Annotated in this window: 55 protein-coding genes and 1 pseudogene (1 of these 56 only partly in view); 38 read left to right on the top strand and 18 right to left on the bottom strand. The window is 42.5% G+C overall.

The window, feature by feature from the left end:
- Positions 1–438, top strand: partial view of a peptide ABC transporter substrate-binding protein gene (locus H7T92_RS02055; RefSeq protein ID WP_201036853.1) — the 3' end only. The gene continues 1,527 nt to the left of window position 1, outside the view; the window shows 438 of its 1,965 coding nt (coding positions 1,528–1,965); its start codon lies off the left edge, out of view; it ends in the stop codon at positions 436–438.
- A 356-nt stretch (positions 439–794) separates the two neighbouring features.
- On the opposite strand, the gene H7T92_RS02050 is transcribed toward H7T92_RS02055, so the two are convergent.
- The 6 genes and pseudogenes from H7T92_RS02050 to H7T92_RS02025 all read right to left on the bottom strand — a co-directional run bounded on the left by H7T92_RS02050 (position 795) and on the right by H7T92_RS02025 (position 7,856).
- The gene (locus tag H7T92_RS02050; RefSeq protein ID WP_201036852.1) at positions 795–2,798 is read right to left on the bottom strand and encodes an FtsX-like permease family protein; all 2,004 of its coding nucleotides are present in this window, start codon (positions 2,796–2,798) and stop codon (positions 795–797) included.
- Positions 2,791–3,558 (bottom strand): ABC transporter ATP-binding protein, encoded by a 768-nt coding sequence (locus H7T92_RS02045; RefSeq protein WP_201036851.1) that lies wholly within the window; start codon positions 3,556–3,558, stop codon positions 2,791–2,793. The genes H7T92_RS02050 and H7T92_RS02045 overlap by 8 nt, the downstream gene beginning before the upstream one ends.
- Positions 3,559–3,735: 177 nt before the next feature.
- Complete coding sequence (locus tag H7T92_RS02040; protein ID WP_003006147.1) at positions 3,736–4,305, bottom strand: hypothetical protein; 570 nt, start codon at positions 4,303–4,305, stop codon at positions 3,736–3,738.
- A 213-nt stretch (positions 4,306–4,518) separates the two neighbouring features.
- A complete protein-coding gene (locus H7T92_RS02035) occupies positions 4,519–5,637 on the bottom strand; it encodes a DUF4767 domain-containing protein (protein WP_070586460.1) in 1,119 nt (372 codons plus the stop codon).
- A gap of 83 nt (positions 5,638–5,720) precedes the next feature.
- A pseudogene (locus tag H7T92_RS02030) lies at positions 5,721–6,577 on the bottom strand (alpha/beta hydrolase).
- Positions 6,564–7,856, bottom strand: a complete 1,293-nt coding sequence (locus tag H7T92_RS02025; protein ID WP_201036850.1) for a PTS transporter subunit EIIC — start codon at positions 7,854–7,856, stop codon at positions 6,564–6,566. Before H7T92_RS02025 ends, H7T92_RS02030 begins: the two are co-directional and overlap by 14 nt.
- 322 nt (positions 7,857–8,178) lie before the next feature.
- Between H7T92_RS02025 and H7T92_RS02020 the strand changes: the two genes are divergently transcribed.
- A complete protein-coding gene (locus tag H7T92_RS02020) occupies positions 8,179–9,573 on the top strand; it encodes an MFS transporter (protein ID WP_201036849.1) in 1,395 nt (464 codons plus the stop codon).
- Between the two features lie 276 nt (positions 9,574–9,849).
- Entirely contained in the window at positions 9,850–10,545 is a 696-nt protein-coding gene (locus H7T92_RS02015; RefSeq protein ID WP_201036848.1) for a VIT1/CCC1 transporter family protein, read from the top strand.
- 28 nt (positions 10,546–10,573) lie between these two features.
- Here the strand turns inward: H7T92_RS02015 and H7T92_RS02010 are convergent, their stop codons facing one another.
- From H7T92_RS02010 to H7T92_RS01970, 9 genes are all read right to left on the bottom strand, one after another.
- Positions 10,574–11,113, bottom strand: coding sequence for an NADPH-dependent FMN reductase (locus H7T92_RS02010; RefSeq protein ID WP_201036847.1), 540 nt, complete (start codon positions 11,111–11,113; stop codon positions 10,574–10,576).
- Between the two features lie 304 nt (positions 11,114–11,417).
- Positions 11,418–12,476 carry an Rpn family recombination-promoting nuclease/putative transposase gene (locus H7T92_RS02005; protein WP_201036846.1) on the bottom strand — a complete coding sequence of 353 codons (1,059 nt, stop codon included), beginning with the start codon at positions 12,474–12,476 and terminating at the stop codon, positions 11,418–11,420.
- A 349-nt stretch (positions 12,477–12,825) separates the two neighbouring features.
- The gene (locus tag H7T92_RS02000; protein ID WP_201036845.1) at positions 12,826–13,749 is read right to left on the bottom strand and encodes an L-lactate dehydrogenase; all 924 of its coding nucleotides are present in this window, start codon (positions 13,747–13,749) and stop codon (positions 12,826–12,828) included.
- A gap of 152 nt (positions 13,750–13,901) precedes the next feature.
- Entirely contained in the window at positions 13,902–14,777 is an 876-nt protein-coding gene (locus H7T92_RS01995) for an Rpn family recombination-promoting nuclease/putative transposase (protein ID WP_201036844.1), read from the bottom strand.
- Between the two features lie 82 nt (positions 14,778–14,859).
- A complete protein-coding gene (locus H7T92_RS01990) occupies positions 14,860–16,590 on the bottom strand; it encodes a DUF2075 domain-containing protein (RefSeq protein WP_201036843.1) in 1,731 nt (576 codons plus the stop codon).
- A complete protein-coding gene (locus tag H7T92_RS01985) occupies positions 16,587–16,925 on the bottom strand; it encodes a nucleotide pyrophosphohydrolase (protein WP_003006111.1) in 339 nt (112 codons plus the stop codon). Before H7T92_RS01985 ends, H7T92_RS01990 begins: the two co-directional genes overlap by 4 nt.
- Positions 16,926–17,051: 126 nt before the next feature.
- Positions 17,052–17,417 carry a TIGR02328 family protein gene (locus tag H7T92_RS01980; protein ID WP_201036842.1) on the bottom strand — a complete coding sequence of 122 codons (366 nt, stop codon included), beginning with the start codon at positions 17,415–17,417 and terminating at the stop codon, positions 17,052–17,054.
- Positions 17,418–17,795 carry a YbgA family protein gene (locus tag H7T92_RS01975; protein ID WP_201036841.1) on the bottom strand — a complete coding sequence of 126 codons (378 nt, stop codon included), beginning with the start codon at positions 17,793–17,795 and terminating at the stop codon, positions 17,418–17,420.
- Between the two features lie 259 nt (positions 17,796–18,054).
- Complete coding sequence (locus tag H7T92_RS01970; RefSeq protein ID WP_003006102.1) at positions 18,055–18,312, bottom strand: SemiSWEET family transporter; 258 nt, start codon at positions 18,310–18,312, stop codon at positions 18,055–18,057.
- 288 nt (positions 18,313–18,600) lie between these two features.
- Between H7T92_RS01970 and H7T92_RS01965 the strand changes: the two genes are divergently transcribed.
- The 11 genes from H7T92_RS01965 (at position 18,601) to H7T92_RS01915 (ending at position 28,562) form a co-directional block, all read left to right on the top strand.
- Positions 18,601–18,864, top strand: a complete 264-nt coding sequence (locus tag H7T92_RS01965) for a SemiSWEET family transporter (RefSeq protein WP_003012241.1) — start codon at positions 18,601–18,603, stop codon at positions 18,862–18,864.
- 537 nt (positions 18,865–19,401) lie between these two features.
- Positions 19,402–20,106: an ATP-binding cassette domain-containing protein gene (locus H7T92_RS01960; RefSeq protein WP_201036840.1), complete on the top strand. Its 705-nt coding sequence runs from the start codon at positions 19,402–19,404 to the stop codon at positions 20,104–20,106.
- A gap of 3 nt (positions 20,107–20,109) precedes the next feature.
- Positions 20,110–21,207 carry a hypothetical protein gene (locus H7T92_RS01955; RefSeq protein WP_201036839.1) on the top strand — a complete coding sequence of 366 codons (1,098 nt, stop codon included), beginning with the start codon at positions 20,110–20,112 and terminating at the stop codon, positions 21,205–21,207.
- Between the two features lie 83 nt (positions 21,208–21,290).
- Positions 21,291–21,695 carry a PaaI family thioesterase gene (locus tag H7T92_RS01950; protein ID WP_003016342.1) on the top strand — a complete coding sequence of 135 codons (405 nt, stop codon included), beginning with the start codon at positions 21,291–21,293 and terminating at the stop codon, positions 21,693–21,695.
- Positions 21,670–22,422, top strand: coding sequence for an HAD family hydrolase (locus tag H7T92_RS01945; RefSeq protein ID WP_201036838.1), 753 nt, complete (start codon positions 21,670–21,672; stop codon positions 22,420–22,422). The genes H7T92_RS01950 and H7T92_RS01945 overlap by 26 nt, the downstream gene beginning before the upstream one ends.
- Positions 22,423–22,549: 127 nt before the next feature.
- Positions 22,550–22,885 (top strand): zinc ribbon domain-containing protein YjdM, encoded by a 336-nt coding sequence (locus H7T92_RS01940; RefSeq protein ID WP_003016288.1) that lies wholly within the window; start codon positions 22,550–22,552, stop codon positions 22,883–22,885.
- A 337-nt stretch (positions 22,886–23,222) separates the two neighbouring features.
- Entirely contained in the window at positions 23,223–23,858 is a 636-nt protein-coding gene (locus H7T92_RS01935) for a Pr6Pr family membrane protein (RefSeq protein WP_201036837.1), read from the top strand.
- A gap of 262 nt (positions 23,859–24,120) precedes the next feature.
- On the top strand, positions 24,121–24,639 hold the full coding sequence (gene pyrR, locus H7T92_RS01930; RefSeq protein ID WP_003001719.1) for a bifunctional pyr operon transcriptional regulator/uracil phosphoribosyltransferase PyrR: 519 nt from the start codon (positions 24,121–24,123) through the stop codon (positions 24,637–24,639).
- Between the two features lie 46 nt (positions 24,640–24,685).
- Positions 24,686–25,609, top strand: a complete 924-nt coding sequence (locus H7T92_RS01925; protein ID WP_031577073.1) for an aspartate carbamoyltransferase catalytic subunit — start codon at positions 24,686–24,688, stop codon at positions 25,607–25,609.
- A 125-nt stretch (positions 25,610–25,734) separates the two neighbouring features.
- Positions 25,735–26,826, top strand: a complete 1,092-nt coding sequence (locus H7T92_RS01920) for a carbamoyl phosphate synthase small subunit (RefSeq protein ID WP_201036836.1) — start codon at positions 25,735–25,737, stop codon at positions 26,824–26,826.
- On the top strand, positions 26,823–28,562 hold the full coding sequence (locus tag H7T92_RS01915) for an ATP-binding protein (protein ID WP_201036835.1): 1,740 nt from the start codon (positions 26,823–26,825) through the stop codon (positions 28,560–28,562). The genes H7T92_RS01920 and H7T92_RS01915 overlap by 4 nt, the downstream gene beginning before the upstream one ends.
- Positions 28,563–28,599: 37 nt before the next feature.
- On the opposite strand, the gene pepT is transcribed toward H7T92_RS01915, so the two are convergent.
- The 3 genes from pepT to H7T92_RS01900 are packed head-to-tail and all read right to left on the bottom strand — an operon-like array spanning position 28,600 to position 31,396.
- Positions 28,600–29,820 (bottom strand): peptidase T, encoded by a 1,221-nt coding sequence (pepT, locus tag H7T92_RS01910; protein ID WP_201036834.1) that lies wholly within the window; start codon positions 29,818–29,820, stop codon positions 28,600–28,602.
- A 2-nt stretch (positions 29,821–29,822) separates the two neighbouring features.
- Complete coding sequence (locus H7T92_RS01905) at positions 29,823–30,644, bottom strand: Cof-type HAD-IIB family hydrolase (protein WP_070587370.1); 822 nt, start codon at positions 30,642–30,644, stop codon at positions 29,823–29,825.
- The gene (locus H7T92_RS01900) at positions 30,641–31,396 is read right to left on the bottom strand and encodes a LexA family transcriptional regulator (RefSeq protein WP_031577084.1); all 756 of its coding nucleotides are present in this window, start codon (positions 31,394–31,396) and stop codon (positions 30,641–30,643) included. Before H7T92_RS01900 ends, H7T92_RS01905 begins: the two co-directional genes overlap by 4 nt.
- A 195-nt stretch (positions 31,397–31,591) precedes the next feature.
- Between H7T92_RS01900 and H7T92_RS01895 the strand changes: the two genes are divergently transcribed.
- The 24 genes from H7T92_RS01895 to H7T92_RS10390 all read left to right on the top strand — a co-directional run.
- Positions 31,592–32,029: a GNAT family N-acetyltransferase gene (locus H7T92_RS01895; RefSeq protein ID WP_070587372.1), complete on the top strand. Its 438-nt coding sequence runs from the start codon at positions 31,592–31,594 to the stop codon at positions 32,027–32,029.
- 66 nt (positions 32,030–32,095) lie between these two features.
- Positions 32,096–33,922 carry a translation elongation factor 4 gene (lepA, locus tag H7T92_RS01890; protein WP_009731117.1) on the top strand — a complete coding sequence of 609 codons (1,827 nt, stop codon included), beginning with the start codon at positions 32,096–32,098 and terminating at the stop codon, positions 33,920–33,922.
- Positions 33,923–34,230: 308 nt separating this feature from the next.
- Entirely contained in the window at positions 34,231–34,875 is a 645-nt protein-coding gene (locus H7T92_RS01885) for a hypothetical protein (protein ID WP_201036833.1), read from the top strand.
- Between the two features lie 84 nt (positions 34,876–34,959).
- On the top strand, positions 34,960–35,454 hold the full coding sequence (locus tag H7T92_RS01880; RefSeq protein ID WP_201036832.1) for a YkgJ family cysteine cluster protein: 495 nt from the start codon (positions 34,960–34,962) through the stop codon (positions 35,452–35,454).
- The gene (gene pynA / locus H7T92_RS01875) at positions 35,454–36,143 is read left to right on the top strand and encodes a pyrimidine 5'-nucleotidase PynA (protein ID WP_201036831.1); all 690 of its coding nucleotides are present in this window, start codon (positions 35,454–35,456) and stop codon (positions 36,141–36,143) included. The genes H7T92_RS01880 and pynA overlap by 1 nt, the downstream gene beginning before the upstream one ends.
- A 123-nt stretch (positions 36,144–36,266) precedes the next feature.
- Complete coding sequence (rpsP, locus tag H7T92_RS01870) at positions 36,267–36,539, top strand: 30S ribosomal protein S16 (RefSeq protein ID WP_003007475.1); 273 nt, start codon at positions 36,267–36,269, stop codon at positions 36,537–36,539.
- Positions 36,540–36,559: 20 nt separating this feature from the next.
- Positions 36,560–36,799 (top strand): RNA-binding protein KphA, encoded by a 240-nt coding sequence (gene kphA / locus H7T92_RS01865; protein WP_003001620.1) that lies wholly within the window; start codon positions 36,560–36,562, stop codon positions 36,797–36,799.
- Positions 36,800–36,841: 42 nt separating this feature from the next.
- Positions 36,842–37,174 carry a MazG nucleotide pyrophosphohydrolase domain-containing protein gene (locus tag H7T92_RS01860; protein WP_201036830.1) on the top strand — a complete coding sequence of 111 codons (333 nt, stop codon included), beginning with the start codon at positions 36,842–36,844 and terminating at the stop codon, positions 37,172–37,174.
- Between the two features lie 53 nt (positions 37,175–37,227).
- Positions 37,228–37,746, top strand: coding sequence for a ribosome maturation factor RimM (gene rimM, locus H7T92_RS01855; RefSeq protein ID WP_014713408.1), 519 nt, complete (start codon positions 37,228–37,230; stop codon positions 37,744–37,746).
- Entirely contained in the window at positions 37,736–38,452 is a 717-nt protein-coding gene (trmD, locus tag H7T92_RS01850; protein WP_201036829.1) for a tRNA (guanosine(37)-N1)-methyltransferase TrmD, read from the top strand. The genes rimM and trmD overlap by 11 nt, the downstream gene beginning before the upstream one ends.
- 137 nt (positions 38,453–38,589) lie before the next feature.
- Positions 38,590–40,911, top strand: a complete 2,322-nt coding sequence (locus tag H7T92_RS01845; RefSeq protein WP_201036828.1) for a CAP domain-containing protein — start codon at positions 38,590–38,592, stop codon at positions 40,909–40,911.
- A gap of 229 nt (positions 40,912–41,140) precedes the next feature.
- Complete coding sequence (locus H7T92_RS01840; RefSeq protein ID WP_201036827.1) at positions 41,141–41,884, top strand: DeoR/GlpR family DNA-binding transcription regulator; 744 nt, start codon at positions 41,141–41,143, stop codon at positions 41,882–41,884.
- Positions 41,881–42,792, top strand: a complete 912-nt coding sequence (gene pfkB / locus H7T92_RS01835) for a 1-phosphofructokinase (RefSeq protein ID WP_049488054.1) — start codon at positions 41,881–41,883, stop codon at positions 42,790–42,792. The genes H7T92_RS01840 and pfkB overlap by 4 nt, the downstream gene beginning before the upstream one ends.
- Positions 42,789–44,756: a PTS fructose transporter subunit IIABC gene (locus H7T92_RS01830; RefSeq protein ID WP_201036826.1), complete on the top strand. Its 1,968-nt coding sequence runs from the start codon at positions 42,789–42,791 to the stop codon at positions 44,754–44,756. Before pfkB ends, H7T92_RS01830 begins: the two co-directional genes overlap by 4 nt.
- A gap of 130 nt (positions 44,757–44,886) precedes the next feature.
- Entirely contained in the window at positions 44,887–45,306 is a 420-nt protein-coding gene (locus tag H7T92_RS01825) for a hypothetical protein (RefSeq protein WP_201036825.1), read from the top strand.
- Between the two features lie 202 nt (positions 45,307–45,508).
- Positions 45,509–45,883, top strand: coding sequence for a DUF1149 family protein (locus H7T92_RS01820; protein ID WP_003001888.1), 375 nt, complete (start codon positions 45,509–45,511; stop codon positions 45,881–45,883).
- Positions 45,884–45,886: 3 nt separating this feature from the next.
- Positions 45,887–46,735, top strand: a complete 849-nt coding sequence (locus H7T92_RS01815; RefSeq protein ID WP_201036824.1) for a DegV family protein — start codon at positions 45,887–45,889, stop codon at positions 46,733–46,735.
- Between the two features lie 10 nt (positions 46,736–46,745).
- Entirely contained in the window at positions 46,746–47,513 is a 768-nt protein-coding gene (dapB, locus tag H7T92_RS01810; RefSeq protein ID WP_201036823.1) for a 4-hydroxy-tetrahydrodipicolinate reductase, read from the top strand.
- Positions 47,510–48,721 carry a CCA tRNA nucleotidyltransferase gene (locus H7T92_RS01805; protein WP_201036822.1) on the top strand — a complete coding sequence of 404 codons (1,212 nt, stop codon included), beginning with the start codon at positions 47,510–47,512 and terminating at the stop codon, positions 48,719–48,721. The genes dapB and H7T92_RS01805 overlap by 4 nt, the downstream gene beginning before the upstream one ends.
- The gene (locus tag H7T92_RS01800; protein WP_201036821.1) at positions 48,718–50,586 is read left to right on the top strand and encodes an ABC-F family ATP-binding cassette domain-containing protein; all 1,869 of its coding nucleotides are present in this window, start codon (positions 48,718–48,720) and stop codon (positions 50,584–50,586) included. The genes H7T92_RS01805 and H7T92_RS01800 overlap by 4 nt, the downstream gene beginning before the upstream one ends.
- A 9-nt stretch (positions 50,587–50,595) precedes the next feature.
- Positions 50,596–51,114 (top strand): hypothetical protein, encoded by a 519-nt coding sequence (locus H7T92_RS01795; RefSeq protein ID WP_201036820.1) that lies wholly within the window; start codon positions 50,596–50,598, stop codon positions 51,112–51,114.
- 86 nt (positions 51,115–51,200) lie between these two features.
- Positions 51,201–52,160, top strand: a complete 960-nt coding sequence (locus H7T92_RS01790; protein WP_021153285.1) for an ROK family glucokinase — start codon at positions 51,201–51,203, stop codon at positions 52,158–52,160.
- A 78-nt stretch (positions 52,161–52,238) separates the two neighbouring features.
- Positions 52,239–53,078, top strand: a complete 840-nt coding sequence (locus H7T92_RS01785) for a thymidylate synthase (protein ID WP_195423273.1) — start codon at positions 52,239–52,241, stop codon at positions 53,076–53,078.
- 204 nt (positions 53,079–53,282) lie between these two features.
- Positions 53,283–57,671, top strand: a 4,389-nt coding sequence (locus tag H7T92_RS10390; RefSeq protein ID WP_260314252.1) for a CshA/CshB family fibrillar adhesin-related protein, incomplete at its 3' end; no start/stop codon positions are given.

Here is a 57,671-nt window from a genome sequence, read left to right as displayed (position 1 = left end):
TACTTGGATATCTTGAACCCAACAGATGGTTCAACCTTGACTGGTATGGGACTTGATCCTAAGAAAGACCAAGCGCTCATCGAAAAAATTGGTTTGAACCAATACAAAGAATTGTTGGATGCTGCCAATGCTGAAAAATTGGATACCAATGCACGTTATGAAAAATACGCTGCTGCCCAAGCTTGGTTGACAGAAAACGCCATTGTTCTTCCAATCTACTCTAAGGGTGGAGTTCCATCTATCACGAAGGTGACGCCATTCTCAGCAGCAAATTCTGCAATTGGTATTAAAGGTGAAACAAGCTTCTTCAAATACCAAAAAGTGCAAGACAAGACAGTCACAACGGCTGACTACGAAAAAGCTTATAAGAATTGGTTGAAAGAAAAAGAAGAATCCAATAAAAAAGCGCAAGAAGAACTTGCAAAACACGTGAAATAATCACGATAAAAACACCGAGGATCACATCCTCGGTGTTTTTGATTAAGGAAAAACCTATCCTTGCAACTTTCCTTAGGTGAGTACGGACGTTAGGTGAAATTATCCAGTGGATGATTTCAGCAATCCAGGAAGTTCCATAACTTAGTTTTGGACCTAAGGTTCCAAAACTACCGAGTGCTAGAAATACTATTATTTCTAGCACTTTTCTCACGGCGGAAAGTTTCAGTATTTGTTTAAATAAGCTTTATAACATACATTATTATAATCATTTCCGCAACACTTAGCTTGTCCCATGTAAAAAACAGTTTGTCTATTTATTGGCTTTTTCATTTCTCAATCTTTTATAGACTCGAACGCTATCTCACGACAATCTTCCGATAACTTCTAGAAGTCAGAAGAAAGACAAGGACATAGGAGATGAAAAAGACAGCGCAGACAGAAAGAGTCGTTTGAAGAACCAAGCCCGCATTGGTTGCTCCTAAGATAGCAACGATTTTTGCGATCATCTTGTAGGCTACTCCTAGGTAGAGGAAGGAGAAGAATAATGGAAGGAAAAAGACAGTGAGTATCTGTTTGCGAATAGTGGTGGACGTTTGCTTTTGGTCCAATCCTACTTGTTGCAAGATCACAAAATTTTCCCGGTCCTCATAGCCCTCTGAAATCTGTTTGTAGTAAATGACAAGAACTGTAGCTAATAGAAAGATCACCGATAGAAAAATCCCGATAAATAGAAGAGTCCCTGCTGTTTCACGCCAATCTTTCTCTATACTGTATCGATCAAATCCACCAAAATAAGTCGCACCATATTGACTGATTTTGTCTGTCGAATACAGCTCTTTGATCAAGCCAGAAATAAAATCTTGGTTATCTTTATTTTTAGCACTAATAGAGAATTCCAAATTTTTATCAACTTTTAGTCCCAGTTGGTTCAAGTCAGGGAGGACCAGGTACAAGCCCATTTGGTGTTGAAACAGGTCGGATTGAGGGAGTTTCCCTTGGATAAAATTGGAGTTTAGTTTTTCTTTAATCGTGAAGGTCTTCCCATTGATTTCTAATTGTGCGTCTAATCTTCCAGGATACTGATATCCATAGGCTAGGATTTCATTTTCCCCAAGCTCAACTTTTTGCCCGGTCAGTTGCTCATAAGTCGCCTGATCAAAAAAGTAGACTGTTCCTTCTGACTTCAACTCCTGACCAGTTGATGGAGTGGACTGGTCATTCACCTCTAAGCTCCTTCCATCAATCTTTCGAATTTCAGCCGACCAGTATGTTGTCTGTGCCACCTGATAATCTGATAGATGTGTCGCATCGGCTGTTTTCTTAATTTGAGCTTGAACATCTTCAATAACCGTTTCTGTTTCAGCATCTGAAGGCATATGCCCCACACTAATCATATAATCCGAAGGGTAAACAGTATCTAGGTAATTCTGCCCTCCAATAAAGATATTGAGCGACCCGGTTAAGGTGACCAAGACCATGGTGGATAGAATACTAATGGTCGCAAGGCCCGCTGCATTTTTTCGCATCCGAGCTATTAAGTTAGAGACAGATATAAAATTCTCTGGCTTGTAATAATAGGATTTCCGACCTTTGAGAAATCTTAAGAAGGTAATGGATCCTGCGTTGAATAAGAGATAAGTCGCTAGAATGACCAAGATGACGGCAATAAAGAATCCTTGGACAGCCGCAACTGGCCGCTCAACGGTTAGCGCTATATAAAAAGCAATTCCTAAGAGCCCTAGTCCTAACAGAGTTTGAACCAGCAAGAAGCGTCCCTTCTTCTCTCCTGCCTTTTTCTGTTGCATGAGGTGGAGGGAACTGTAGCGCAAGAGGCGGAAAGAATTCAACAAGAGAATGAGGCCAAAAGCTAAGGCTAACCCAAGTAAAGTGTTAAGAACAGCCTCTATCTGGAAGGTTGATTGAATGACGACTGGTAAACCCATACATTTTAGAAGCAAGGCGAAAATCAAGCGATCAAACAAGAGTCCCAAACCCAGTCCTACTCCAACTGTGAGAACATAGAAGAAGAGCAATTCCCATAAGGTCATGATGAGGAGATGCTTCTTCTCCATTCCCAGAACACTGTACAAGCCCAGTTCTTTGGAACGATTTTTCATGACGTAGCCATTGGCATAAGCCACCAAAATGATGACGACCAGCTGGACGACGAAACTGCCAAAACCAAGAACAGTTCTCGCCGATCCCCCTCCGTAAGAATCCTCTAAATGAGGGGTCAATGACAAGGCGATAAAACTATAAAGGATCATGGTCGTTAAAATGACAGCTATAGCGAAAGGATAATACAACTTGCGATTTTGTTTGAGGTTGGAAAGTGCTAATTTACTTGTTAATTTAAACATCACGATCCTCCTTTCCCGCCATGATCGTCAGAGTATCTGAGATTTCTTGGAACATCTGACGCTCTGTCTTTTCCCCGCGGAAAATCTGGTTGTAGAGAATTCCGTCCTTGATAAAGAGCACGCGCTTGGCCCTCGCTGCCGCTGCGGTTGAGTGGGTCACCATAAGAATGGTTTGGCCCATGGTATTGATATCTTCAAAGACGTCCAGTAACGCAGCTGAAGACTTGGAATCCAGCGCCCCTGTTGGCTCATCGGCCAGGAGGATTTCTGGTGAGGTGATGATGGCCCGTGCTACGGCCACCCGTTGCTTTTGCCCACCAGAGATTTCGTAAGGGTATTTTTCTAAGAGCTGGTGGATGCCCAACTCCCGACTCACGCTCTCCACCTTGCTCATCATTTCCTTGACCGGTCTGCGAGAGAGAACCAGCGGCAAGAGGATATTGTCCTTGACAGACAAGGTATCCAGCAGGTTGAAATCTTGAAAGACGAAGCCTAGTTTTTCCCGACGGAAGCTAGAGGCATCCTTGTTCTTGATGGTTGAGGTGTCTGTGCCGTTGAGGTAGACCCGCCCTTCGGTCGGCTGATCCAGCATGGCTAGGATATTGAGGAGGGTGGATTTCCCGGATCCTGATTCCCCCATGATAGCGACGTATTCGCCCTTTTCAACAGTGAAGTGAATATCTTTTAGGGCTTCGACCTGCGTTCCTTGAAAGCGGGTTTTGTAAATTTTTTTGATATGTTGAACGTCTAGTAGGGTCATGATCCGTTCCTTTCTAGCTTGATAAAAGCTTCAATCGTTTTTTACAAATCTATTGTACTAAAACTAAAACGCTTTCACCATAACATAACCTTACATTTTCCCCTTTATTTCTTACATTTTTGTAAGAAAGCAAAAATAGGCTAGGACTTGAGGTCCTAACCTATTTTCATTAATGAATTATTCAGCTGATGAAGATGAAGAGATATAAGGTGAAATCATCTTATATGCACTTTCAAGAGCTTGTTTCATAGTGTCACGTCCAGATTTCAATTGTTGTGCAAAAGCAGTACGTCCTTGTTCAGGAACAACTGTATCATCTGAACCACCAGTTGAAAGCGCCGTATCAAATTGAGTTTTTGATTCGTCCAATGTCTTGAGAGCTGGCTCTACTTGTTGAGTATATATAGATCTATGTGATTCTGGAATTTGATCGCCAAGATCTTGAGCATATTTTTTATAGTTATCCACTAATTTACTATAAAGAGTTTTCATATCACCAATTGTTTTGGCGTTATCGATTTCTTCATCAGTCAACAAGACAATTTCTGGAATTTTAACAGAAGAGGTTGCTGATTTAGATGATTTTGATGAACTGCTTGATTTGCTTTCTGAAGTAGATGATTTTTCTACTTTGCTAGAAGAAGCTTTTGCATCTTTGCTTGATGATTCTGAAGCAGTTTTACCAGAACAAGCTGCTAACGTTGCAACTGACAAGAGAGCCACACCGGCTGTAAGAAGTTTTTTCATATTTTTTCTCCTATAAATAAAGAATGAATATATTTTAAATGATTTTCCTTTAATTGTCAAACATTTTCTGTTTTCAAATACTTATGCACCGCTAATTATCACTAGTTTTTAACATATTTTATATCCTAAAAATTATTTCTTTTATTGTATTTTTATTCATTATTTGAATAAACAAAACCAGAAAAACAGTCTTTTTCTGGTTTATTCTTCTTTTTATTGATGAAGCAACTGTGTAAATTCTTCTTGAAGTTCCTTGTTATCCGTTGGTTTTAGATACATTTTTCCACCATTGGTCGTTGGAGAATGAAAGACAATGCCTTCTCCTGTATCTGTAATGGCAAAGAAATAACTATGCACATCTGGATACTTGTCCCAATTGCTATAGCGTTCCACGATGCGGTATTTTGCATTTCCCTGACCAGTATCTGTATAAATGGCATCCATCTTGCTATTTTCCTCTAGAGTATAGAGGTTGTCTGGTCCTACATCACCGCCAGCGATGCCTTTTTGATAGTTGGGTTGGCCCATCTTTTCGCCCCAGGTCTTCATAAATTCTGCTAATTTTGCTGATTTTTCAGCATTCCAAGGCGTTTTTTCCTGGCTTTGGCTATTTCCCGCTGATGGTGCGCTGTCAAAAGTTTGCCAGTCAAAAGCCTTGAGATCCAGTTTATTCTCATCCGATTTTCCAAAGAGGCTATTCAGATCTGAACCAGGTACTTGAACTTCTTCTTCCTGGACTTTGGTCGCAGCTTGAGGCGTCTTTTCTATCCGTGAAAGCACAGCTACCCCACGGCCAGTTCCTGACATCCAGCTGACTTCTAAGACTTCTCCTCCCTGATAGAGGGTCGTCGCATTGCGCGCTCCACCGTGTCCAGCGACGAAACCTTCAGCTAGCAGAGTCGGTTTTTGGTTCTTGAGATAGTAGACTCCCGTCACAAAGTAGTTTCCATCGGTCTGCTGATTGGCGATGATCATCTCATCTACCCCATCGTTATTTAAGTCCTTAAAGGCATAGCGAACGGCATCTGGCTGATTGATCACGGTCTCGATCACCCAGCTATTGATCATCCGATCTTCTTTAGCTAATGCATCATTCAATTTGGAAATAGCATCTAAATCTTTTGAAGTGGCAAAAATCTTTTGGTAGTCTGAAAAAACAGACTGATATAATTGTTTGTTATCTGTTTTTTTCGCTTGTTTCTTTGCTGAAGTCTGGCTTGTTGCAGCCTCTTTTTTGGGACTGGACTGACGTTGGTATCTTTGGTAACATCCTGTTAACATGACCATACTCGAAGCCACTATTCCTAACTGCACCCATTTTTTTCTTTTCATCTTATTTCCTATAATCTCCCTTATTTTCATACTAAACTTTATTATACTAAAAAAAAGGTGAGGAAGGAATCCCTTCTTCACACTTAGTTTATTTTATTCGGTTTGGCTCGACGATCCGTTTGACTTTCAATATGCTCTTTCACCAAGGCAACCACCTCATCATTGGTTGGAAGGTCCGAGTGCTGGGCATCTTCCCCCGTCACCGTAATCTCCGTATAGCTAGCTGCTTGGTTTTGGTAGATATATTTCCCAGCAGAAACACTGGCATCTGGGACCAACTCATCTGAATCATAGGTGATGGTCCCTGCTACTGAATACATATGAAGGGTTGTGGGGATAGCTTCTTTTCCCTTGATAAAGTCAGCTAACATCTCAGATTTATTTTTGATATTGGTCTCCGTGAAATTGTAGGGAGTTCCGATGGTCATGAGGGTCTTGAGATCCACATCGTAATCCCCCAGGTAATTTTCAATAAAGGCTGTATAAATCAAGCCACCGTTGGAATGACCCAAGCCCTTAAAATTATTAAATTATATTTTTCTTGAAGGGCTTCGAAGGCTTGATTAAATAGTTTAGCTTGCTTTTTAATGTTGCTATAGCCATCTTTGTTGTTTTCAAAACCAACCACAATTACTGGCTCATTGTCCTTGGCATCAATACTTCCACTATAGGTGATATGCCCATCATTCCAAACTTTGACCTTGAGCAGGCTGTGTTTGGTTCCTTGGCGGTCTTGGTTGAGCTTGGTCACCAAGCCATCAAAGCGGTTCTCTGTCGCTGAGCTTCCCGGGATCATGATGATGGGAGACAATTTTGAATTATAAAATTTCTCGATTCTTGAAACATTGGTCCGAGTCCAGCTATAAGAAGGAATGGCTAAAGCGATCAAGAAAAGACTGACCAAAGTAAGGACGATTGCTGTTTTTTTAGATGGCTTCATCGCTTTCTCCTTTCACTTTTAAATCTTTTCGGATACGATTTCCCATGCGGACAAATGGTAGATAAAGGAGCACATCGACGGCAAAACAAAGTATACTTACAGCTAAAGCCCTCAGACTTCCTCCTGTCCCAATAAAGGCATAGAGAAGGCTAGGAGTCCCGTCTGGCACTGGATAGACAGCTGCCGGCATCAGTTTGAAGCACAAAGCTACAGCTGCTATCGCCATATTCGCCAAAGGGATCAATAAGAAAGGAATCACATAAAGTAGATTGAGAAGGACCGGTATCCCTACCATGAATGAAGCCCCATTGTTAAAGAGACTTGGAAAAATGCTGAGGAGACTAACTTTCTTGTCCTTTTGACTTCGTGAAACCAGCAAGATCGCCACCAAAAGCGATAGGACAGCTCCAACACCTGCCATCAGACCAAAACTCCGATACAAATTGGTCAAGGTATAGGGATAAGGAATACCTGTCGTTGTATGATGCGTCACAGCGTAGGTGAGATTTTCCAAAGCAAAGTTATCATCCGCGATAGAATTCAAGGCAAAGGCTTGACTATTACCAAACCAAGCAGATAGGCTACTAAAAAGACCCATGCTAAAGGTGGACAAGAGATGATGACTGCTTACCGTTAGAGAAGCCAAGAACTGTCGGATAGTCTGAAAAATATTAAATTGATTTCCAAGAACCAAAAGAAGATTGAGGCTGACCCCTAGAACTAAGGACAAGAAAATGGGACGCACCGTCTTGGGTTGATAGATGAAATCCTTGTCTACAATCTGGTCATCACTGGCCTTGGATAGACGAAAGATCTGCCCAATTAGATAGCCTAAAAAAATCGCTAAGACGATATTGGTCGTCGCGGGTAAGTTGATACGCGTCAGTTGCCCGTCATGGAGCGGTCCCACCAACAATTCCTGAGACCCCACTATTAGACTGACCAAAAGAGCTGTCACTCCAGCTGTCCCTGTACTTCTACCATAGTGCCCAGCTGTGTATTTTCCAGCGAAGTAAGTCGCTAAAGGCCCAGCTAGACCTCCTAGAAAGTTGGAAAAATTGATAAGGACTTGACTAATAGCTTGATCCCACGGCAACCAGCTATCCATCGAAAAGAGCTGATGGATATAGCCTCGATCGGAAAAGACTGATAGAGCGATCACCCGAATGATCCCTGAAAATAGGAAAAAAGGAAATAAGGAAACCAGGGTCTTCTGGGAAATTTGAATCAAACTTTTTTCTCGTAACCAGAAAAACTTCTGGACTAAATACTTGGTCATAGGGCCTCCTGTTCGAGTTGATTGACTTATTCACGTTGCTTACTTTCTTCTTATTATACCATACTGGCGAGCCTTTCCTTTCGTTTGTAGAGACGTCATCAGTTGAGAATGCTGTTAAAATTTTCAAAACTTTTCAAAAACTCTTTGACAGGGGTCTTCATTTCCTCTATACTATTTGTTAGCTAACAAAACGATGAATCATGTTAACGTCAGCCCTGCTATGCTCATAGCAATTGGAATTGATGGGAAATGAGAGAGATAGGATGGATTTTCAGACCATTTTTACAACATTATAGAAAGATTTAGGAGGAATCAGACGTCCATGTCACAAGAAAAAATTTCAGCCAAGGTCCTGTATGCTATTTTTGCAACAGGGATCCTTTCCTTTTGCGGGGTGGCTGGGGAAACCGCTATGAATATCACCTTCCCAATATTGATGAAGGAATTTGAAATCAATACTGCAACCGTCCAGTGGGTTACGACCATCTATCTTCTAGTGGTTGCCTGTGTGGTCCCCTTGTCTGCTTATCTCAAACGCTCTTTTAAAATGAAGTCCATCTTTTTAGTTGGAAATCTTCTCTCTGTTTTAGGTGTTCTTATCGACTTCCTTGCTCCAAGTTTTGGCTTTGTGGTCCTGGGACGATTGGTTCAAGGAATGGGGGTTGGTTTTGCCCTTCCTCTGATGTTTAATATCATTTTAGAGCAGGTCCCAAAACGCAAGATCGGTCTCATGATGGGAGTGGGGACCCTGATTACAGCTATCGCTCCCGCCATTGGGCCTACTGTCGGTGGTCTCTTGACGGCCAACTTCGGTTGGCGGTCCATCTTTTTGGTTCAATTCCCGATCCTTCTAGCTTCGCTAGTTGCAGGACTTCGCTCCATTGAACAAATCAGTACAGTCAAACGAGAAACCCTTGATATCATGAGCCTTCTCGCTATTATTGCTTCATTTTTAGGCTTGATTTTAGGGATTCACGGTCTTTCTGATCATGCTTTCTTTAGTTTTTCTGTCCTTGGTTGGCTGGTGATTGGGTTCTTGGGACTGGTTCTCTTAGTCTGGCGGTCTAATCGCTTGGATACTCCCATTATCAACCTTGCCATCTTAAAGAACCCTCTCCTTACTGGCCATGTTCTTGCCTTTTTCACTTTCCAATTAGGCTCTCTGGCCATGAGTTTCCTATTGCCCAATTATGTCCAATTGGTCAACCACTCGAGCACCACTCTTGCAGCCTTGATGCTACTTCCAGGAGCCATCATTGGAGCAGGTTTTGCTCCTTTCTCCGGTCTCATTCTAGATAAGTTGGGCGCTCGCAAACCGATTCTCCTTGGAGCTGCTTTAATCCTTCTAGCCCATTTCCACTTCACCCTTTTTGCTCTGAAGCTGACAAATGGCTTGATTCTCATCTTTTACATGATCTTCATGACCGGTATGGGGCTTGCCTTTGGCAATATCATGACCAACGGACAAAAACAACTCTCTCTGGAAGAGCAACCCGATGCGAACGCGATCTTTAACACTCTGCAACAATTTGCAGGCGCTGTCGGAACAACCCTGGCTTCACTGATCGTTGCCATGAGCCAAGCTAATCAAAAGATGGACTTCACCCAAGCCACTGCTAAAGGAAGTCGCAACGGTTTTATGGTCTTATTTGCCTTGGGCATCTTCCAACTCCTTCTCTTATTTTGGGTTGTTGGGAAAGAACAAGATACGAATTAATTTTTCTCATCAGAAAACAGCAATTTGCTGTTTTTTTGTTATCCTTTTCTGACCCGTGTGACAATGCCATCAGTATCCTCAAAGGTAAAGTCACTTCCGCTAAATAAACCTTGCTAGAATAGGCGTATGCCCTATTCTTTCTTTTTTGCTTGCAATGCCAAAGATTATAACTTAAATTTCATTAAATTGTCGAACTTTTATCATTTGAGTTAAAATCCTTGCTTTCTTTTTGTATTTTATTTATAATCATTCTAAATAAGATAAAGGATACATTGTATGACTGAAATGAAACATGGAGTAGATGAATCATTTAGCGATCGATTGAATATCTTGAGAGCCGCTGTTCTCGGGGCCAATGATGGGATTATTTCTATTGCTGGGGTGGTGATTGGGGTAGCCAGTGCTACACCAAACATCTGGATCATTTTCCTATCTGGCTTATCGGCGATTCTGGCAGGTGCCTTTTCGATGGCGGGCGGTGAGTATGTCTCTGTTTCCACACAAAAAGACACGGAAGAAGCTGCTGTGAACCGCGAACAAGCCTTGTTGGATCGTGATCCAAAGTTAGCAAGAGACTCTCTCTACAATGCTTATCTTCAAAATGGAGAATGCGAAACTTCCGCAAAGATTTTGACAGAGCGGGCCTTTCTGAAACATCCCCTCAAAGCCCTGGTCGAAGAGAAATATGGTATCGAATACGAGGAGTTTACCAATCCTTGGCATGCTGCTGCATCTAGCTTCCTTGCTTTTTCGGTTGGTTCCCTTCCTCCAATGCTCTCTATCATCCTCTTTCCAGCTGCCTATCGCATTCCGGTGACGGTCTTCGTTGTTGGACTATCCTTGATCTTCACTGGCTATACCAGTGCGAAACTGGGAAAAGCACCAACCAAGCAAGCCATGCTTCGCAATCTCATCATTGGCCTTCTCACCATGGGTGTGACATACTTCTTCGGACAACTCTTTAGTATCTAAAAAGCTGAGACTTCTGTCTCAGCTTTTCTTATGCTTCTAATAATGCTTGTGCTTGTTTTTCCAGCCCTGCGACCGCTTCATCTGTCAAGACCAATTCACCTGTTTCCCAAGCTTCTGGGTTAACGGTTGTTCCAGTAAACTCTCTAACCACTTGAGTCCGAACGAAAGGCAAGAGCGCTTGGTAAGCCGCAAACATTGGTTCGTGTCCGGCATTGGCTACTGAAGAAACCGTTACGATCTTGTCTTGAAGGGCAGATGGACCACGCGTTTCTGACAGGTCAAGGGCACGGCTAAGCCAGTCGATCAGGTTTTTCACTACGCCTGGAATCGCAAAGTTATAGACTGGCGAGAAGATCCAGATGGCATCCGCAGCAAGAACCGCATCACGCGCTGCTTGCACAGATGGCAGGGTTGGTGTTTCCAAATCTTGGTTCATCATTGGGATGTCCTTGTAGTCCAAGTAAGTCACAGTTGCTTTTCCTTCAAGAAGACTTTCTGCTTTCTTAGCCATTTGGTGGTTAAAAGATCCTTGACGAAGGGATCCGACAATAAATAAAATGTTTTTCATAGTTGTTTCCTCTTTCTGTTGTAAGATTATTTATTACAATAGCTATTATACAGGATCACAATGTAATGTCAAGGATTACAACTCGTATTTTTAAACTTCTATTCCAGTTCACTAGGTGAGGGGCAAGAGGAGTGAGAAAAAAAGGTTGGATAAAAGTTTCCAACCTTCAATAAATCATAACCGTATAAATCTGTAGAGGATCAAGATCCAAAAATAACGAACTCCTGACGATCTTTACAATCCATTTTAGAACTACTTTTTTCTCAGCAAGTCAATTCTCAATCCCAAAATTCTGTTCTCGCTACTACTCCTCGTTAGACGAATCCGTAGCCAACATTTTTTTGATGGATTCGCAGGATAAATCTGTCATTTCAGCAATCATCTCGATACTCATCCCCTTCAAAGATAGTTTTTGAATCAGAGACTGCTGACCAGCTTGAACTCCCAACTCCATGCCTTCTTGTCTGCCTTGTTCCAATCCCTGTTCGAGACCACGCTCGAGTCCTTGTTCAAGACCTTGTTCGAGTCCCTGTTCAAGACCTTGTTCAAGACCTTGTTCGAGTCCCTGTTCAAGACCTTTTTTCAACCCTTTCTGAAAACCGGCTTCCAGTTGTTCTTTCCGAAAGGTATCCATGCTCATTTCCCAATTTTCTCTGATACGAATCCGTTCATCAATCATTTCTTTTTCCTCCCTTGTCCAATTTGATGGGATCAGGAGTGATTCTGCCTGCTCGATCACTTGGTCTGGTTGATGACTGAATGGGCGATTGCCAAAAAATTCAAGCCATTGTCTCCAGTGAGCATTCAACTCCGTATCTCTACTTTCATTATACTTATCCAACTCTAAAAAGGCAACCTTTAACATATTATGAGCTACTCCATCCTTTCGAGAGCTATAAAGAGGTGTCCCATCTACTGTATGGCGCATTTCATAGACATTGACAGGTGAATCTAAATGAGGAAAAATACTTCGCTCCAGGATAGCGATCCCATAGACCGGCTCCAGCTCCTGGTACATAGAATGGGTTGCCCCTTTCTTTCGCTTGCGTTGGACATTTTCTACCAGTTGATTGGCTAAATAATAGTGAAAACGATTCAAGAAATACTTTTGCTTCAAAACTTGAATCTCAATGATGACTTCAAGCCCACTATCTAGTCTTGCTCTCACATCAACGGATGTTTCAAAAGGAAGATCTCCTAAAAACCCCTGCTCATGGATCTGGTCTCCTTCTAAAATCTCAACGGACTCTACTGGCAGATCCAATACTTCGCGGATGAATTTGGCTGTCACATCCGGTAGACTAAAAATCTTTTTTGCCATTAAATCCAAGGTGGGCGATACATACTCGTGTCGTTTTTTCATAGCAACCTCCAATGATTTCGTGTAGGGAATCCCCTCACTTATACCATTCGAAAAAATTGCAGAAAAAAGGGAGTGGGAAAGAACTCTGACTAGTTAAAAAGAGTTCGTTTTCCCACCCCCGCATAGCTTCAACAGTCTCGGAGACTGTTGAAGGTTGTGGATAAAGGAAACTTTGTTTCCCTCATTAGGTTATCTTTGGAGCTTAAAAAGCGAACAAAGACTCAGGAAACTTGCTTCGCAAGTCCTATCTACCACCTCAAAGCAGTGCTTTGAGCAATCAACCACTGCGTCATACTTTTATGCCTATTATACATCGAAGGGTGGACAGTTTTTGCCCAGCCCCTCACTTTTATGCATGCTCCAACCCTTTTCGCGTATTTTCCTTAATGGTTTCGGCTGAATGGAGCAATTTTTCTTTTTCTTCTTCTGTCAAATGCAAGTCCAATCGTTCAAGAATTCCTTTTCGACCTACAATTGCTGGGTAGCCAAGATAGGTTCCATATTCTGGACGATAGTTAGACACAGGCATTTCCTCGTGGCTATCATTGATCACAGCTTCTGCCAAACGTTGGGCTGCTGCTACAATCCCAAAATTGGTATAGAATTTGCCAAAGAAAACCGTGTGGCCACCGCGCAAGGACTCGTAGTTGATGGTGTCAAGCTCTTCTTGAGAGAAGAGATCGGTAATAGCATGTCCCTTAACACGGACCTGACTCCAAGCGACAAATTGAGAATTCCCATGCTCACCGAGGTTGTAGCCTGATACACTAGCAGGTGAAACCTGCAAACGATCAGCGACTGCACGCTTCATCCGAGCTGTATCCAGTAAAGTCCCTGTCCCAATCACCTGCTCTTTTGGAAGGCCAGTATATTGTTGATAGAGTTGAGTGACGGCATCGACCGGATTGGTCACTACCAATAAGACCCCGCTAAAACCAGAAGCCTTCAAATCACGCGCCACTTGCACCACTTGCTTGCTGGTAAAGGGAAGCTCCGCAAAACGGTCATCAGTGTTATTAGCCTGCAACTCGATATTTCCAAGAGTCGACACCACGACATCCGCATCTTTTAAAGCTGCGTAGTCATTGACCGTGATATGAACCGGATACCCGGTATTGGCAACTGTATCACAGAAATCCAAGGCATCTGCCTTGACCTTTTTCTCATTGGTATCAATCAAGACCAAGTGATCACAGGTGTGTTTCAAAATCATGCTGTGGGCCAAGGTCGCACCCACATGCCCCAAACCAATAATACCAATTTTTCTTGTCATCAGAATCCTCTTTTCTAGTATCGATCACACTGTTGGTGAGGATAGCTCTTTGTTGACTCTATTCTACCACAATTCTAGAAAGGCGGATTGAAAAAATAGGAAAATTTTCAAGTTTTTTCAAAAAAGAAAGAGGCACTGCCTCTTTTAACGACTCAGGAAAGAAGAGTCTCAATCTCTTCAAGCGACAAACCTGTCATCTCTGATATCAGATCAGGTGTCATTCCTCGTGAGATCATCTCACATACCAACTGTTTACGACCTTGTTCGAGACCTTCTTCTCGCGCTTCGTCAATCGCCGTCTCCAGGGTCATATCATAATTTTCTTGAATACGAATCCGCTCGTCTATCATGGTCTTCTCCTCCTTGGTCCAGCTAGATGAATCCAGTAATGAATCTGCGTGGGCGACAGCTTGACTGGGAGCTTTTGTGAAGGGAAGATTCCCAAAAAATTCCAGCCACTGTCTGCCTGCATCAGTCAGGTTCTCATCTTTATTATACTTGTCTAGCTCTAAAAAGGCAACCTGCAGAAGATTTTGGTGCTTGCCATTTTTATAATAGGCCTTGAGTTGCTTGCCGGAGCGGCTATTGGTCAGCCAGTATTTATTGATGGCTGCCTCTTCGTCCAGTAAGAGCGACTTCTCCAAAATCGCAATCCCATAGACGGGCTCCATCTGCTCGTACATCTTATGTGTCTGGCCTTGCTGGCGCAGTTTTTGCACATTCTCCACCAGCTGATTGGCCAAATAGTAATGGAACCGATTCAAGAAATATTGCTGCTTGCGAATCTGGATCTCGATGATCACCTCGGTCCCGTCATGGAGCTTGGCTCTCACATCCACAGCAGTGGAGAACAAGTCATCTTCCTCATAGGCCATGCTGTGGGGCTGACTTCCTTCCACAATCTGAGCGTCCGCCACATCCAGCTCCAAAATGTCCCGAATAAATGCTGCCGTCACCTCCGGCAAACTAAAGATCTTCTTGGCCATGATGTCCAAGGTCGGCGATACATGCGCATGTCTTTTCTGCATCCCTGCTCCTTTTCGATAAAAAATAGAGGGAAGTTCCCTCTACTTCTATCATTCGAAAAAAATTTGGGAAATAGGAAGCATCTTATCTTGTCGCCTTTTTTAATGCTTGTTGAAGTTCTTCATCAACCGCATAGACATATAGCCCGTTAACTCCACGGGTGAGCAGAACATTTAACTCATTTCGCAATAATGTTTCTCCGTAATTAATCATTTCACCTGATTCAAGTTTTCTGTTTTGAACAGCACTTTTATTTTTGCTTTCACTTATATCAAAAATAATTTTCCCGTCTCTATATTTGACAGATGGGCCAATGATAACTCCCACATAATTTAGATCAAATCCCTGAACGGTAAACGTTGAGCCAATTTCATGAATCGTTTGAGACTGCTCTATCCAGGATAAATGTTTAGATTCTTTTTCTTTTGCAAGTTGTCTGTTCCACGGACAAGACCAGTCTCCGATACGGACACACCAATAGTCAGAATCCTTTGGTTTTGATTGACTACTGTATTCCCAATCATAGGTTGCTGTTAAGCGTGAAATCCCTAAACTCTGATTATCATTTTTTTCCATGATTGCACTTTGAAGTTCCTCAGGAGAATCAAAAACTCTAATATCATAATCATTATCAATTGGAACCTCATTTACAACTCCAGCATCAATCAGGTTTCTTATCCACTCAACTGTTTCTTTAGTTGCATGGATACGCATTTGGTTATGTAGCATAATGAGATTTCCTTTTAAATTGGCTTCATGTTCCAATTTCAAGAAAGCATCATCTGTCCATATTTGGGATTTATTCATGATCTGATTTTCATCATAAACTAACACGACCACTTTAGATTTAGCGAGTAAATCATTTAAATGATTCCCGCCTAAATAGGCTTGATTTTTTGCAGTCAATAACAAGTGACCTTCATCAACCACTACAATTCCAGCATCAGTTTTTTCTTTTTTCAGAGCATTTAAAAATTGAGTTGGTTTCATCACAACATTAATATTTGATCCACTCTTCCATTCCAATTTTTTCTCAATTTCTTGGTAAACACTGAGTTGATCATCATGATTCACAACCAAATTGATATCATTGTTCTCGCGAATCATCTGAGTATCTTCAGAATTCAACAAATCATCGATGAGGGAACTCATCAAAACTGTTTTCCCTGCACCAGCATCACCCTTTACTAAAATTAGAACTCCTGTTTCATTTTTACTAATGACAGATGTAATTTTGAGCAATATTTCATTTTTGGCCTTCACTTGTTCATCTGTTAACTTGTGAAATGGAGAAGATTTAAATATCGCTGAATTTCGAATAAAACTTTCTGCTGGGAATAAATAATGATTTTTCCTATTTAGGGTTCTCCATATCTTTGAGAAAATCTCGTCTAACTCCTCAGAAGTGTAATATTGGTTTTGAGGATTTCCTCTCCTATTCTGAACCCTTTCAACTTGGTCAACACTTGATAGGTAGAGCATTAACCTATTCTCAATATCCAAGGTCAAAGATTTATTGAAATGGTTATGCCCAATAACAAACATTTTAGAGGTTTTAGATTGTTCAAATTGTCGCCAGTCTTCTCTATCCTTCTTTATATCATCTGACAAATGCTGATTTGTTCTACGAATGATATCTGTTGTTTCTCCGACATAAACACTATACTTGTTTTTATTCTCATCGTTTACGATGTATACAGTTGGATAATCAAAGATAAGCTTAGAATGTTTCGGAGCAATCGTTTCTTTTAATTGATCAAATGTTCGATTTGAATAATCGATTTCTATAACTACGGGTGATTGAATGTTGCTCATTTTTTCTCCAAGTCCGTATATTTTTTATTATTTCCCTTGCTTAATTCTACAGGATATTTTTTTGCATTTATATCAATTTTCTCTTTTATAATTTCTTCTACATCCAGATTCAAATTATCTGCTAACATGAAAGAATACATAAAAACATCCGCAAGTTCTTCTTTGATTTCTTTTAATGACTTTTCAACTACTTCCTCTGATTGTTTCCACTGAAATAGTTCCAACAATTCGCTCGCTTCTAGTGAAATCGAAATGGCTAAATCTTTTTCATTATGAAACTTTCTCCAGTCACGTTCATCTCTAAATTGATTAATTAAGTCGATTAATTCTTTCATCCGTCTATCCTTTTCCTGTACATAATCTCCTATTATTATAGCATGTTTGGGAAAGAAATTAACGCTTTCAAAGCATTTTGTTGGGATTTGGCGCAAAAAAACGAACCTATTCTGGTCCGTTTTTTCTTAGTCTAGTTGAATCCCTTTTTCTGCTAGGTTATCCAAGCATTCTTGGAGGTAAGTGTCCTGATGCTCGGGATAGATAGGGGTGCTCAAGGCTTCCTCTTTCAGCTCTGAGTAGGCTGGGCAGGTCTTGCCTCGGTAGGTCGGCTCCCACCACTCTGGGCTGACCTTGTAGCCGCGAGCAGTCATCTCCTCCATAATCAGGCGGTGATAGGCATAGAGGCGATAAGGCGAGTAGTCAAAGACATAGTTGACCGTCGCGTGCTTCTTGCCCCAGCCATTGCCTCGAAGGGCGCAGCATTCCCGGTGTTGGCCCAGGAGCTGGGGACGAGGGAGTTTGCTAATCAAGTCTTGGTGCCACAGTCTCATCTATTGACCTCCTAGTAGTGTCGAGTCTTGCAAGTAGCGATTGGGGTAGCGCTCTAGGAGCGTTTGGATCCCCTTGATGAGATCCTCTTGGCTAGCTTGGCCATGCTGGTACTTTTCAAGTAACAACATGAAGTCGGCCTTTTCTTCAGGAGTCGCCTGCTTTTTGAAATAGCCCCAGATATGCTGGAAGGCATTGGAGACCTGACCACGATTTTCTGGCAAGGCCAGTGCTTGCTGGATCAAGCCTTCGACGTGGCTGACCTTCACCTGGTCTTGCTTGAGGTATTCCCGGATCTCCTTGTAAATGTTGCTGGAATGACTCAGCACCAGGTATTTATTTTTCGCCCATAGGACTTGGCAGTGATGTTTTTGATCCACTCGTGTCTCCTTTTGATCTTCTCTATGAATAGTCCTCCCATTATACCATGGAAATGAGTGAAGTTATAAAAAAGAGGCTGGGACAAAAGTCCTAGCCTCTCAATTGTCTTTAGATTGTCGAGCAAGACGCAGTGGTTGAGTGGGATCTACTACGCTGATTTCATCAGCTTTTACAGCCCTACTCAACTGTGCAGAGGTGGGACGATGAAATCGAATTATAACGAATTACCAATTTCTGTCCCACTCTCTCTTTCATTGATTACAAGGCTGTGATCGCTGTGATCAAACCAAAGATGATCCCTGGTGCATTAGCTGCAGCAAGTGGAATATCGCGTTCTTTTTTGAAGAGTCCGTAGTAAACCCAAAGGCTACAGTTGATGGCTGCGACAAGGGGTTGAACAAAGTTCCCTTTGTGACCTGCGAGGTTATCCATGATTTGTGGGAAGTAAGACACATACATCATAACAGACATAAAGGTCGCAACCCAACCAAGAATTTTCATTTGTTTTTCATTCATTTTGAAACTACCATTTCCTTTTCTTTTTTTAAAGTATGCACTATTCTACCTTTTGTCCTTTACAAATTCAAGTCTTTTTTTCAAATGTTACCGAACTGTAAAGTGTCACAATCTTGTGATTTTGCAGGAAGATGGATTTCTTTTCGAGTGAATTTTCTCTCTAGTTGCCATTTTTTGACACTTTGTCTAATTCTTTTGCAAATGTGATCGTTTTCATTTTGCGTAGCATGCAAATTAATTGCATTTTCTTCCTACTTATGCTATTATGATACACAGAGGTAAAATTTTATGAATAAACAAAAAATCAACCAAATCGTTGGCTCGATCGGTGCCTTTATTGGGATTATCGTTTTCATTGCCTACATCCCACAAATTATTGCTAATTTACAGGGAAATAAGGCCCAACCTTTCCAACCCTTGTCAGCTGCTATTTCTTGCTTGATCTGGGTCATTTATGGTTGGACAAAGGAACCTAAAAAAGACTGGATTTTGATCATTCCGAATTCGGCAGGTGTCATCCTAGGGGGATTGACTTTCCTTACATCACTTTAATAGAAAGTGAACAAAGACTGAACTCTACGGGTTCAGTCTTTTTTGTGTATCCCTTTGAAAAACAAAAACAATCGCAGTCGGTTTTCGTACAAAAAGAGGCTGGGACAAAGGTCCTAGCCTCTCAATTATTTTTGGATTGTCGAGCAAGACGCAGTGGTTGAGTGGGCTCTACTACGCTGATTTCATCAGCTTTTACAGCCCTACTCAACTGTGCGGAGGTGGGACGACGAAATCGAATTCTAACGAATTACCGATTTCTGTCCCACTCTCTTTTTTGCTTGTAAGGTAAAAGAAGTAAGAATATTCCATTCGTGCTTGAATCTGCTCAGAAAAAGTACTATAGTATAAGCATAAAATACAATTGTAATCTTTCATACTGTGAATAGAAAGAAGGCAAGATATGAAATTACAATTTAGAATCCTTATAGGAATTTGCTTCTTGATCGGTGCCTTAGTCTTTGCCTTTCAAAAGGAATGGTTATACGCTTTGCTGTTGCTTTTAGTTGGGGCTTCTTACCTTTATAAAGGAGTGCGTCGATGAAGAGTGAGTGTTTAAACATCAAGGGGCTAAACGTTTGGTATAAAAAAGGCAAGCCCGTTATAAAAGACACGAATTTGTTTGTACCCAATCATTCTGTAGTCGGGTTGATTGGTCGAAATGGAGCTGGGAAGACAACCTTGCTAAAAGCTTTAAGTAGTGTCTTTGATCATCGGCAGTATGCAGTTGAGACTGTTACCATAGAAGACAAGGGGACCTCTTTTCATACGAATTTCTATAAGAGCCGTACCTATACAGTTTTTACTGAAAACAACAGTTTTTTAAACTGGGATTTTGTTCACTATTTTAATTTTGTCTGTCGTTTGTATCATCGAAAGAGAGATGAAAAGGTATTGCAGGACTTGATTTCAGGCTTTCATTTTGAAGAATTTCTCAACACCGATATCGGTAGTTTGTCAACGGGAAATAAGAAGAAAGTCTTCTTGATCACAGCTTTTTATCTCAAACCTCCCCTCCTTATTTTGGATGAACCATTTGATGGCCTAGATTTTGATGCGACAGAATTTCTATATGGTTTACTATTGCAGTATAAAGAAGAAGGCTCTATTCTGATGAGTTCGCATATCGCAGAGAGTATCGTTCGGGTTTGTGATACAGCTTATTCTATTGAAGATGGTCACCTAGACGCGATCGAATCAAATTTAGAAGATTGGTTTCGGAACGTCAATCGTCAGAGGGGGTAGAGCATGCTACTAGCAATTTTTAGAGATTTGGTATCCAAAAATCGGCTCTTCTTGTTCTTGACTTCCTTAGCCTTTGCTCTTTATTACCATCTTGTTGGGGCAAAATTCTCTACGAGCTTTCAAGTCTTGCTGATCAGTACGGCTATTGTTACTGCTCTATCAACTTTTCAATTGCTCTATTCCTACTTTTCGATGGACAGGGTCCAGGCCTACTACCAACTTCCTTTGTCTCTCAATCATTTCAAAGGGTCTTTTCTTGCGGTAACCTTTCTTCTCAATTTACTAGAGCGCGTGCTGTTATTGATCCTCTTTTTAGGAGTCAGGTTAGATCTGCTACAATCCTTTAAGCTCGTCCTCCTTTCCTTACTGGTGGTATTGAGTGTGTTTTATATCTTTATCCAGTTCAATACCAGGACTAGTTTTCTAGGAGGAGTGCTCATTTTTGTAACGACTGTTCTTTCAGTATCTTCTTTATGGGTCCAACAAGTGTCCTATATGATCTTACTTTCAGCCCTCGTTGCTATCTTTATTTTTAAAAATGAGGACTTGATCGCGATTTCAAAACATGATCAGTTGCTCGTCGCAAAGAGAAGAAGTGGCAATTATTTTTGGATTTCCTTGTTTCAAGAGCGTTATTTTTCCATCAATTTTGTATTTACTCTCATTTTCCTCTTTCTCATTTTGATACAGGATTATGATGCTCCATTAAAAATCATCATCCTGTTAACAATTGCTTCTGTCAATACGCCATTAACCACCCTCATTTCCGCTGATAAAGATTTGATCGATCATGTCAAGTCCCTACCTAAGAGTCGGTTCTTTTACTTGATGTATTACCGTGTATTGCTGACCTATTTCTTATCTGTGAATCTATTTGTTGCTCTTTTATTAAAAATGGTGGTCATGCCTGACTTGGGGATCCTATTTTTACTAGGAGTGATGATTCTAGCAGTAGTGGAAGCTGTTTTGCACTTACTGATTGAAATCTATTTCCCTTTAAGAAAATGGAATTTAAAGAGAGAATGTTGGAAGCACCCAAGAAAATATATTGTGCCTAGTATCGTCTTCTTACTCAGTTGGAGTCTCCTTTTCTGCTTCTAAGGAATTGCCCCTTCGCTTGTATCTACTCCTTAATTGTAGTATGATAGAGGAGTTGAAAAGATGCTAGAAAAGGTGGCAAGTATATGAAAGATTTTCACTTTGATGCAATTGCTGCATTTGAAAATTATGAAATCGAAAAGATGAGAGATGGCCATGTAGTGGTGACAACCAAGGTCGTAGAATCATCGCTCAATTATTATGGAAATGCGCATGGAGGCTATCTCTTTACCCTGTGTGACCAAGTCAGTGGTTTGGTCGTGGTTTCTCAAGGTGTCGATGGGGTGACCTTGCAATCCTCAATCAATTACTTGAAAGCAGGGCGTCTGGGTGATGTCCTGACCATCCATGGCGAATGTGTCCACAGTGGACGGACGACTCGAGTTGTGGATGTTGATATTACCAATCAAGATGGGGCCAATGTCTGCAAGGCAACCTTTACGATGTTTGTTACGGGAGTGAGAGATGAATCCGCACAAGTACGCATTTAAAAACTATATTTTTGATTTTTATGGAACCTTGGTCGACATCGAAACCGATGAGTCGAGTCCCATTTTATGGGATACCATGGCTCAGATCTACCAATCCTACGGGGCAAGTTACACAGGAGAAGGTCTGCGCCTACGTTATAGAGAGTTGGTGCAACAAGCCGAAGAAGACTTGGCTAAGGAAAAACAAGTTGCCTACCCAGAGATTGATCTAACGGTCATTTTTGTGCAATTGTATTTAGAAGGTCATCCAAGTGGGAATAGTGTTGTCCACCTCAAAGAGTGGGGACGTTTGATTGCGCGGACTTTCCGTGTCCTTTCTCGCAAACGGTTGGAGCTTTATCCTCACACGAAAGAAGTATTAGAGGATATGAAAGCTGCAGGTTGCCGAATCTTCCTCTTATCTAATGCCCAAGCAGATTTTACCAATCCGGAGATTGATTTGGTTGGTTTAAGAGAACTTTTCCATGCCATTTACTTGTCATCTGATGCAGGTATTCGCAAACCTCAGCCAGAGTTTCTCTTGGAAGTGATGAAAGAACACCAGTTGAACCCTGAGAAAACGGTCATGGTGGGGAATGACTTTACGACGGATGTCGCTGTTGCCCAAAGTATTGGGATGGAGAGTATCTTGATCAATACCTTCCCATACTCTGATGCTGAACTGCGCGAGAAGAATCAAGCAGGTGTGCGCGTGATTCGAGACATTCAAGAATTGCAGGAAGATTGAAAAATATTATCTATGTAGGGAGGCCAAGTCGCCTCTTTTTTCTTGAAAATGCTACAGTCGAGCAGGATTTGTCAAATTTTCGCTTTCATGGTATACTATGAAAGTTAATTTGAATAAGGAGATAAAAATGAATAACTTACCAAACTGTCCAAAATGTAACTCTGAATACGTGTATGAAGATGGAGCGCTCTTGGTGTGCCCAGAGTGTGCGTATGAATGGAACCCAGCTGAGGTCGAAGAAGAAGAGGGTGTCGTAGCGATTGATGCCAACGGAAACAAATTGGCTGATGGCGATACGGTGACCTTGATCAAAGATTTGAAAGTGAAGGGGGCACCGAAAGATTTGAAACAAGGTACGCGCGTGAAAAATATCCGTATCGTGGAAGGAGACCACAACATCGATTGTAAGATTGATGGCTTTGGTGCAATGAAACTCAAATCAGAATTTGTGAAGAAAATCTAAAGAAAAGTACACAAATTAATAGAGTTATTTAAGTTTATAATGGAACTTTCCGCTGTGAGAAAAGTACTTGAAACAGTATTGATTCAAGTACTCGGGAGTTTTGAAACTTTAGGTTCAAAACTAATTGAACACGGGCTACGGATTCTGTCAAAAAGATAAGTTCTCCTAGAATCGAAAGATTCTGCGTCAAACTTCCTATTTTGACTTTATCCGTATACGCCCTTTGTATCTTAATAAGTCATGGAACTTCGTAGAAGTTCGCTGACGTCCGTCCTCACTTAAGGAAAGTTCCTGATTAAACTGAAGGGCCTAGCCCCTTTTCTTTCAGGAGAATACTATGAAATCCAAACTATTATTTAGCTATCGTTTTCTATTGTTTATCTTAAGTGTACTCGGTGTTTATCTGCAACTGACCAAGCATGGTGGCTTTGGCATGATGCTCTATTACACCATTTTATCTAACATGTTGGTCATGTTCTTTATGGGAGACATGGTTTGGCGCATGGTTCGAGGTCGTTCGACCCAGACTCAGGGCTACCTTCGTATGAAAGGCGCCGTTACCATGTCCATTATGATCACCTGTGTCATCTACCACTTTATGTTGGCGCCTCTTGCGACACCAGAGAAGTTTTATCGTTTGGAAAACTTCCTTTGTCATTACATCGTTCCTCTGATGTTCTTCTTTGATACCCTAGTGATTGATAAAGCCAAGCAATACCGTAGACTCGACCCCTTCCTTTGGACCTTGATTCCCCTGGCTTACATGCTCTTTGCCCTTCTCAATGGGTTGGTATTGAAGTGGCCTATTCCAGGTGCAAAAGATAGTCCCTTTGCCTATTTCTTTATCAATGTTAATAAATACGGCTGGGCTTTTGTGGGCAAATGGGTGGTGATCATTTTTATCGCCTATCTCTTGGCTGGCTATGTGCTCTATGGGATTAAAAATATCAAGCGAAAATCAGCTGTTTCTTAGTAAAAACCGAACATTATTTGAAGGAAAAGTCATGTTTTTAAATTTTTTTGAAAAATATTGAGTTTTTTCTTGCATGTCGTTTGAAACTGTGATATAGTTATCTCAATTAAATAAATCCTTTAATCCTGTCCCGTGAGGCAGGCAAGGAGACTGTGAAAAACAATGGCTAGGACCATAGGGCGAGACTCTATCCTCTTAGACCATTCATTTGCTGAACCTCCTTGAAAAAGGAGGTTTTTCTTTTACAACTAAGGAGGACTGAATGAAAACCAAAGAAGTCGTTGATGATTTGACGATGAAACGGGCCATTACCCGGATCACCTACGAAATCATTGAACGAAACAAAGATTTGAGCCAGATTGTGCTGGTGGGGATCAAGACGCGTGGTGTTTACATCGCTCGCCGGATCCAAGAACGCCTCTCTCAGCTGGAACAAATCGATGTCCCTGTAGCAGAACTAGATACCAAGCCTTTCCGAGATGACATGAAGGCGACAGAAGATACGACGGTCTTACCAGTTGATATCGCTCATAGAGAAGTCATTTTGATCGATGATGTCCTCTATACAGGTCGCACGATTCGCGCTGCCATTGACAATCTGGTCAGTCACGGTCGTCCTGCTCGAGTGAGTCTGGCGGTTCTAGTCGACCGTGGGCATCGGGAGTTGCCGATTCGTCCGGACTTTGTTGGGAAAAATATCCCGACCAGTAAGTCAGAGGAAATCATTGTCGAGATGGTGGAGCTAGACGGTCAAGACCGCGTCCTCATCAAAGAAGCTTAAACAAATTGTAAACTATTTGCATTCACATTATAAAAGGAGAATCAACATGTCTGAAAATCAAATCGCTCTTAAAAACCTTGTCTCAATGGAAACTCTTACCAATGAAGAAGTAATGGCATTGATCAAACGTGGGATTGAGTTCAAAAACGGAGCTAAAGCATCCTACGAAGACCAACACATCATCTCAAACCTTTTCTTTGAACCTTCAACTCGTACCCACAAAGCCTTTGAAGTGGCAGAGTTGAAATTGGGATGTGATCTCCTTGACTTTGATGTGAAGACAAGCTCTGTGAACAAAGGGGAAACACTTTACGATACCATCTTAACCATGTCAGCTCTTGGTGTAGATGTCTGCGTCATCCGTCACCCTGAAGTGGACTACTACAAAGAATTGGTTGAAAGCCCAACGATCACAGCTTCAATTGTCAACGGGGGAGATGGATCCGGTCAACACCCAAGTCAAAGTTTGCTTGATTTGATGACCATCTATCAAGAGTTTGGTCATTTTGATGGACTTAAGGTTTGTATCGCTGGGGACTTGGATCACTCACGTGTGGCAAAATCAAATATGCAAATCTTGAAACGTTTGGGAGCAACCCTCTACTTTGCAGGTCCAGACGAATGGAGAAGTGCGGAATTTGAAGACTATGGAACCTTCGTCACTATCGATGAAGTCATTGAAGATGTAGATGTGATGATGTTCTTGCGTGTGCAACACGAACGTCATGATTACGAATCACTCTTCTCTAAAGAAAACTACCACCGTCTTCATGGTTTGACTCAAGAACGTTATGACCGTATGAAAGATACAGCGATCTTGATGCACCCAGCACCAGTCAACCGTGACGTTGAAATTGCGGACCACTTGGTAGAAGCTCCTAAATCACGCATCGTAGAACAAATGACCAACGGTGTCTTTGTCCGTATGGCCATCATTGAAGCCGTCCTTAAAGGTCGCGGTGCAAAATAAGATAACTGACAATTCATTGAAAGGAAAGGAAGAGGACAGAGTAGACAGCTACATGGAATCTGACTTTCCTTTTTTTGAGGAACTATGATAAAATTGGATTAGTGTAAAAAGAAGGGAGGGGTTCGATGAAACGATTATTGGTCCTAGAGGATGGGACTGTATTTGAAGGGGAAGCCTTTGGTGCAGACTTATATGTGACTGGTGAATTGGTCTTTACGACTGCCATGACAGGCCATCAAGAATTGATTACGGATCAGGCTTTTAGTGGCCAGATCCTCTCCTTTACCTTTCCAGTTATTGGCGCAACAGGGATCAATCGGGATGATTCTGAATCCATTACACCGACTTGTCTGGCAGTGGTGGTTCAGCATTTGGTGGAGATGCCGAGCAATTGGCGGCAACAGATGACCTTGGATGAGTTCTTGAAGCGAAAAAAAATCCCGGGTATTATGGGAATCGACACGCGTCAGGTTGCAAAAATTGTCCGCAAGTATGGACGGATGAAAGCGACTGTGATTAACAAGGGTGACTCGATAGAACATATCTTGGATCAGTTGCGGGCAACGGTCCTTCCTAAGGACCAAGTGCGTCAAGTGTCGACAAAAACGGCCTATGCTGTACCAGGTTTTGGAAAGAGTATTGCCTTGATTGATTTAGGTGTCAAGCACTCTGTCTTGCGCCAGCTGAGTCAAAGGGACTGTAATGTCACTGTCTATCCCTATGATATCTCTTATGATGAACTGATGGAGCAGCAACCCGATGGCGTTATTTTATCCAGTGGGCCTGGCGATCCCCATCAGGTAAAAAAACTCTGCCGCTTGATCAAAAAGCTCAATGGTCAGATTCCAATCTGGGGCATGGGCTTGGGAGCCCAGCTGCTGGCTCAAGCATACGGGGCTGAGCTAGCTCCCATGGAAGTTGGACACTTCGGATTAAATATTCCTGTACGTGAAATTGCGACAGGAAAAATCGAGATAACGAGTCAAAATCACTTGTATAGTATCGCACGCGATAGTCTACCTCATGATTTATTGGTCACGCATGAAAACGTCAATGACCATAGTATTGAAGCTTTTCGTCATCGTTACCAACCGATTTTAGGGGTTCAATTCCAAGTGGATGCGAGTCCAGGGCCAAGGGAAAATCTCTATTTTTACGATGAATTTTTAGAGTTGATTGATGCCAAAATTCACGAAAGTAGAAGGGAGAAGGAATGATGAAACAAAACCAGAAATTGCTTCTCCTATGTGGAGATTCTTATCAGGATATTAGCCTCTTGGCTGCGGTAAATGAAGCACAAAAACTTAATGCCAAGGATGGAAATGCTCTTGTCCTTTATCTGGGCGAAGAAAATACTATCACCCAAGAAGCTGGAGAACAGGTTGTGGTCAGCAAGCTCAAGCTGGATGCTCTTAGGACGACTCTTCTTTCCTATACTGGATCTCACTTGCTCTTAGCCTTTGCGGATAAACAGATTTTGAATCTCTTGTTTCGTTTGGAGGAAACTGGATTTTTCAAAGACGCATCGATTAGGATTATCGGACCGAGCCTCCAACGCTACCGGACCTTTTATCAGCAGGCGGATCAACGACGTCTCTTTCAAGAGTTGGGCTATCAAGTACCCGCTTCCGCACTGGTTGGTTCTGTTCGAGAAGCCATTGAGTTTTCTGAAGGCATTCAATTTCCCATTATGATCTGGCCGGTAGCGAGTAAGCAAGGGCAGGGACGAAAGATTGCTCATAACCTGGATGACCTGTGCGAAGCAGTAGAAACGGGACTTTCGGTCTCTCCAAGTCAACAGTGTTTGCTAGAATTTTCGACCTATGGTTTTAAGGAACTGGATTTTGTGGTCATGCGGGATCGCGAAGACAATCACTACCTGGCAGCCTCTATCGAAAGCATTGATCCTGTCGGGATCCACTCTAGTGACTCTTATCAATTTATGCCAGCTGTCACCCTGACTGACCGGGAGTTTCAAAATCTTCGTGAAGCAGCGATCCACATCAGTCGCTATTTGAAGCTGACAGGAGCCATTTCGATCAAGTTTGCTCTTGATCCGACGAGCTATGCTTTTTATATCCTAGAAGTTAATCCATTTGCTTCCGATAGTATCTCGATGGCCTCTATGGGCTTGGGCTATTCCTTATTTGAGCAAGGAGTAGAGCTGCAATTAGGGCGGTCTCTCGAGCATTTGCCTCATCCCCTATTAAAAGATCTAAAGGCCGTTTACGAACCAAGTTTGGACTATATCTTCTTTAAGATTCCGATTTTTTCTGATGCTGCTAAAAATGCCCGTCTCAATACCCAAATTCACTCTTATGGGGCAGTTTATGGATTTGGGAAGAGAATCGATGAAGCTTATCAACAAGCCCTAGAAACCATTAAAGGTAAGAACTTGCTGACCATCTTTCCTGAGGAAATGAGCGATGATGAATTAATCCAGAAAATTGCTCGTCATATGCCACACAGGCTCTTCTATATCTTAGAAGCTCTGAAACGTGGTTTTGAGTTTGAGGAACTCTTGGATTTGAGTAAATTAGCACCTGTCTATTTGCAGGTCCTAGCCAACCTTGTAGCGATGGAAAAAGCAACAGAAGTTGCAACACGCCCAGCCTTGCTTCCGGTTGAGCCATCAGCTGGCTTATATGAGGTCAAAGCAGGAGCAGCCTATTATCTGACCCAAAACGGAACCAATGAATCATTGGCTTTGGACGATGCTTGTGTCTTGGTGGATGATCTAGAAATCTGTGATGAGCGTTTTTACCAAAAGGTGAGAAAGCGGGTGAAAGAGCTGAAAGAAAAAGGACAACAGGTGATCTTACTCACGAATCGTCCTTTTACAGAATCTTTGGCAGATAGAGTCTATTATCTTCCGATCAATGAGACAAGCCTTCACCTGATTCAGACCATTGATCAGGTCAAAGATATTGTCCAGCTTTCTAATAAACAATAAAGGATCCGGACAATCTATCCGAATCCTTTTTTGTTTCTTATTTTTTGGTCACAATACCGATAATGGTATCAACTGCGCGTTCCATGGTTTGGAGGCTAACGTATTCAAAGCGACCATGCATGTTTTCGCCACCGGCAAAGATATTTGGTGTTGGAATCCCCATAAAGGAAATTTTAGATCCATCTGTACCACCACGGATTGGTTCAATGATTGGAGTGATTCCAAGATCTTCCATAACTTCCTTAGCAAGGGTAATCGGTGTCATATCTTTTTCAATTACTTGCTTCATGTTATAGTACTGATCTTTGAGGGTGAGGAGAACGCGTTCGCTACCGAGTTCCGCATTCATCTGATCGGCAATAGATTGCATAAGGTCTTTGCGTTTCTCAAAGCTTTCAGTTTCAAAGTCCCGAATGATGTAGCTGGCACTTGCTTCCTCGACAGTTCCATCGATGTTCATCAAGTGGTAGAAGCCTTCATAGCCTTCAGTTAATTCTGGACGTGCTCCTTCAGGGAGTTTGTTATGAAAATCAATGGCCAATTGAAGAGCGTTGATCATTTGACCTTTGGCTGTACCTGGGTGGACATTGCGTCCTTTGAAGGTGATTTCAGCTCCAGCTGCTGAGAAGGTTTCGTATTGAAGCTCTCCGAGAGGACCACCATCGACAGTATAGGCAAAGTCTACGTCAAAATCCTCTGCATCAAATTGATCTGCCCCGACTCCGATTTCTTCATCTGGACCAAAGCCGACACGGATTTCTCCGTGTTTGATTTCAGGATGAGCTGTCAGGTATTCAATAGCTGTCATGATTTCAGCGATACCAGATTTATCGTCTGCACCAAGAAGAGTAGTACCGTCAGTTGTGATCAAGGTTTGTCCCTTGTAGTTATTCAAATGAGCAAAATCAGCTGGATCGAGTGTGAAACCAGAGTCACAAAGGGTAATGACACCCCCATCATAATTCTCAACGATTTGTGGATTGACATTTTCGGCATTGAAGTCAGCGGTATCCATGTGAGAGATAAATCCAATCTTGCGTGTAAAGCTTGGATCGTTAGCTGGAAGTGTTCCAATAGCATAGCCGTTTGGCAAATAGTAGACGTTTTGAAGACCCACGCGTTTCATTTCAGGGATCAAGACATTTGTTGCAAAATCAACTTGTGATTGGGTACTTGGAGTGGTTGTAGAATTTTCATCTGAACGTGTGTTAACCTTTACATAGGTAATAAAACGGTCCAACAAATTTTGGTATTTCATGATTATTCTCCTTTTTCAGTTTCAATTAATTTGTGAATAGCATGGGCCACACCATCCTCATCATTGGTCAGGGTGATGAAGTCTGCGATTTCCTTGACAGCAGCATTGCCATTTCCCATAGCGACGCTGTAACCAGCAAAACGTAGCATTTCAAGGTCATTGTTTGCATCTCCAAGAGCCATGACCTGGTCTCTCCTGTAGCCTAATGTTTGGCTTAATGCTTGAAGAGCAGAAGCTTTGCTCGCACCTTTTGGCAAGATTTCAAACAAGATATCCTGTGAACGAACAGTGTTAAACTCGGCCTCTAATGCAGCCTCGTTCTGAGCTTGGAAGGCATCAATAGCAGAAGGATCTCCTACGTACATGGCTTGAAAAATAGGAACAAGGTTGGGCAGATCCTCTTCAGAGACAAGTGTCGGTTTAGAATTAACAATGCCCGCATCCATCGTGACAAGTTCACTGGCTTCAGGTGCGACCACTAAGTAGTGATCCATGTCAAATAAGGTTAGCTGGACGTCTGTATCTTCCGTCAAAACATGCAACCGGTGCATGTCCTCAAGGCCCAATTCTTCCTTGCCAATGATTTCCCAATTCTTAGTAGACAAGGTTGTACACCCGTTATTGATAATCATATAGTAGTTACCATCCGGAAGATCAATCTCTTCAAAGATAGGACGGACCCCCGCTAAGGGGCGACCAGTACAGATCACAATGTCATAGCCGGCTTCATGGGCCCGGTGAAGAGCTTCAATATTGCCTTTAGAGAGAGACTTATCCTCATGCAAAAGAGTTCCGTCCAAGTCAATCGCAATTAATTTAATCATTTGATTTCCTCCAAATCAAGAGGCACAAAGCCATCAATCACTTTTCCAATCACCCCAGGTTCCTCATCTAGTGGAATGATTTGATCACTATATTTCTTATTGAGGGAAACCAGTCGAATACCGTTGGCCTCACGAAAGACACGTTTGATCAAAGTTTGTCCATCAAAATCAATGGCATAAATAGCCCCTGCCTGATCATAATAGGTTTGCTTGATTAACACAACAGCCCCTTTTTCGTATTTAGGCTCGAGGGAATCCGTATGAATCCAAAAAGCCAAATCGTAAGGAATCTTTTGATCAAACCAGACGATATCAGCTTGCTTTTGATTTTGGTAAGCTGCAAAAGAATCATAGACAGAATAAGAGTGGTATTGCTTTTCAATCTTCTGTCTTTCTTTCTGATGGGTCAAGAGACTCTTTCCATAAGAAAGAAGATTTTCTTGATTTCCTTCATCGAGCTGTTTATACAATCGTTCAATCTCTGAATCAATGACCACAAAATCATTGCGTAATCGCGGGTCAATTTCAGCAACCGCTACCTGGAAAAAGGCTGCAATCTTCTCTAAATTTTCAGGAACGGGAAGAGAAGTTCCTTTTACATATCCAGTCAGGGTGCTTGCAGGGATTCCAGTAATACGAGATAATTCGATCTGCTTTTTTCCTTGTTCTTTCAGTAATTCTCTGATTTTTTCCGATATAATCCGTAATGCCTCTTTGTCTTGAGGGCTTGCTTTTCCACGACCTCTGGCCAACGTACTCACCTCCTTGTATTTACCCTTACTATTATAATGAATTAAATCGAAAAAGTAAATAGAAATCCCTGAGAAATGCGAAAAAAGATGAATTTGATCTAAATCGGATTTTCATTTTAAATTTTATCAGATATTCCTTTACTTTTTGAGGAAAAAGATCTAAGATAAGAGCAAAGAGTTCATGGAGGTGGAGCTATGATTCGTACTGTTCAAGTCAAAGATGCAGGTCAAATTAGAGATTTATGTCACCAGTCTTTGGGTTATGATTCAACCCTTGAGAAAGTTGCAGCTCAGATTGATAAATTTAATTTGCCAGATTCAGATCATTTTTGCTTTGTTTATGAAGAGGAACAAACAGGAAATATTCTTGGTTATGTGGAAGCGGAAGTCTATGAAAGCCTTTATAGTGACGCTGGTTTAAATATTTTGGGTCTTGCGGTTTTTCCATCTGCTCAAGGACGTGGGATCGGTCGCCAATTGATGGAGCGAGTTGAAGAACTTGCCAAAAGCAAGCATTATGCTTTTATTCGTTTAAATTCTGCCTCTCATCGAAAAGAAGCTCATCTCTTTTACGAACGAATAGGCTATGAGGGTAATAAAACGCAGAAGCGATTTTTGAAAATAATGAATTAAGATAGGCAAAGGCCTATCTTTTTTGTTATAATGAAGAGTACGATTAAATTTACTAGGAAGATGATTATGCCAAATTTTGAAGAATTAAAAAAACGACAAGAGAAGATTCGGAACTTCTCGATCATCGCCCATATTGACCATGGAAAGTCAACCTTGGCCGATCGAATTTTAGAAAAAACCGAAACCGTGTCTAGTCGGGAAATGCAAGCCCAACTTTTAGATAGTATGGACCTGGAACGGGAACGTGGGATTACCATCAAGCTCAATGCCATCGAGTTGAACTACACAGCTAAAGATGGGGAAACCTATATCTTCCACTTGATTGACACACCGGGACACGTGGACTTTACCTATGAGGTTTCGCGTTCGCTGGCTGCCTGTGAGGGTGCGATTCTCGTAGTGGATGCCGCTCAAGGGATTGAAGCCCAGACTCTAGCCAATGTTTACCTTGCTTTGGACAACGATTTGGAGATTCTGCCAGTTATTAACAAGATTGACTTACCAGCTGCAGATCCAGAACGTGTGCGCACAGAAGTAGAAGATGTCATCGGCTTGGATGCCAGTGAAGCAGTCCTAGCTTCTGCCAAGGCTGGTATTGGGATTGAAGAGATTTTGGAGCAGATCGTTGAGAAAGTTCCTGCTCCGACAGGTGATGTTGAAGCGCCACTTCAAGCCTTGATCTTTGATTCCGTCTATGACGCCTATCGTGGGGTTATCCTTCAGGTTCGAGTGGTCAATGGAATGGTCAAACCTGGCGATAAGATCCAGCTCATGAGCAATGGAAAAACCTTTGATGTCACTGAAGTTGGGATCTTTACTCCTAAAGCAGTTGGTCGTGATTTTCTTGCAACTGGAGACGTTGGTTACATTGCAGCCTCTATCAAGACCGTTGCAGATACCCGTGTCGGGGACACTGTGACCTTAGCAACCAATCCAGCAAGTGAGCCACTACATGGGTACAAGCAGATGAACCCAATGGTCTTCGCTGGTCTTTACCCAATCGAATCTAATAAATATAATGATCTTCGTGAAGCCTTGGAAAAATTGCAATTGAATGACGCTAGTCTTCAATTTGAACCTGAAACATCGCAAGCGCTCGGGTTTGGTTTCCGTTGTGGTTTCTTGGGACTTCTTCATATGGACGTTATCCAAGAGCGCTTAGAGCGTGAGTTCAATATTGACTTGATCATGACAGCGCCGTCTGTTATCTACAAGGTCAATTTGACTGATGGCGAAGCACTAGATGTGTCTAATCCATCTGAGTTCCCAGATCCAACCAAGATCGCTTCGATCGAAGAACCTTATGTTAAAGCACAAATCATGGTGCCACAAGAGTTTGTCGGAGCTGTCATGGAATTGGCCCAACGCAAACGTGGGGATTTTGTGACCATGGATTACATCGATGAAAATCGGGTTAATGTCATCTATCAAATCCCACTTGCGGAAATTGTCTTTGATTTCTTTGATAAATTGAAATCCTCTACTCGTGGCTATGCGAGCTTTGACTATGAGTTGTCTGAATACCGTCCTTCTAAATTGGTCAAAATGGATATCCTCCTCAATGGCGATACTGTCGACGCTCTCAGCTTTATCGTTCACAAGGACTTTGCTTATGAACGTGGTAAGTTGATCGTTGAGAAGCTTAAGAAGATTATCCCTCGTCAACAGTTTGAAGTGCCTATCCAAGCAGCCATCGGTCATAAGATCGTAGCCCGTACAGATATCAAAGCCCTTCGTAAGAACGTCTTGGCCAAGTGTTATGGAGGGGACGTCTCACGGAAACGCAAGCTTCTTGAAAAACAAAAAGCCGGTAAGAAACGGATGAAAGCCATCGGTTCGGTAGAAGTGCCACAGGAAGCCTTCTTATCCGTATTGTCAATGGATGAAGAATAACAATTAGAGAGTGGGACAGAAATTGGTAATTCGTTAGAATTCGATTTCGTCGTCCCACCTCCGCACAGTTGAGTAGGGCTGTAAAAACTGATGAAATCAGCGTAGTAGAGCCCACTCAACTACTGCGTCTTGCTCGACAATCCAAAAATAATTGAGAGGCTAGGACTTTTGTCCCAGCCTTTTGTTTTAGGTTCAAAAGAAATAGACTGAATAAGAAAGGTTCCATCAGATGTGACACTTATCCTATTTTAAAATACCCACTTTCATGGTAGACTAGAGGAAAGAAAACGTTCTCAAGGAGGTTGAACATGAAACGTAAATTATTGGTCACATCATTGACGATTCTTTCTGCCTGCACATTAATGGCTTGTAGTCACACTACTAAAAAGGACACAGCAGCTTCTTCTACAAAAGAGAGTAGCAGCAAAGTCGAAAAGCAAACAAGCAGCTCTTCGTCAAAGGATACTTCCTCTACAAAGAAAAACACTTCCAGTCAAGAAACCAAGCGGATTGGAAATGCAGATTATGGATACATCGATATTCCAAGTAAATGGTTCAAGTTCACGGATATCGATGGGACAGAAGCTGTCCAGTATACGGATGGGAGTGGCTATAATATCGTCACCTTGAACAGCTATACTAAAGAAAAGGCCAAAGTTCCTGCAGATATCGAGTTTAATGCTGAATTTCTAGCTAAGAAACTGGCCGTAATGTGGCAAGATAACCAGGATGTTGGGAAGATGACGGGAGCGCGGACTAAAGTCTCAGGTCTGGATGCCTACCAGCTTCAAATTGTCATGAAATCTGGTCAATACCTGATTACTTGGATCTTCCAGAAGGGTGAAAAAGTTTATACCATTTCTTTTGAAGGGGATGCAGAAACCTTGAAAACCTTTATCCCATACATTGAAAATACTTGGAGCCTAGATGGAACAGGCGCTGTAACGGATTAATTAAGTGAGATAGATCGCAAGATCTATCTTTTTTCACAGTCTTTGTGGTATAATGCTTCTATTGTTTAGAAGAGGAAATAGAGGATGACACAGGAAATTGATATTGAAAAATACCATCAGTTAGCTCTCCAAAAGCAAAAGGAGCACCGCAAGGTATTGGCGAATCTCAAGAAGAAACCACCTAAGAATTTAGATAAAATAGCGCAAGAAATCCACGATGAAGTTTTCCAAGAAATCGATTGTACGGCTTGTGCCAATTGCTGCAAAACCTTAGGCCCCGACTTTAAGGAAGCTGATATCACGCGGATTGCCAAATATTTCAAGATGAAACTTCCTGCCTTTGAGGCTGAATTTCTTCAAGTTGACGAAGATGGGGACAAGGTTTTTAAATCCATGCCTTGCCCCTTTCTTGGTGGGGACAATCTCTGTTCCATCTATGATGTTCGTCCAAAAGCTTGTCGGGAATTCCCTCACACAGATCGCAAGAAGATTTATCAGATCAACCATCTGACCATCAAGAATAACCTCACTTGCCCAGCAGCTTATTTATTTGTCGAAAAATTGAAGGATCGTTTGTAATGGCGTATACATTTTTACTTTTTGATTTGGACCATACCTTGTTGGACTTTGAATCTGCTGAAGAAACAGCCTTGACGCAGATGTTAGAAGACATGAATTTTCCAGATGTACAGGCCTTTAAGGATTACTACAAACCCATGAACCAAGGGCTCTGGAAGGATTTGGAACAAAAGAAATTGACCAAGCAAGAGCTCGTGGATAGTCGGTTTGCGATTGGGTTTGCCCACTTTGGGATCAAGGTTGATGGGGCTGAGATGGCTCTTCGCTACCAAGATTACATTAGTCTTCAGGGGCAGTCTTTCCCCGGTGTGGAGGACTTACTGGCCCGACTTGAAAAAGCGGGTTACCAGCTCTATGGTGCAACGAATGGAGTGACTGCCATTCAAGAAGGACGCTTGGCTCATTCTACAATTGCTTCTTATTTCAAAGAGGTCTTTATCTCTGAGCAGCTTCATACTCAGAAACCAGAACCTGCATTTTTTGACAAAGTTGGCCAACTGATTCCAGGTTTCATCAAGGAAGAGACCCTCATGATCGGAGATTCCTTGACGGCGGATATCGCAGGGGGAAATGCTGCGGGGATCGATACCATCTGGTATAATCCAAATCATAAGGAAAATACCAGCCAGGTAGTGCCGACTTATACCGTTAGCAACTATCAAGAAATCGCCGATTTACTGATAAAATAAAAAATTTTAAATACTGTCAAGTTTTTTTCTTGACAGGTCTATAAAATGTGTTATAATAGATCATGTGCTAAATAGCTTGTCTATTTCACCGAAAATTAAAATATAGAAAAGAGACTTATAAAAATGGCAGTTAAAATTCGTTTGACTCGTATGGGTTCTAAGAAAAAACCTTACTACCGTATCAACGTAGCAGATTCACGTTCACCACGTGATGGACGTTTCATCGAAACAGTTGGAACTTACAATCCACTTGTTGAAGAAAACCAAGTAACTTTGAAAGAAGACCGCGTTCTTGCATGGTTGGCTGATGGAGCTCAACCTTCAGATACAGTTCGCAACATCCTTTCAAAAGCTGGTGTGATGAAGAAATTCCACGATTCTAAATTCTCAAAATAATTTTTTAAGTAGGTTGATGTATGGATACGATTGAAAATCTCATTATTGCAATTGTGAAACCCTTGATTTCACAACCGGATGCTTTAACCATCAAGATCGAAGATACTCCTGAATTCTTGGAGTACCACCTTGACCTTGATCCTAGCGATGTTGGTCGTGTAATCGGTCGAAAAGGTCGCACCATTTCTGCGATAAGAACGATTGTCTACTCTGTCCCAACTGAAGATAAAAAAGTAAGAATCGTTATTGACGAAAAATAAAAGGCGGGACTCTGTCCCGTTTTTTTGTTACAAGGAGAAGCTATGAAAGAAGTGACCATTCGGCAATTACAAGCCTATTTAAAAGAACATTACAAAGACAGTCGTACGGAAGAAGGTCTGTTTATCAAGCTCGTCGAAGAGGTTGGGGAAGTTGCCGAGGTCTTAAATGGTCGTTCTGGACGAAAAGAAGGGGTTCAGGACTCAAATGAGGAATTGGCCAAAGAACTGGCTGATATCATTCACTATACAGTCGCTATCGCAGCTATCAATGACATCGACCTCACTAAAACCATCTTTGAAAAGGATAAAACAGCAGCTGTCAAATACCAGCACGAGAAGGATTTGGAGCAGTTTCTAGCAGAAAGGAGCATTTGAGAAAATCCCTTGAACGTGATAAAATAGAGTGAATAAACTACACTGGAGAAATCATGAATTACTTTAATGTTGGGAAAATAGTCAATACCCAAGGCTTACAAGGAGAAATGCGGGTCTTGTCTGTGACAGACTTTGCGGAAGAGCGTTTTAAAAAAGGAGCTGAGTTGGCGCTCTTTGATGAGAAGGATCGTTTTGTCCAAACGGTGACCATTGCTAGCCACCGCAAGCACAAGAACTTCGACATCATCAAGTTTAAGGATATGTACCATATCAATGCCATTGAGAAATTCAAAGGCTTTAGCCTCAAGGTTGCGGAAGAAGACTTGACGGATTTGGAGGATGGCGAGTTTTATTACCATGAGATCATCGGCCTTGATGTTTACGAGAATGACCAACTAATCGGTCAGATCAAGGAAATCCTGCAACCAGGTGCCAATGATGTCTGGGTCGTAAAACGCAAAGGAAAACGTGACCTTCTCCTCCCTTATATCCCACCAGTGGTCCTCAATATTGATATCCCAGGAAATCGGGTGGATGTAGACATCTTAGAAGGGTTAGACGATGAAGATTGATATTTTAACTCTCTTTCCAGAGATGTTTTCACCTTTGGAGCATTCGATTGTCGGAAAGGCGCGTGAAAAGGGACTCCTTGAGATTAACTACCATAATTTCCGTGAAAATGCAGAAAAAGCGCGCCATGTGGACGATGAACCCTATGGTGGCGGGCAAGGCATGCTCTTACGTGCTCAACCGATTTTTGATGCCTTTGATGCCATTGAGAAAAAGAATCCGCGCGTGATCTTGCTGGATCCTGCCGGTCGGACCTTTGACCAATCTTACGCAGAAGACTTGGCTCAGGAAGAGGAATTGATCTTTATCTGTGGCCACTATGAAGGCTACGACGAGCGAATCAAGACCTTGGTGACAGATGAGATTTCTCTTGGCGATTATGTCCTGACGGGTGGCGAGCTAGCAGCCATGACCATGATTGATGCGACGGTTCGCTTGATTCCAGAAGTGATCGGAAAAGAGTCCAGCCACCAGGATGACAGTTTCTCCTCTGGTCTTCTAGAATATCCTCAATACACACGGCCTTATGAATACAGAGGAATGACAGTTCCAGATGTTCTTATGAGTGGTCACCATGAAAATATCCGTCAGTGGCGCCTCTATCAGAGTTTGAAAAAGACCCTAGAACGTCGTCCAGACTTGCTAGAAAACTATGAGTTGACAGCAGAAGAAGAGAAGATGTTGGAACAAATTAAACAAGAAGACTAACAGCGTCAGCTGTTTTTCTTTTGCCTCAAAATTTTATGAAAAAAACTTTTTAAACCTACTAGTTATTGGTAACAAAATGTGGTATGCTAAGGGGTAGAGAAACTTCAAGAAATGATTCAGTTTTGGGGGTGAGTTTAATGGGAAAGAAATTAGGAAAATCGGTTTTCACGACTGGGATTGCTGCGACAACGGTCCTATCTGGCATGTTTCATCACAAGGCAAATGCCGAAGAGGTCAAACAAAATGAAAATCCAGAAACTAACAGCACGGAAGTAGTTGAAAAACCAATTACAGTTGATGAGTTGAAGCAAATTACAGCTCAAAAAGGCCAAGTGGTGAAAGATGTCCACTACCAAGAGCAAAAAGTCATCGATGCTCAAACGGAAGTCAAGACTGCTGGACAAGAACTGGAAGAAAAGACAGCAGAAGTGACGGATGCGGAAAACCTCATCGCAACGACATCGGATGCCCAAGTTCAGAATGCAGAAAATGACGTCAAGGTGGCTCAAGCCTATGTGACTATCGAAGAAAATAAGGTTCGAGAAGCAGAAGCTGCACATGACCAAGTTGTAGAGGCTGTTCGTCAACAGGAAAATCAAGTCACAGCTCAAGAATCTTTGGTCGATGTAGCACAAAATGAATTGAACCAAGCCAAAGCACCGATTTCAAATGATGAGAATGTGCTCAACCAAGCCTTGTTGGAGCAAAGTCAAGTCGAGCAAAGTATCCGAGAATCTCAGAGTTATCTCGCGACCTTGCAAGCGAGTCAGCAGAATGGGGCTGACACAGTGGCTCAAATTGAGAGCGATATTCAACTGGCTCAAACGCGTCTGACAGATTTGAAAGCGGTCATCGCAACCAAGGAAGCAGAATTGGCAGCCTTAGAACAAGCAGCGGCCAATAGCCCTGTCCAGTTGAGTCAAGCAACCTACGAAGGCTACTTGCAACACTTGGCTGACAATGGCAATGAAGCTGCAGCAAGTGCTTTAGCCCTTTACAAGCGTGGTCGTGAAGAAGACGACTTGACGGTTGGAGAGTCTGGATCTTTGCAAGCCAACCTTCGAGCTCTTGAAATTGCTGATGCTATTAATAACTATCGTCGCAATGCCGGCTTGCCTGAATTGGAGCTGGATCCTTATTCCCTTCCTGCCAGCCAAGTACAGTTGGAATACTTCAAGAAAGCCAACTGGCATATGTTTAAGTATTTGCCAAACGAAAACATTGCTTATGGCTTCTCACCTGCTGGGGCGGTTGACTTTTGGTACAATGAAAAAGCGGCTTATCAAGAAGTAGCGGCTCAATATGGTCTACCAACAGACGAAACTCAAATCGATGCCAACGATATCTATATGAAGATTGGGGCTGAGGCCTTTGCTAAGGTTGGTCACTATCTCCAAATGGTAGACAACAAAGCGACAGCTTTATCAGTCGCTTATGACCCTAGCAATGCCATGTCAGAAGCAGCTTTCTTACACAGTCCTGTCAATTCAGCAGTGTCAACCAGTGCACTCGCTTACCAATTGCGTCAGGGGGCTGGGGCTACGACGACAAGATCAGATGTCAAAGCAAAATCTGATGAAGTCGCTAATCTCAAGCTGGACAAGGCCAATCAAGAGTCTCAAATCATTATCTTGCAAGGCAAATTAGAAGACGCCCGCCATGCTAATTCAAATGTGGCAGTAGAGATGGCCAATGTCCAAAAGACCATCCAAAATTACAAGATTCTTCTCGTTAGCAAGGACCATGCGGTTGAAAAGGCGAAGGCGACTCTTGATGTATCTCGAGGTCGGATTGAAGCAGCTATCCAGCCAAAAGAAGCAGCCCTTCAAAAAGCCAAAGATTTGTTAGCGGCTGCGCGTGAGAAATTAGATCTTTTAAAAGCTGAAGAAGCAGAAAAAGCCCAAGTCGTTCAAGAAGCGCATGAGGGCTTGAAGGCAGCTCAAGAGCGCCTGGTTGCTGCTGAAAAACGTCTTTCTGACTTTAAAAATGCTCCAGAATTATTGGTCAAAGCCCAATCCGTTTTATCAGCTGCAGTGGCTAATTTAGAGAATAAAAAAGAAAAATTGGAAGCAGAATTCACAACCCTTCAATCTTATCAAAGTGTCGTGGAACTGTTGAATTCCCAATATGAAGATCTAGCGTCACGGATAGATCCAGCTATTTTAGAAGCAGCAGATATGCCAATGGATATCCGCTCAAGCAATCCAACTACTTTTTCGGATAGACCAACAGTTCTTCCAACAACTACCAATAGTCCGAAAGTGCAAGCACCAACAGCTACTCCAGCTCCAAAACAAGAAGCTAAAGTAGAAGAAATCAAACCCAAAAAAGAAAACAGCCAAGCTGTGGCAAGTACAGATTCTTCCAAATATGCAGTAGCAACAACAGGTGTTGCCGTCGGGCTACTTGCTGGATTGTTTGGTTTTAAGAAAAAGAAACAATCTTCAAAAAATGATTAAGACATACCGAAGATAGAGTGGATGCTTAGACACTTTATTGCTTAAAATCTTTAGAGAAAATTTATGAGGGTGGGACAAGAACTCTTTTAACAAAATGAGTTCTTTCCGCTCTTTTTTTGTACTCTTTTGAAACTTTTGAAAGAAAGTGACAGAAAATGATAAAAAATTGTTGACATTTTTTGAAGAAAGAGTATAATGGTTTTTGTAATCGATTGCAAAAGGAGGAGAAATGCTTAAGTCTGAACGAAAACAATTCATCCTCGAGAAGGTACTGAAGGAAAAGTTTGTTTCCTTAGAAACCCTTGTACAAGAGCTAGGGACGTCTGAATCAACGGTTAGACGTGACTTGGATGAATTAGAAGCTGAAAGTAAACTTCGCCGGGTTCACGGCGGTGCGGAAAGCCTGCATTTTCTTCAAGAGGAAGAAAGCAATAAAGAAAAATCTATCAAAAACATTCAAGTTAAGTCAAAAATCGCGATAAAAGCGGCGGAATTGATCAAAGATCATGATGTGATCTTTATCGATGCCGGGACGACCAATGAACTGTTGGTACAAGAAATTGTCAATCCAACGGTAACTGTGGTGACCAACTCGATTCACCATGCGACCAAGTTGGTCGAGCGAAATGTTCCAACGGTCATCATCGGTGGGAAGGTAAAATCTTCTACAGATGCTAGTATCGGAGGGATCGCGCTCTATCAGATCGGTCAGTTGAATTTTGACAAGGCCTTTCTTGGAATGAATGGAATCGATGATGAATTTTACAGCACTCCAGACCTGGAAGAAGGATCTGTCAAGCGTGCGATTATCGAAAATGCGAAAAAAACCTATATCCTAGCGGATGATTCGAAAATTGGGGTGACATCCTTTGTCAAAGTGGCTCCTATCAAGCGAGCCATGATTATCACCAATCAATGTGAACCGCAACGATTAAAGGTTTTAAAAGAAAAAACGGAGGTTATAGAGGTTTGATTTATACAGTAACACTGAATCCAGCAATTGACTATATTGTCCGTCTCGATCATGTAGAGACAGGAGCGGTCAATCGGATGGCTTCGGAAGATAAATTCGCCGGTGGTAAAGGGATCAATGTCAGTCGTGTTTTGAAGCGTCTCGATATCGAGAACACAGCGACTGGATTTATCGGTGGTTTCACTGGACGTTTCATTGAAGACGTACTGACCAGCGAAGCCATTTCAACCAACTTTGTGACAGTGGACCAAGATACACGGATCAATGTCAAGATCAAAGCTGATGAGGAAACAGAGATCAATGGGAATGGCCCAGAAGTAACAGAAGCTCAGTTGCAAGAATTGCTCGACATCTTATCGAGTTTATCATCAGATGATGTGGTAGTCTTTGCAGGATCTGCTCCATCTTCACTTGGAAATGCTGTTTACAAACAATTGATCGCAGCAACTCGTGCGACAGGCGCGCAAGTCGTTTGCGACTTTGAAGGGCAAACCTTGATTGATTCCTTAGAGTTCAATCCCCAATTGGTTAAACCAAATAACCATGAATTGGGAGATATTTTTGGAGTTACCTTGACGGAATTACCAGAAATTGAACGTTACGCCAAAGAAATCTTGGCCAAAGGAGCACAAAACGTCATTATTTCCATGGCGGGTGATGGAGCTCTTCTTGTCAGTCCAAACGGTACTTACTTCGCAAAACCAATCAAAGGGGAAGTGAAGAATTCTGTTGGGGCTGGAGATTCCATGGTAGCAGGCTTCACTGGGAAGCTCGCAACGACGGGAGATGTTATTGAAGCCTTCAAATGGGGAGTGGCTTGTGGAACAGCGACCACTTTCTCAGATGATTTGGCAACAGCTGATTATATAAAAGAAACTTATGAAAAAGTAGAGGTAGAAAAACTATGAAAATTCAAGACGTTTTAAATAAAAACGTGATGTTGTTTGACCTTCAAGCGACAGATAAAGAGGGCGTGATCAATGAGATGATTCAATCGCTCGTTGATAATGGTGTGGTGACAGATTTTGACACCTTCAAGGCTGGAATCATGAACCGTGAAGCACAAACTTCAACTGGTTTGGGTGACGGAATTGCTATGCCCCACAGCAAAAACGAAGCAGTCAAAGAAGCAACAGTCTTGTTTGCGAAATCAAACAAGGGTGTGGACTATGCATCACTTGATGGTCAACCAACAGACTTGTTCTTCATGATCGCAGCTCCAGAAGGAGCAAACGACACTCACTTGGCAGCCCTTGCTGAATTGTCTAAGTACTTGATGAAACCAGGATTTGCGGACAAACTTCGCCAAGCAAGCACTCCTGATCAAGTGATCGCAGCCTTTGATGCAGAAGAGCAAGAAGCTGCAGCAGAAGAAGCGAAAAAAGCAGAAGCGGTCAAAGAAGCAGCTTCATCTGACAAGCCTCTGATCGTTGCCGTTACAGCATGTACAACAGGGATCGCCCACACTTACATGGCAGAAGAAGCCCTCATCAAAAAAGGGGAAGAAATGGGTGTTACGGTCCGCGTTGAAACCAACGGTGCATCTGGTGTCGGCAACCGCTTGACAGCTGAAGAAATCGCAAAAGCTGAAGGGGTCATCATTGCAGCAGATAAAGCAGTTGAAACCGCTCGTTTCGATGGCAAAAAATTGATCTCTAAACCAGTCGCAGCTGGTATCCGTCAAACAGAAGAATTGATCCAAACCATTTTGGATGGAAAAGCAGATGTCTTCCACGCTGAAAATGCTGCACAAGCTAGCGCTAGCCAAGAAAAGTTGAGCTTAGGTGGAGCCTTCTACAAACACTTGATGAGTGGGGTTTCTCAAATGCTTCCATTCGTTATCGGTGGTGGTATCTTGATCGCCCTTGCCTTCTTGATTGACCAAGTTCTTGGTGTGCCTCAAGATCAATTGTCTAGTCTTGGTTCTTATCATGTATTAGCAGCACAATTCAAAACAATTGGTGGAGTAGCCTTTGGATTCATGCTTCCTGTACTTGCAGGTTACATTGGATTCTCAATCGCTGAAAAACCTGGTTTTGTAGCAGGGTTTATCGCTGGATCTATTGCTAGCTCAGGGTCAGCATTTGGAAATATCGCCTACGGTGCTGCTAAAGGTGAATTACCAGCAGCCGTATCATCAGGTTTCCTTGGAGCCTTAGTTGGTGGTTTCCTTGCAGGTGGAGTGATTCTTGTTCTTCGTAAAGCTCTTGCAGGTCTTCCACGTTCTCTTGATGGTATCCGTTCAATCCTTCTCTTGCCATTGCTTGGTGTTGGTTTGACAGGATTCTTGATGTTCCTCATCAATATTCCAATGGCTGCTATCAATACTGGTCTTAACAACTTCCTTTCAAGTTTGTCAGGTAGCTCAGCTGTCCTTCTTGGACTTCTCGTCGGCGGTATGATGGCTGTCGATATGGGTGGACCAGTTAACAAAGCCGCTTATGTCTTCGCTACAGGTACACTTGCTGAATCTGTTGCTTCAGGTGGTTCTATTGTTATGGCAGCCGTTATGGCAGCTGGTATGGTTCCTCCATTGGCGGTATTCGTTGCAACTGTATTGTTTAAAAATAAATTCACACAAGAAGAACGCGATTCTGGTTTGACAAACATTGTTATGGGGCTTTCCTTCATCACAGAAGGTGCCATTCCTTTTGGTGCAGCTGACCCAGCTCGTGCCATCCCTAGCTTCATTGCAGGTTCAGCATTGACAGGTGCCCTTGTTGGTCTTGCAGGCTTGAAACTCATGGCTCCTCACGGAGGAATCTTCGTTATCGCTCTTACATCAAATCCACTTCTTTACATCTTGTTCGTATTGATCGGTGCAGTCGTAAGTGGTATTTTGTTCGGATTGCTTCGCAAACCTAAAAACTAAACATGACTAAAAGGTTGGGAATTCCCAACCTTTTTGTGTTGCTCAAAAACACCAACTAGTGATGAAGTTGCTTATCTCTATAGATTTCGATACAATTATTATAATTTTTCCTTATCAAGGAGGATGAAGCATGAAAAAAGGTAAACTGGCAATTCTTTTAGCCATCGCTTCTGTATTAGCAGGAGGTGTGATTATCGCTAGTCAAAAACAAAACATCTTTTTAAATGACACTCAACAGAGAAAGCAACTCAGCGCGAAAGAGAAGCAATTGGCTTACTTAAAGGAACATGATAATGAAATAAAAGAGTTTGTAAAATCTCAAAACCCAAAGATCGAATCTGTTCAGATTGATTGGGACCAGACTCGTTGGGAAGACATAGGGAATGGTACACCCCAAGGGGCAGGAAAAGTTGTGAGTATTTTTGGTGGATTTAATCATTTAAAGACGTCAGATTGGAATGTTCTCATTGAGATAAAAAATGGAAAAATTGATATGGAAAGCATGGGGATCAGCAATGGTATAAGATTAGAGGGCCAACTTTTTGACTAAGAGCAAGTTATAAAACTTCAATTATTTCTATGCAGATTTACTACAAGTTTCATATCAAACAAAGCATGTTTTTGCTGGATCATCAGGTCGGTCACCCAACCTTTTCTTCTTATACTAGCAAAAAAATCACCTCATTCTACGTTGGTATCTTGAGCTGAATTATGATATAATATGCCTATCGCATATTTTTAGGAGAATAAAAATGGATATTCAACGTGAAAAAGAATTTGTCAGCCAATACCACTATGACGCTCGTAATTTTGAGTGGGAAAAAGAAAATGGCATCCCTGAAACAAAAGTTGATGTAAACTTTCAATTGATCAATCGTGATCAAGAACAAAACACGACTTCTTTGATTGTCATCTTGAGCTACATGATCGTTTTTGACGGTTTTGTGATCAGCGGAACCATCACTCAAATCAACCACTTGTTTGGTCGTTATGTCAATGAACCAAGTGAATTCAGCAAAGACGAAGTGGAAGAATTGGCTCGCCCTTGCTTGAATATGCTCAACCGTTTGACTTATGAAGTCACAGAAATTGCCCTCGATTTACCGGGTATTAATTTGGAGTTTTAATCAATGAAATTAGCAGTGATCACGGATTCGTCTGCCTATTTACCACAAGACTTGCTCCATCACGACGACTTATTTATTTTAGAGATCCCGATCTATATCGATGGGGAGTCTTATGTTGAAGGGAAGAACCTGACACACGATGAGTTCTACCAAAAGATGGCTGCGTCTAAGGAATTGCCAAAGACTAGCCAGCCGAGTGTTGCAGAGTTAGAAGAAGTCTTATCTGGTTTGACAGCTAAGGGCTATACGCATGCTATCGGTCTTTTCTTGTCATCTGGTATTTCTGGTTTCTACCAAAATATCCAATATTTGAAGGACGAGTTTGAAGGCTTGACCGTCGAATTTCCGGATTCAAAAATCACCAGTGCTCCTCTAGGAATGATGGCAGAAGACTGCTTGAAATGGGCTGGTGAAGGCCGTTTCTTCGATGAGATTGTTGCCAATGTCCAACACCAGATTGATGGTACCTCTGCCTATATCATGGTGGATGATTTGAACCACTTGGTTAAGGGTGGTCGTCTGTCAAATGGGGCTGCCATTCTTGGGAACCTCTTGAGTATCAAGCCTATTCTTCATTTTAATGATGAAGGCGTGATTGAGGTCTTTGAGAAAGTCCGGACGGAAAAGAAAGCCATGAAACGCTTGGTAGAGATTGTTGTATCAGATATCGCAGATGGTCATTACCAAGTCTTTGTCATCCATGCCAATGTCCCTGAAAAAGCAGAAGCACTTCGCCAACTGCTCATCGAAGAAGGAGTGGAAGGAGAGATTCCTTTTGCTACCTTTGGAGGGGTTATCGGGACGCACTTAGGTGACCATAGCTTAGCAGTCGGGTATATCCCTATCGTTTAAGGAGTATTCTATGTCAATTAAAGTCATTATCGCAGGTTTCAAGGGAAGAATGGGACAAGCAGCCTACAAGATGGTTTCTGAAGACCCCGAGCTAGAATTAGCTGGCTTGATCGATCCATTTACTGTTGAGACAGAGGTTGCAGGAGTCCCTGTTTTTAACCGCAAAGAAGATGTTGTGGGTCTAGAGGCAGATGTTTGGGTAGATTTCACCATGCCCAAGGTCGCTTACGAGAATACTCGCTTTGCAATTGAGAATGGCTTTGCGCCTGTTGTGGGAACGACTGGATTCACTCCTGAGCAGATCCAAGAATTGACAGACCTTTCACGTGAAAAGGATTTGGGTGGCTTGATCGCGCCGAACTTTGCCATTGGAGCTGTGCTCTTGATGCAATTTGCAGCGCAAGCAGCCAAGTATTTCCCGAATGTAGAAATCATCGAATTGCACCACGATAAGAAAAAAGATGCACCGAGTGGAACAGCAATTAAAACCGCTGAGTTGATCTCTGAGAAGCGCGAGAAGATCCAGCAAGGTGCAGCAGATGAAGAAGAGTTGATGCCTGGAGCAAGAGGGGCAGAGTTTGAAGGGATGCGCATCCATTCGGTTCGATTGCCTGGCCTAGTCGCTCACCAAGAGGTGATTTTTGGTAGCCAAGGCGAAGGCTTGACTCTCCGTCATGATTCCTATGATCGTGTTTCCTTCATGACAGGAGTAAATCTAGGGATTAAAGAAGTTGTCAAGCGTCATGAGCTTGTCTATGGTTTGGAACACTTACTATGAGATTAGAAAAGATGCCTTCTGAGTTTCAGGAGGCTTTACCAATATTAGAGAAGATTAAAGCAGCTGGTTTTGAGGCCTATTTTGTAGGGGGATCTGTCCGTGATGCCCTCTTGGATCGTCCGATTCACGATGTCGATATCGCATCCTCCTCATACCCAGAAGAGACCAAGGCGATTTTTGATCGGACAGTAGATGTCGGTATCGAACACGGGACCGTCTTGGTCCTTGAAAATGGTCAAGAATATGAAATTACGACCTTCCGGACAGAGGATGTCTATGTCGATTATCGCCGTCCAAGCTCCGTGTCTTTTGTACGCTCGCTAGAAGAAGACCTCAAGCGTCGTGATTTTACGGTTAATGCCTTTGCCTTAAATGAAAAAGGAGAAATTGTTGACCTCTTTCATGGACTAGAAGATTTAGAAAACAAGGTCCTTCGGGCGGTTGGGATTCCTCATGAACGGTTTAACGAAGATGCACTCCGGATCATGCGAGGCTTTCGTTTTCAAGCCAGTCTTGGATTTGAATTAGAAGAGGCAACCTTTGATGCCATGAAGGAGTGCGCTCCCTTACTAGAGAAGATTTCTGTAGAGCGCACCTTCATCGAGTTTGATAAGCTCTTGCTTTCTCCATTCTGGAGACAGGGCTTGGAGGCCCTGCTTGCAAGTGGTGCTTATCACTATCTGCCAGAGATGAAGGATCGCAAAGAAGCAATCGAGCGTTTGTTTGACATAGAGTTGGAATATACCTTTTCAACTTCTGAGCAAGCCTGGGCTGCTCTGGTCTTAGCACTAGAGATTCAAGATATTCCAAAATTCTTTAAAAAATGGAAGACCTCTAGAGAGTTTGCCAAGACGGTGGAGCAGATCGTAGAGATTCTTAAGCTCCGAGAAAAAGGAAGTCTAGACAAGCGTGCTTGCTACAAGTATGAGAAGCGTTTGTTGCTAGTGGCGGAAGAGCTCCGGGAAGCGTATGCCTTGAGTGTAGATTATCTGGCCATCGAGCGTGTCTATGATAGCTTGACCATTCATGATAAGCACGAAGTGGTGGTCAATGGTGGCATGCTGATCAAAGAATATGGCTTTCAACCTGGTCCAGCCTTGGGAGAGATTTTGACAAAGATCGAATATGCCATTGTCGATGGGGAACTGGCCAATGAAAAAGAAGCCATCATTGCCTATATCCAGCAAGCAAAAAAGGAGGAAAAATGAGCGATTTTATTGTCGATAAATTAACCAAATCTGTCGGAGATAAGACCGTCTTTCGTGAGATTTCCTTTATCATTCATGACTTGGATCGGATCGGACTGATCGGGGTCAATGGGACTGGAAAAACCACGCTGTTAGATGTGTTGTCTGGTCGCTCTGGCTTTGATGGAGATGTGAGTCCTTTTTTTGCAAAGAGTGATTATACGATTGGTTATTTGACGCAGGAACCTGACTTTGATGAGCAAAAGACGGTTCTGGATACAGTGCTATCTAGTGATTTGCGCGAAATGCAGCTGATTCGCGATTATGAATTCTTGATGGCGGATTACCGAGAAGAGAACCAAGCACGTCTTGAAAAGGTCATGGCGGAGATGGATTCGCTCAATGCTTGGGAAATCGAGAGTCAGGTCAAGACAGTCCTTTCAAAACTTGGGATTGAAGACTTGAATGCCAAAGTTGGCGATCTATCTGGGGGCTTGCGTCGTCGGGTGCAACTGGCTCAAGTTTTGCTGTCTCACCACGACCTGCTTTTACTAGATGAGCCGACCAACCACCTAGACATTGATACCATCGAATGGTTGACCAATTTCTTGAAGAACTCTAAGAAAACGGTGCTCTTCATTACCCACGATCGCTATTTCTTGGATAATATCTCAACGCGGATCTTTGAGTTGGATCGAGGTGGCTTGATCGAGTATCAGGGCAATTACCAGGATTATGTCCGCTTAAAGGCTGAGCAGGATGAGCGTGATGCGGCCCTTCTTCATAAGAAGCAGCAACTCTATAAGCAGGAGTTGACCTGGATGCGGCGTCAACCTCAGGCGCGTGCGACCAAGCAACAGGCGCGGATCAATCGTTTCCATGATCTTAAGCAAGACTTGTCTGGTCAAAGCAGCCAGACGGATTTGGAGATGAACTTTGAGACCAGCCGAATCGGAAAGAAAGTCATCGAGTTTAAAGATGTGAGTTTTGCTTTTGAAAACAAGCCGATTTTACAGGACTTTAACCTCTTGGTGCAAAATAAGGACCGCATCGGGATCGTCGGGGATAATGGTGTCGGTAAATCGACCCTACTTAATCTGATCGCTGAGCGACTCCAGCCTCAGTCAGGGCAAGTGATCATTGGGGAAACCGTGAGGGTGGCTTATTTCTCTCAACAGATCGATGGCTTAGATGAGAGCGAGCGCGTGATTAATTTCTTACAAGAGGTTGCGGAGGAAGTCAAGACGACTGTCGGAACAACTTCGATCGCAGATCTCTTGGAGCAATTTCTCTTCCCACGCTCTATGCATGGAACCTTGATCGAGAAACTCTCCGGCGGTGAGAAGAAGCGCCTCTTTCTCTTGAAACTCTTGATTGAAAAACCCAATGTACTTCTCCTCGATGAACCGACCAATGACTTGGATATTGCTACCTTGACGGTTTTGGAAAACTTCCTTCAAAACTTTGGTGGTCCCGTTATTACCGTTAGTCACGACCGTTATTTCCTAGACAAGGTCGCAAGCAAGATCCTTGCTTTTGAAAATGGGGGCATTCGTGAGTTCTTTGGCAATTATACGGATTATTTAGATGAAAAAGCCTTTGAAGCAGCCCAGGTAACGGCTAGTCAAAAGATTGAAAAAGAGAAACCTGTCAAGCCAAAAGAAGAGAAGAAGCGCATGAGCTACATGGAGAAGCAAGAGTGGGCAAGTATTGAGGCAGATATCGAAGCGATTGAAAATCGAATTGCAGAGATTGAAGTGGAGATGAATGAAAACGGCTCTGACTTTGGCAAATTGTCAGCCCTTCAAAAAGAATTGGATCAGGAAAATGAGCGATTGCTTGAGAAGTACGATCGCTATGAATATCTGAGCGAATTAGATGAATAAGGAGGCCCTATGAATCAATTGAACCGGATATCCCTTGGGATTTCAGCCACTATTTTTACTATTATCGGTATCGTCTTGTTTATCAATCCGATTGAGCACATCGGCTCATTTAGCTGGTTGATTTCCTGTGGTTTCTTTTTAATCTCCCTTTCGCGTTTTTCACGCTATTACCGATTGCGTCAGGCTGGTATCATTCAGAAGCAACAGCTCTTTCACAGTATGGTCGCCTTGGTTTTTGCGGTCTACTTACTGCTTTATGGCTACAAGACTTTGCCGATTGTCTTTCCAGTCACTTTAGGAATTTGGCTCATCTACCGTTCGATTTTGAACTTCCGAAAAGCCAATTTCTACTCGAGGAAGGTTGAGGAACTGTCCAAGCGTTATATTTTCTTTGCCTTGCTACAGCTCTTCATCGGTTTATTCTTAATTGTTAGTCCGCTTTCGATTAGCGTCTTTCTATTAAATATTATTGGCTTGATTTTCCTCATTTTAGGATTTCAATCCTTTAGTCTCTTGTTAAAAAGTTAAGAAAAGTTACGTGCAAACCTTTGCGTTTGATAAAAAGTCTGATATAATAGATCTGTAAGTGTTTACAAGTTTGAAAGGAGTTACAGATGTCTAAAAAAATTATTGGTATTGACCTTGGGGGAACTTCAATTAAGTTTGCCATCCTTACTTTGGATGGGGAAGTTCAAGAAAAATGGTCTATTAAAACAAATATCTTGGATGAAGGTAGCCATATCGTAGATGATATGATCGAATCCATCGCGCATCGTTTGAAGATGCTTGAGCTTGATGCTTCTGAGTTCCAAGGAATTGGAATGGGTTCACCTGGTGTCGTTGACCGTGAAAAAGGTACAGTTATCGGTGCCTACAACTTGAACTGGAAGACCCTTCAACCAGTTAAAGAAAAAATCGAAAGTGCCCTTCATATTCCATTCTTCATTGATAACGATGCCAACGTTGCTGCTTTGGGTGAACGTTGGAAAGGGGCTGGTGAAAACCAACCAGATGTTGTCTTCATGACACTTGGTACAGGTGTTGGCGGTGGTATCGTCGCTGAAGGTCGTCTCTTGCACGGTGTGCGTGGAGCTGCTGGGGAACTTGGTCACATCACGGTTGACTTTGATGATCCAATCCAATGTACCTGTGGTAAAAAAGGCTGTCTTGAAACGGTTGCCTCAGCAACTGGGATCGTCAACTTGACTCGTCGTTATGCAGATGAGTACGAAGGGGACTCTCAATTGAAAGTCTTGATCGACAATGGTGAAGAAGTGACAGCTAAAACGGTCTTTGATCTAGCAAAAGAGGGTGACGCTCTTGCTTTGATCGTTTATAAGAACTTCTCACGCTACCTTGGACTTGCTGCAGCCAATATTGGTTCAACCTTGAACCCGTCTAAGATCGTTATCGGTGGTGGGGTATCTGCTGCTGGAGACTTCCTCTTGGATGGCGTGCGCAAGGTCTTTGAAGAAAACTCATTCCCACAAGTACGTGAATCTACTCAATTAGCACTTGCTACTTTGGGAAATGATGCGGGTGTCATCGGTGCCGCATCTCTAGTATTACAATAAGATTAAAAGGAGATTTCCCTCTCCTTTTTTCTTTATCCTGTGATATAATGAAGGCAATAGTAGATTAAAGGAGGAGATATGACAAAAGCAGATACAATTTTTAAAGAAAATATTCGAAAAATCATGGAAGAAGGGGTCTGGTCAGAGCAGGCGCGTCCTAAGTACAAGGATGGCAGAACGGCCAACTCCAAGTACATCACAGGAGCCTTTATGGAGTTTGACCTCTCAAAAGGCGAGTTTCCTATCACGACCCTTCGTCCCATCGCCATTAAATCAGCCATCAAAGAGATGCTCTGGATCTACCAGGATCAGTCGAATAGCTTAGACCTGTTAGAAGACAAGTACAATGTCCACTACTGGAATGACTGGGAAGTAGGGGATAGTCGTACTATCGGTCAGCGCTATGGTGCTGTGGTCAAAAGGCATGACATTACCAATAAAATCCTCAAACAATTAGAAGCCAATCCTTGGAATCGCCGCAACATCATCTCGCTCTGGGATTATGATGCCTTTGAGGAGACCGACGGACTCTTGCCATGTGCTTTTCAGACCATGTTTGACGTGCGTCGGGTTGATGGAGAGATCTATCTAGATGCGACCCTGACCCAGCGTTCAAATGATATGTTGGTAGCCCACCATATCAATGCCATGCAATATGTAGCTCTTCAGATGATGATTGCCAAGCACTTTGGCTGGAAGGTCGGAAAGTTCTTTTACTTCATTAATAACCTTCATATCTATGATAATCAATTTGAACAGGCTGAAGAGTTACTCCGTCGGGAGCCTTCAGATTGTCAGCCACATTTGGTTTTGAATGTACCAGATGGAACCAATTTCTTTGACATCAAACCAGAAGATTTTGAACTGGTCGATTACGATCCAGTGAAGCCACAATTGAAGTTCGATCTTGCCATTTAGTAATAAATCAAGGTTTTTTGATGCCTTGATCAATTGGTAAAATCCTTTTGAAATTAAAACAATTTTAGCTAAAAATTTTTACTCATTTTTGAGTCAAAATGTTTTGAAAATCGTTCGGGTTTTGTTAAAATAGATAAGGTTTGGAAAAAACTAGACAATTTTAAAAAGAATGTTAATTTATAGATAAAAATGGAGGTCCATTAGATGGGGAAAGACTTATTTAATGATCGTATTAGCAGATTCTCAATTCGTAAATTGAATGTGGGTGTTTGCTCAGTACTGTTGGGAACACTTGTCATGGTTGGGACAGCCGCAAGTGCAGCCGCTGAAGAAAAGACAGATATGACAAGTGAAAGTGTAGCAGCAGTTGCAACAGCGTCAGAAGCGCCCGCAACTTCAACAGCTACTTCAGCAGCATCAACCGCTGCAACAACTAGTACAGCAGCTACAACTTATGATGCAAACGCAGCAATCACTGCACCAGAGACTTCAACTGCTGCAGCAACATCAACAGCACCTGCTTCAACTAGTGAAGCAAGTAGCACAAGTACAGCAGCTTCAGCAACATCTGCTACCTCAACTGCACCGGGAACATCAACCGCTGCAACACCAAAATTAGAAGCAACTACGCCAACAAACAAGGCAGCAGAAGTAACTGCAACAAGTACAGATAAAAAAGAAGAAGCAACTCTTTCAGCTGGACAAGGTGTAACAGCAAACAATACAGTAGCAACGGAAGAGACAGCCCAAACTTCTGGTAAAAAACGTAATCGTCGTGCCCTGGGTGATGCCAATGATCCAAGCTTAATCGGGGATGACGTTGAAGATGCAACTTCAACACCAAAAGTTGAAAAACCAGGCCTTACAACAAATATCGATGCTAAAGACATAGCCAGCCAAATCTCTTGGTTGGACTTTGGCGATACAGCCAACTGGACAGGGACTACTACAACATCAAAAGGTGAACTTGCTCTCCAAGTCGGCGCGACCTACACCAAGGAAATTATGCCGGGCTATGTGGTTACCATCAAAGTCAAGTCTTTGAAACCCTTCCAAGCGACAGAAATATACAAAAAACGCCTTGAAGAACGAGGAGCAACAGAAGCTGAAAAAGCGACCTATGACCCCAATGCTAGAAATGGTTATGTGAATGGAAATGCAAATCCGTTTACCTTGGCGGAATTTAATGCCGGTGAAGAAGCTAAGGTTATTGCCGAGCCTCAAAACCGTTGGACTGAAATTAAAAACGAGGGGATTGATACTGGTACAACTAAGAAAACTACTATTAGTTCAGAATTAACCGGCGGGAACATTGGGATCCAGTTTGAAGTTTCTGCGACCTTCCGTGGCAAAGCCGTCAAACCTGCCATTGTCATGGCAGATGGTGAGTCGGCTAACCCTGGTGAATTGGTTCTGTTTACCACCAATGGAGAAGGATGGAAACATATAGGGGAATGGAAAAAATCGACTAGAAGATATAATGTAACCTACATTCCACAAGATACAGACAATTTATTTGGTTCAAACCCTACCACAAATATAAATGGCATGAATTTCTATGGGTTGAATCTTAACCAACTTCGAGGTTCAACTCAAGCTGGGCCGGATAAAAAAGCGGTTGCTTGGAAGTACTTCGGAAGTGCTGATTTAACAACTGGAGGTCTCGGAACAGGGGTCTTCGGACCAAATATTTCTGCAAATGATGTTGATGTTCCTCTTGTTATGACAAAGGGAGCTTCTGAAATCGGTCTTTACATCGCTTCAGGTGGTAAACAGTCTGCTATGCTAGGATTCTTCCCACTTGATGAAGGAGATGCGCCTGAATCATACGGTAAGGCGATTCATTCGATCGCAACTGTAGATGGAATTACTGGTAAGAAAGTGAACCAACCTTATCTCGGTCACTTGAGTCCTGATATGGATGAAAACAATACCCTTGATTGGACGGGTGATGACAAGGCGACCACTGCGGATGAAGGCATCGACCAATTACTTCCAAATGATCTCAAAGGAAAAACCAATGAGCTGATCAAGATGGACCGGACACGTCCAGGTAATTACACCATTTCAGTGGAAGCTCATACGGGTGGAGCAGCAAAAGCTAACATCTATGGTTGGATAGATTTCAACCAAAACGGAACCTTCGATGAAGATGAACGTTCTGATTTAACAACCATTACTCAAGATGGGACGGCTACGTTAAGCTTTACAAAGAGTAAAACCTATATTGATCCTAGTGTCAATGAATTGGGTGTTCGGATCCGTATCGCAAAGAATGATAAGGAGATTGAAAGCCCAACGGGTATGGCTTTCTCTGGTGAGGTTGAAGACTTTAAGACTCAAATCACTCACCCACCAAAAGGGGAATTTAAAGAAACAACTGGCCCTCAAGGTGCAAAACAAACCGCTACTGTAGCCTTTACTGCTCGAGGTTTGCAAGGCTATAGCCTAACTGAGTCAGCAAAAATTGATGAAACAGTAGCTCCACAAATGATAGATAACCGTACAGGGCAAGTCGTAACACCTGGTGCAGATGGCTACTATGCTGTAGCTGGTCAAGGGAAGTACAAGATCACTTCAAACGGAACTTCTGTGGATGTTGAGTTCATTCCCGAAGATCACTTCCTTGGAACAGCTGACGGTATCTCTATCCGTCGTACAGACAGCAATGGCTACGATACGGGTTGGTCAACAAAATTCCCAGCCGATGAAGCCAATGTCGATACTGCCATCAATACCATGGACGGTCTATACATCCCAACAGTTACACCAACGGAAATTGAAGGGGTAGATAAGACTTCATCAGATGTCCAAGGTGCGACTCAAACTGGTACACCTACTTTTAACACAACTACAACGAATGCTAATGGCGAAAAGATCTCTGTCACTCCAAGCTTGGAATACCCTGCTAAATTGGTGGACCCAGCGACTGGTCAAGTAACCAATGCAACCTCTGTAACAGTAGCAGGTGAAGGAACTTACAGCATTGACGATGCAACTGGTAAAGTAACCTTTGTTCCAGAACCAGGATTCACAGGTACAGCTCAAGGTGTTACCGTATCAGTAACAGCACCTGTCGGAAAAGATAAAGACGGTACCGTCCGTGATGAATACCTTAAGACAGCAACCGCTAAGTACACACCAACGGTTACTCCAATAACAGTGACTCCTACAGACAAGGTTTCTGCGGATATTCAAAACGTTCCTCAAACCCAAACACCAACCTTTGATTTGAGTAACGACAAGACTGCTGAAATCACTAGCAAGAAATTGGTGGATCCCGCAACTGGTCAACCAACTGATGAAACAACAGTGACAGTAGCAGGTGAAGGTAGCTATACTATCGACCCAACGACTGGAGCAGTAACATTTACGCCAGAAAAAGACTTTGTCGGTACTGCAAAAGGAGTAACTGTTCAGGCAACTGCTACTATTACAAATGCTAATGGTAAGACTGCAACCATTACTTCAGATGCGGCCTACACACCAACTGTTGTGCCAGCAGTTCCAACTGCAAACCCTGCAACTTCTAAAGATGTTCAAGGTGCAACTCAAACCGGTACACCAACCTTTGCAGGAACAACTGTTCAAGTAAACGGTGAAGATAAAGCTATTACCATTAAAGACAATAGCTACACATTGCTAGATAAAGATGGTAACGAAGTTTCAACGACACCAGCTTATGCGGCAGACGGTTCAACCGTGATCGGTAACTTCACAATCGACCCAGCAACTGGTCAAGTAACCTTCACACCGACTGATAAATCATACACTGGTGCAGTCACACCAGCCAAGGTTCAAGCTGAAAGCTCAAACGGTATCAAGGTTGATACAACTTACACACCAGAAATCGTTCCAGTAACACCAACTGCAACACCAGCTGAAACAAAAGATGTTCAAGGTGCCACTCAAACAGGTAAACCTGAATTCAAGGGTGGAACTGTAACGGTTGATGGCGTTGAAAAGACTGTTGAAATCAACGAAGATGTTCCAGCGACATTTGACGATGGATCAACAACTAAGACCGTTGAAGGTGTTGGTACTTACACAGTAGCAGCAGACGGTACTGTTACATTTGTACCAGAAAAATCATTTGTCGGAACTGCACCAGCCGTGACCGTTGTCCGCGAAGATAAGAACGGAACCAAAGCCTCTGCAACCTACACACCAACAGTATTGCCAGTAACACCAACCGCAACACCAGCTGAAACAACGGATATTCAAGGTGCTACTCAAACAGGTAAACCTGAATTCAAGGGCGGAACCGTAACAGTTGATGGCGTTGAGAAAACAGTAGAAATCAACGAAGATGTTCCAGCAACATTTGACGATGGTTCAACTACCAAGACAGTAGATGGCGTTGGTACTTACACAGTAGCAGCAGACGGAACTGTAACCTTTGTCCCTGAAAAATCATTCACAGGTAAAGCACCAGCAGTGACGGTTGTTCGTGAAGATAAGAATGGAACCAAAGCTTCTGCGACTTACACACCAACTGTGACACCAGTAACTCCAACTGCAACACCAGTTGAAACAACAGATATCCAAGGTGCTACACAAACTGGCAAACCTGTATTTACTGAAGGCGATAGC

It is taken from the genome of Streptococcus parasanguinis, from assembly GCF_016648855.1.
GTDB classification, from domain to species: domain Bacteria; phylum Bacillota; class Bacilli; order Lactobacillales; family Streptococcaceae; genus Streptococcus; species Streptococcus parasanguinis_L.
Note: the sequence above shows the minus strand (reverse complement) of the source record. Positions and strands in the feature narration are given on the sequence as shown.

What these genes read in the sequence shown, in the direction of transcription:
- H7T92_RS02050 (WP_201036852.1), bottom strand. Translation starts at nt 2,798, where the DNA reads ATGTTTAAATTAACAAGTAAATTAGCACTTTCCAACCTCAAACAAAAT.
- H7T92_RS02045 (WP_201036851.1), bottom strand. Translation starts at nt 3,558, where the DNA reads ATGACCCTACTAGACGTTCAACATATCAAAAAAATTTACAAAACCCGC.
- H7T92_RS02040 (WP_003006147.1), bottom strand. Translation starts at nt 4,305, where the DNA reads ATGAAAAAACTTCTTACAGCCGGTGTGGCTCTCTTGTCAGTTGCAACG.
- H7T92_RS02035 (WP_070586460.1), bottom strand. Translation starts at nt 5,637, where the DNA reads ATGAAAAGAAAAAAATGGGTGCAGTTAGGAATAGTGGCTTCGAGTATG.
- H7T92_RS02025 (WP_201036850.1), bottom strand. Translation starts at nt 7,856, where the DNA reads ATGACCAAGTATTTAGTCCAGAAGTTTTTCTGGTTACGAGAAAAAAGT.
- H7T92_RS02020 (WP_201036849.1), top strand. Translation starts at nt 8,179, where the DNA reads ATGTCACAAGAAAAAATTTCAGCCAAGGTCCTGTATGCTATTTTTGCA.
- H7T92_RS02015 (WP_201036848.1), top strand. Translation starts at nt 9,850, where the DNA reads ATGACTGAAATGAAACATGGAGTAGATGAATCATTTAGCGATCGATTG.
- H7T92_RS02010 (WP_201036847.1), bottom strand. Translation starts at nt 11,113, where the DNA reads ATGAAAAACATTTTATTTATTGTCGGATCCCTTCGTCAAGGATCTTTT.
- H7T92_RS02005 (WP_201036846.1), bottom strand. Translation starts at nt 12,476, where the DNA reads ATGAAAAAACGACACGAGTATGTATCGCCCACCTTGGATTTAATGGCA.
- H7T92_RS02000 (WP_201036845.1), bottom strand. Translation starts at nt 13,749, where the DNA reads ATGACAAGAAAAATTGGTATTATTGGTTTGGGGCATGTGGGTGCGACC.
- H7T92_RS01995 (WP_201036844.1), bottom strand. Translation starts at nt 14,777, where the DNA reads ATGCAGAAAAGACATGCGCATGTATCGCCGACCTTGGACATCATGGCC.
- H7T92_RS01990 (WP_201036843.1), bottom strand. Translation starts at nt 16,590, where the DNA reads ATGAGCAACATTCAATCACCCGTAGTTATAGAAATCGATTATTCAAAT.
- H7T92_RS01985 (WP_003006111.1), bottom strand. Translation starts at nt 16,925, where the DNA reads ATGAAAGAATTAATCGACTTAATTAATCAATTTAGAGATGAACGTGAC.
- H7T92_RS01980 (WP_201036842.1), bottom strand. Translation starts at nt 17,417, where the DNA reads ATGAGACTGTGGCACCAAGACTTGATTAGCAAACTCCCTCGTCCCCAG.
- H7T92_RS01970 (WP_003006102.1), bottom strand. Translation starts at nt 18,312, where the DNA reads ATGAATGAAAAACAAATGAAAATTCTTGGTTGGGTTGCGACCTTTATG.
- H7T92_RS01965 (WP_003012241.1), top strand. Translation starts at nt 18,601, where the DNA reads ATGAATAAACAAAAAATCAACCAAATCGTTGGCTCGATCGGTGCCTTT.
- H7T92_RS01960 (WP_201036840.1), top strand. Translation starts at nt 19,402, where the DNA reads ATGAAGAGTGAGTGTTTAAACATCAAGGGGCTAAACGTTTGGTATAAA.
- H7T92_RS01955 (WP_201036839.1), top strand. Translation starts at nt 20,110, where the DNA reads ATGCTACTAGCAATTTTTAGAGATTTGGTATCCAAAAATCGGCTCTTC.
- H7T92_RS01950 (WP_003016342.1), top strand. Translation starts at nt 21,291, where the DNA reads ATGAAAGATTTTCACTTTGATGCAATTGCTGCATTTGAAAATTATGAA.
- H7T92_RS01945 (WP_201036838.1), top strand. Translation starts at nt 21,670, where the DNA reads ATGAATCCGCACAAGTACGCATTTAAAAACTATATTTTTGATTTTTAT.
- H7T92_RS01940 (WP_003016288.1), top strand. Translation starts at nt 22,550, where the DNA reads ATGAATAACTTACCAAACTGTCCAAAATGTAACTCTGAATACGTGTAT.
- H7T92_RS01935 (WP_201036837.1), top strand. Translation starts at nt 23,223, where the DNA reads ATGAAATCCAAACTATTATTTAGCTATCGTTTTCTATTGTTTATCTTA.
- pyrR (WP_003001719.1), top strand. Translation starts at nt 24,121, where the DNA reads ATGAAAACCAAAGAAGTCGTTGATGATTTGACGATGAAACGGGCCATT.
- H7T92_RS01925 (WP_031577073.1), top strand. Translation starts at nt 24,686, where the DNA reads ATGTCTGAAAATCAAATCGCTCTTAAAAACCTTGTCTCAATGGAAACT.
- H7T92_RS01920 (WP_201036836.1), top strand. Translation starts at nt 25,735, where the DNA reads ATGAAACGATTATTGGTCCTAGAGGATGGGACTGTATTTGAAGGGGAA.
- H7T92_RS01915 (WP_201036835.1), top strand. Translation starts at nt 26,823, where the DNA reads ATGATGAAACAAAACCAGAAATTGCTTCTCCTATGTGGAGATTCTTAT.
- pepT (WP_201036834.1), bottom strand. Translation starts at nt 29,820, where the DNA reads ATGAAATACCAAAATTTGTTGGACCGTTTTATTACCTATGTAAAGGTT.
- H7T92_RS01905 (WP_070587370.1), bottom strand. Translation starts at nt 30,644, where the DNA reads ATGATTAAATTAATTGCGATTGACTTGGACGGAACTCTTTTGCATGAG.
- H7T92_RS01895 (WP_070587372.1), top strand. Translation starts at nt 31,592, where the DNA reads ATGATTCGTACTGTTCAAGTCAAAGATGCAGGTCAAATTAGAGATTTA.
- lepA (WP_009731117.1), top strand. Translation starts at nt 32,096, where the DNA reads ATGCCAAATTTTGAAGAATTAAAAAAACGACAAGAGAAGATTCGGAAC.
- H7T92_RS01885 (WP_201036833.1), top strand. Translation starts at nt 34,231, where the DNA reads ATGAAACGTAAATTATTGGTCACATCATTGACGATTCTTTCTGCCTGC.
- H7T92_RS01880 (WP_201036832.1), top strand. Translation starts at nt 34,960, where the DNA reads ATGACACAGGAAATTGATATTGAAAAATACCATCAGTTAGCTCTCCAA.
- pynA (WP_201036831.1), top strand. Translation starts at nt 35,454, where the DNA reads ATGGCGTATACATTTTTACTTTTTGATTTGGACCATACCTTGTTGGAC.
- rpsP (WP_003007475.1), top strand. Translation starts at nt 36,267, where the DNA reads ATGGCAGTTAAAATTCGTTTGACTCGTATGGGTTCTAAGAAAAAACCT.
- kphA (WP_003001620.1), top strand. Translation starts at nt 36,560, where the DNA reads ATGGATACGATTGAAAATCTCATTATTGCAATTGTGAAACCCTTGATT.
- H7T92_RS01860 (WP_201036830.1), top strand. Translation starts at nt 36,842, where the DNA reads ATGAAAGAAGTGACCATTCGGCAATTACAAGCCTATTTAAAAGAACAT.
- rimM (WP_014713408.1), top strand. Translation starts at nt 37,228, where the DNA reads ATGAATTACTTTAATGTTGGGAAAATAGTCAATACCCAAGGCTTACAA.
- trmD (WP_201036829.1), top strand. Translation starts at nt 37,736, where the DNA reads ATGAAGATTGATATTTTAACTCTCTTTCCAGAGATGTTTTCACCTTTG.
- H7T92_RS01845 (WP_201036828.1), top strand. Translation starts at nt 38,590, where the DNA reads ATGGGAAAGAAATTAGGAAAATCGGTTTTCACGACTGGGATTGCTGCG.
- H7T92_RS01840 (WP_201036827.1), top strand. Translation starts at nt 41,141, where the DNA reads ATGCTTAAGTCTGAACGAAAACAATTCATCCTCGAGAAGGTACTGAAG.
- H7T92_RS01830 (WP_201036826.1), top strand. Translation starts at nt 42,789, where the DNA reads ATGAAAATTCAAGACGTTTTAAATAAAAACGTGATGTTGTTTGACCTT.
- H7T92_RS01825 (WP_201036825.1), top strand. Translation starts at nt 44,887, where the DNA reads ATGAAAAAAGGTAAACTGGCAATTCTTTTAGCCATCGCTTCTGTATTA.
- H7T92_RS01820 (WP_003001888.1), top strand. Translation starts at nt 45,509, where the DNA reads ATGGATATTCAACGTGAAAAAGAATTTGTCAGCCAATACCACTATGAC.
- H7T92_RS01815 (WP_201036824.1), top strand. Translation starts at nt 45,887, where the DNA reads ATGAAATTAGCAGTGATCACGGATTCGTCTGCCTATTTACCACAAGAC.
- dapB (WP_201036823.1), top strand. Translation starts at nt 46,746, where the DNA reads ATGTCAATTAAAGTCATTATCGCAGGTTTCAAGGGAAGAATGGGACAA.
- H7T92_RS01805 (WP_201036822.1), top strand. Translation starts at nt 47,510, where the DNA reads ATGAGATTAGAAAAGATGCCTTCTGAGTTTCAGGAGGCTTTACCAATA.
- H7T92_RS01800 (WP_201036821.1), top strand. Translation starts at nt 48,718, where the DNA reads ATGAGCGATTTTATTGTCGATAAATTAACCAAATCTGTCGGAGATAAG.
- H7T92_RS01795 (WP_201036820.1), top strand. Translation starts at nt 50,596, where the DNA reads ATGAATCAATTGAACCGGATATCCCTTGGGATTTCAGCCACTATTTTT.
- H7T92_RS01790 (WP_021153285.1), top strand. Translation starts at nt 51,201, where the DNA reads ATGTCTAAAAAAATTATTGGTATTGACCTTGGGGGAACTTCAATTAAG.
- H7T92_RS01785 (WP_195423273.1), top strand. Translation starts at nt 52,239, where the DNA reads ATGACAAAAGCAGATACAATTTTTAAAGAAAATATTCGAAAAATCATG.